Source organism: Flavobacterium sp. RHBU_3 (assembly GCF_046613565.1).
Classification (GTDB): Bacteria; Bacteroidota; Bacteroidia; order Flavobacteriales; family Flavobacteriaceae; genus Flavobacterium.
Genome location: NZ_JBKJHC010000007.1, coordinates 1 through 57,671, shown reverse-complemented (window position 1 = coordinate 57,671; position 57,671 = coordinate 1). Strand labels below are relative to the sequence as shown.

51 protein-coding genes (1 of these 51 running past the window's edge) are annotated in these 57,671 nt (G+C 40.7%); 25 read left to right on the top strand and 26 right to left on the bottom strand.

All coding sequences use genetic code 11. From position 1 onward, the window contains the following. Positions 1–801, bottom strand: partial view of a lactonase family protein gene (locus tag ACLI1A_RS11340; protein ID WP_411408772.1) — the 5' portion only. 306 nt of this gene lie to the left of the window's left edge; only the first 801 of its 1,107 coding nucleotides appear in the window; it begins with the start codon at positions 799–801; the stop codon falls past the left edge of the window. Between the two features lie 117 nt (positions 802–918). On the opposite strand from ACLI1A_RS11340, the gene ACLI1A_RS11335 reads away from it, so the two are divergent. Genes ACLI1A_RS11335 through ACLI1A_RS11315 form a run of 5 tightly spaced genes read left to right on the top strand, consistent with a single transcriptional unit; the run spans position 919 to position 5,531 of the window. Beyond that, positions 919–2,844, top strand: a complete 1,926-nt coding sequence (locus tag ACLI1A_RS11335) for a BatA domain-containing protein (RefSeq protein WP_411408771.1) — start codon at positions 919–921, stop codon at positions 2,842–2,844. A gap of 1 nt (position 2,845) precedes the next feature. Next, positions 2,846–4,099: a dihydroorotase gene (locus ACLI1A_RS11330; RefSeq protein WP_411408770.1), complete on the top strand. Its 1,254-nt coding sequence runs from the start codon at positions 2,846–2,848 to the stop codon at positions 4,097–4,099. 4 nt (positions 4,100–4,103) lie between these two features. Then, on the top strand, positions 4,104–4,553 hold the full coding sequence (locus tag ACLI1A_RS11325; protein WP_411408769.1) for a hypothetical protein: 450 nt from the start codon (positions 4,104–4,106) through the stop codon (positions 4,551–4,553). Between the two features lie 3 nt (positions 4,554–4,556). Then, positions 4,557–4,883: a hypothetical protein gene (locus ACLI1A_RS11320; RefSeq protein WP_411408768.1), complete on the top strand. Its 327-nt coding sequence runs from the start codon at positions 4,557–4,559 to the stop codon at positions 4,881–4,883. Positions 4,884–4,886: 3 nt separating this feature from the next. Then, on the top strand, positions 4,887–5,531 hold the full coding sequence (locus ACLI1A_RS11315) for an alpha/beta hydrolase (protein WP_411408767.1): 645 nt from the start codon (positions 4,887–4,889) through the stop codon (positions 5,529–5,531). 85 nt (positions 5,532–5,616) lie between these two features. On the opposite strand, the gene ACLI1A_RS11310 is transcribed toward ACLI1A_RS11315, so the two are convergent. The 7 genes from ACLI1A_RS11310 to ACLI1A_RS11280 form a co-directional block, all read right to left on the bottom strand. After that, positions 5,617–6,174, bottom strand: coding sequence for a Smr/MutS family protein (locus ACLI1A_RS11310; protein WP_411408766.1), 558 nt, complete (start codon positions 6,172–6,174; stop codon positions 5,617–5,619). Beyond that, positions 6,164–6,307, bottom strand: a complete 144-nt coding sequence (locus ACLI1A_RS11305) for a hypothetical protein (RefSeq protein WP_411408765.1) — start codon at positions 6,305–6,307, stop codon at positions 6,164–6,166. The genes ACLI1A_RS11310 and ACLI1A_RS11305 overlap by 11 nt, the downstream gene beginning before the upstream one ends. Positions 6,308–6,481: 174 nt before the next feature. Next, entirely contained in the window at positions 6,482–6,952 is a 471-nt protein-coding gene (locus ACLI1A_RS11300; RefSeq protein WP_411408764.1) for a DUF5362 family protein, read from the bottom strand. 14 nt (positions 6,953–6,966) lie between these two features. After that, complete coding sequence (gene rocD / locus ACLI1A_RS11295) at positions 6,967–8,211, bottom strand: ornithine--oxo-acid transaminase (RefSeq protein WP_411408763.1); 1,245 nt, start codon at positions 8,209–8,211, stop codon at positions 6,967–6,969. A gap of 129 nt (positions 8,212–8,340) precedes the next feature. After that, positions 8,341–9,318, bottom strand: a complete 978-nt coding sequence (locus ACLI1A_RS11290) for a helix-turn-helix transcriptional regulator (RefSeq protein ID WP_411408762.1) — start codon at positions 9,316–9,318, stop codon at positions 8,341–8,343. Positions 9,319–9,324: 6 nt separating this feature from the next. Further along, positions 9,325–9,879 (bottom strand): DUF1697 domain-containing protein, encoded by a 555-nt coding sequence (locus tag ACLI1A_RS11285; RefSeq protein ID WP_411408761.1) that lies wholly within the window; start codon positions 9,877–9,879, stop codon positions 9,325–9,327. An 11-nt stretch (positions 9,880–9,890) separates the two neighbouring features. Beyond that, a complete protein-coding gene (locus tag ACLI1A_RS11280) occupies positions 9,891–10,745 on the bottom strand; it encodes a tetratricopeptide repeat protein (protein ID WP_411408760.1) in 855 nt (284 codons plus the stop codon). Positions 10,746–10,858: 113 nt separating this feature from the next. Here ACLI1A_RS11280 and rlmD point away from each other — a divergent pair, with 113 nt between their 5' ends. From rlmD to ACLI1A_RS11265, 3 genes are read left to right on the top strand one after another with little or no spacing between them, the layout of a single operon-like run. Beyond that, positions 10,859–12,271, top strand: a complete 1,413-nt coding sequence (gene rlmD / locus ACLI1A_RS11275; protein WP_411408759.1) for a 23S rRNA (uracil(1939)-C(5))-methyltransferase RlmD — start codon at positions 10,859–10,861, stop codon at positions 12,269–12,271. Between the two features lie 14 nt (positions 12,272–12,285). Continuing rightward, the gene (locus ACLI1A_RS11270) at positions 12,286–12,816 is read left to right on the top strand and encodes a DUF6452 family protein (protein ID WP_411408758.1); all 531 of its coding nucleotides are present in this window, start codon (positions 12,286–12,288) and stop codon (positions 12,814–12,816) included. Next, complete coding sequence (locus ACLI1A_RS11265) at positions 12,788–13,582, top strand: DUF6048 family protein (protein ID WP_411408757.1); 795 nt, start codon at positions 12,788–12,790, stop codon at positions 13,580–13,582. Before ACLI1A_RS11270 ends, ACLI1A_RS11265 begins: the two co-directional genes overlap by 29 nt. 53 nt (positions 13,583–13,635) lie before the next feature. On the opposite strand, the gene ACLI1A_RS11260 is transcribed toward ACLI1A_RS11265, so the two are convergent. From ACLI1A_RS11260 to ACLI1A_RS11250, 3 genes are all read right to left on the bottom strand, one after another. Continuing rightward, positions 13,636–14,664: a M28 family metallopeptidase gene (locus tag ACLI1A_RS11260; RefSeq protein WP_411408756.1), complete on the bottom strand. Its 1,029-nt coding sequence runs from the start codon at positions 14,662–14,664 to the stop codon at positions 13,636–13,638. Between the two features lie 8 nt (positions 14,665–14,672). Next, complete coding sequence (locus ACLI1A_RS11255; RefSeq protein ID WP_411408755.1) at positions 14,673–15,647, bottom strand: DUF3667 domain-containing protein; 975 nt, start codon at positions 15,645–15,647, stop codon at positions 14,673–14,675. Positions 15,648–15,745: 98 nt separating this feature from the next. Further along, positions 15,746–16,615, bottom strand: a complete 870-nt coding sequence (locus ACLI1A_RS11250; protein WP_411408754.1) for a dienelactone hydrolase family protein — start codon at positions 16,613–16,615, stop codon at positions 15,746–15,748. A 148-nt stretch (positions 16,616–16,763) separates the two neighbouring features. Here ACLI1A_RS11250 and ACLI1A_RS11245 point away from each other — a divergent pair, with 148 nt between their 5' ends. Beyond that, positions 16,764–17,456 carry a DUF421 domain-containing protein gene (locus ACLI1A_RS11245; RefSeq protein ID WP_411408753.1) on the top strand — a complete coding sequence of 231 codons (693 nt, stop codon included), beginning with the start codon at positions 16,764–16,766 and terminating at the stop codon, positions 17,454–17,456. A 70-nt stretch (positions 17,457–17,526) separates the two neighbouring features. Here ACLI1A_RS11245 and ACLI1A_RS11240 read toward each other — a convergent pair whose 3' ends face one another. Continuing rightward, positions 17,527–18,780 carry a hypothetical protein gene (locus ACLI1A_RS11240; RefSeq protein WP_411408752.1) on the bottom strand — a complete coding sequence of 418 codons (1,254 nt, stop codon included), beginning with the start codon at positions 18,778–18,780 and terminating at the stop codon, positions 17,527–17,529. A gap of 148 nt (positions 18,781–18,928) precedes the next feature. On the opposite strand from ACLI1A_RS11240, the gene ACLI1A_RS11235 reads away from it, so the two are divergent. The 3 genes from ACLI1A_RS11235 (at position 18,929) to ACLI1A_RS11225 (ending at position 21,027) form a co-directional block, all read left to right on the top strand. Continuing rightward, positions 18,929–19,420, top strand: a complete 492-nt coding sequence (locus ACLI1A_RS11235; protein WP_411408751.1) for a GNAT family N-acetyltransferase — start codon at positions 18,929–18,931, stop codon at positions 19,418–19,420. A 42-nt stretch (positions 19,421–19,462) separates the two neighbouring features. Then, positions 19,463–19,885, top strand: coding sequence for an SRPBCC family protein (locus ACLI1A_RS11230; RefSeq protein ID WP_411408750.1), 423 nt, complete (start codon positions 19,463–19,465; stop codon positions 19,883–19,885). An 83-nt stretch (positions 19,886–19,968) separates the two neighbouring features. Next, positions 19,969–21,027: an FUSC family protein gene (locus ACLI1A_RS11225; protein ID WP_411408749.1), complete on the top strand. Its 1,059-nt coding sequence runs from the start codon at positions 19,969–19,971 to the stop codon at positions 21,025–21,027. Here ACLI1A_RS11225 and ACLI1A_RS11220 read toward each other — a convergent pair. Then, positions 21,017–21,979 carry a YihY/virulence factor BrkB family protein gene (locus tag ACLI1A_RS11220; protein ID WP_411408748.1) on the bottom strand — a complete coding sequence of 321 codons (963 nt, stop codon included), beginning with the start codon at positions 21,977–21,979 and terminating at the stop codon, positions 21,017–21,019. The genes ACLI1A_RS11225 and ACLI1A_RS11220 overlap by 11 nt on opposite strands. A 272-nt stretch (positions 21,980–22,251) precedes the next feature. Between ACLI1A_RS11220 and ACLI1A_RS11215 the strand changes: the two genes are divergently transcribed. Further along, on the top strand, positions 22,252–23,544 hold the full coding sequence (locus ACLI1A_RS11215; RefSeq protein WP_411408747.1) for an NAD(P)/FAD-dependent oxidoreductase: 1,293 nt from the start codon (positions 22,252–22,254) through the stop codon (positions 23,542–23,544). A gap of 51 nt (positions 23,545–23,595) precedes the next feature. On the opposite strand, the gene smpB is transcribed toward ACLI1A_RS11215, so the two are convergent. The 5 genes from smpB to ACLI1A_RS11190 form a co-directional block, all read right to left on the bottom strand. Next, on the bottom strand, positions 23,596–24,051 hold the full coding sequence (smpB, locus tag ACLI1A_RS11210) for an SsrA-binding protein SmpB (protein ID WP_411408746.1): 456 nt from the start codon (positions 24,049–24,051) through the stop codon (positions 23,596–23,598). Positions 24,052–24,110: 59 nt separating this feature from the next. Further along, on the bottom strand, positions 24,111–25,700 hold the full coding sequence (locus ACLI1A_RS11205; RefSeq protein ID WP_411408745.1) for a hypothetical protein: 1,590 nt from the start codon (positions 25,698–25,700) through the stop codon (positions 24,111–24,113). A gap of 12 nt (positions 25,701–25,712) precedes the next feature. After that, the gene (locus ACLI1A_RS11200; RefSeq protein WP_411408744.1) at positions 25,713–26,864 is read right to left on the bottom strand and encodes an ATP-binding cassette domain-containing protein; all 1,152 of its coding nucleotides are present in this window, start codon (positions 26,862–26,864) and stop codon (positions 25,713–25,715) included. A 95-nt stretch (positions 26,865–26,959) separates the two neighbouring features. Beyond that, positions 26,960–27,367: a hypothetical protein gene (locus ACLI1A_RS11195; RefSeq protein ID WP_411408743.1), complete on the bottom strand. Its 408-nt coding sequence runs from the start codon at positions 27,365–27,367 to the stop codon at positions 26,960–26,962. A gap of 59 nt (positions 27,368–27,426) precedes the next feature. Continuing rightward, positions 27,427–28,275 carry an aldose 1-epimerase family protein gene (locus ACLI1A_RS11190; protein ID WP_411408742.1) on the bottom strand — a complete coding sequence of 283 codons (849 nt, stop codon included), beginning with the start codon at positions 28,273–28,275 and terminating at the stop codon, positions 27,427–27,429. 137 nt (positions 28,276–28,412) lie between these two features. On the opposite strand from ACLI1A_RS11190, the gene ACLI1A_RS11185 reads away from it, so the two are divergent. From ACLI1A_RS11185 to ACLI1A_RS11175, 3 genes are all read left to right on the top strand, one after another. Continuing rightward, positions 28,413–29,690, top strand: a complete 1,278-nt coding sequence (locus ACLI1A_RS11185; RefSeq protein ID WP_411408741.1) for a TIGR02281 family clan AA aspartic protease — start codon at positions 28,413–28,415, stop codon at positions 29,688–29,690. A gap of 112 nt (positions 29,691–29,802) precedes the next feature. Next, entirely contained in the window at positions 29,803–31,434 is a 1,632-nt protein-coding gene (locus ACLI1A_RS11180; RefSeq protein WP_411408740.1) for an NADP-dependent glyceraldehyde-3-phosphate dehydrogenase, read from the top strand. A gap of 374 nt (positions 31,435–31,808) precedes the next feature. Further along, positions 31,809–32,426: a porin family protein gene (locus ACLI1A_RS11175; protein WP_411408739.1), complete on the top strand. Its 618-nt coding sequence runs from the start codon at positions 31,809–31,811 to the stop codon at positions 32,424–32,426. Positions 32,427–32,459: 33 nt separating this feature from the next. Here the strand turns inward: ACLI1A_RS11175 and ACLI1A_RS11170 are convergent, their stop codons facing one another. Genes ACLI1A_RS11170 through ACLI1A_RS11160 form a run of 3 tightly spaced genes read right to left on the bottom strand, consistent with a single transcriptional unit; the run spans position 32,460 to position 33,874 of the window. After that, positions 32,460–32,903 (bottom strand): sensor of ECF-type sigma factor, encoded by a 444-nt coding sequence (locus ACLI1A_RS11170; protein WP_411408738.1) that lies wholly within the window; start codon positions 32,901–32,903, stop codon positions 32,460–32,462. Between the two features lie 2 nt (positions 32,904–32,905). Further along, positions 32,906–33,301, bottom strand: a complete 396-nt coding sequence (locus ACLI1A_RS11165; protein WP_411408737.1) for a hypothetical protein — start codon at positions 33,299–33,301, stop codon at positions 32,906–32,908. A gap of 30 nt (positions 33,302–33,331) precedes the next feature. After that, complete coding sequence (locus ACLI1A_RS11160; protein WP_411408736.1) at positions 33,332–33,874, bottom strand: RNA polymerase sigma factor; 543 nt, start codon at positions 33,872–33,874, stop codon at positions 33,332–33,334. A 201-nt stretch (positions 33,875–34,075) separates the two neighbouring features. Here ACLI1A_RS11160 and ACLI1A_RS11155 point away from each other — a divergent pair, with 201 nt between their 5' ends. Then, complete coding sequence (locus ACLI1A_RS11155; RefSeq protein WP_411408735.1) at positions 34,076–34,732, top strand: HAD family hydrolase; 657 nt, start codon at positions 34,076–34,078, stop codon at positions 34,730–34,732. Positions 34,733–34,803: 71 nt separating this feature from the next. After that, a complete protein-coding gene (locus tag ACLI1A_RS11150) occupies positions 34,804–35,460 on the top strand; it encodes an HAD family hydrolase (protein WP_411408734.1) in 657 nt (218 codons plus the stop codon). Between the two features lie 51 nt (positions 35,461–35,511). Here the strand turns inward: ACLI1A_RS11150 and ACLI1A_RS11145 are convergent, their stop codons facing one another. Genes ACLI1A_RS11145 through ACLI1A_RS11135 form a run of 3 tightly spaced genes read right to left on the bottom strand, consistent with a single transcriptional unit; the run spans position 35,512 to position 43,507 of the window. Further along, positions 35,512–36,015 carry a hypothetical protein gene (locus tag ACLI1A_RS11145; protein WP_411408733.1) on the bottom strand — a complete coding sequence of 168 codons (504 nt, stop codon included), beginning with the start codon at positions 36,013–36,015 and terminating at the stop codon, positions 35,512–35,514. Between the two features lie 33 nt (positions 36,016–36,048). Beyond that, entirely contained in the window at positions 36,049–38,394 is a 2,346-nt protein-coding gene (locus ACLI1A_RS11140; protein WP_411408910.1) for a BamA/TamA family outer membrane protein, read from the bottom strand. Next, positions 38,375–43,507, bottom strand: a complete 5,133-nt coding sequence (locus ACLI1A_RS11135) for a translocation/assembly module TamB domain-containing protein (protein ID WP_411408732.1) — start codon at positions 43,505–43,507, stop codon at positions 38,375–38,377. The genes ACLI1A_RS11140 and ACLI1A_RS11135 overlap by 20 nt, the downstream gene beginning before the upstream one ends. A 243-nt stretch (positions 43,508–43,750) precedes the next feature. On the opposite strand from ACLI1A_RS11135, the gene ACLI1A_RS11130 reads away from it, so the two are divergent. Further along, the gene (locus tag ACLI1A_RS11130) at positions 43,751–44,425 is read left to right on the top strand and encodes a response regulator transcription factor (RefSeq protein WP_411408731.1); all 675 of its coding nucleotides are present in this window, start codon (positions 43,751–43,753) and stop codon (positions 44,423–44,425) included. A 4-nt stretch (positions 44,426–44,429) separates the two neighbouring features. After that, complete coding sequence (locus ACLI1A_RS11125) at positions 44,430–45,815, top strand: sensor histidine kinase (protein ID WP_411408730.1); 1,386 nt, start codon at positions 44,430–44,432, stop codon at positions 45,813–45,815. Here the strand turns inward: ACLI1A_RS11125 and ACLI1A_RS11120 are convergent. Further along, the gene (locus tag ACLI1A_RS11120) at positions 45,812–46,378 is read right to left on the bottom strand and encodes a pseudouridine synthase (protein ID WP_411408729.1); all 567 of its coding nucleotides are present in this window, start codon (positions 46,376–46,378) and stop codon (positions 45,812–45,814) included. The two genes, ACLI1A_RS11125 and ACLI1A_RS11120, sit on opposite strands and share 4 nt — an antisense overlap. A gap of 52 nt (positions 46,379–46,430) precedes the next feature. Here ACLI1A_RS11120 and ACLI1A_RS11115 point away from each other — a divergent pair, with 52 nt between their 5' ends. From ACLI1A_RS11115 to ACLI1A_RS11095, 5 genes are all read left to right on the top strand, one after another. After that, positions 46,431–46,943, top strand: coding sequence for a DUF6155 family protein (locus ACLI1A_RS11115; protein ID WP_411408728.1), 513 nt, complete (start codon positions 46,431–46,433; stop codon positions 46,941–46,943). Between the two features lie 114 nt (positions 46,944–47,057). Beyond that, a complete protein-coding gene (locus ACLI1A_RS11110; RefSeq protein WP_411408727.1) occupies positions 47,058–47,678 on the top strand; it encodes an L-threonylcarbamoyladenylate synthase in 621 nt (206 codons plus the stop codon). A gap of 284 nt (positions 47,679–47,962) precedes the next feature. Next, positions 47,963–50,491 (top strand): glycosyl hydrolase 115 family protein, encoded by a 2,529-nt coding sequence (locus tag ACLI1A_RS11105; protein WP_411408726.1) that lies wholly within the window; start codon positions 47,963–47,965, stop codon positions 50,489–50,491. 36 nt (positions 50,492–50,527) lie between these two features. Then, complete coding sequence (gene galB, locus ACLI1A_RS11100) at positions 50,528–53,266, top strand: beta-galactosidase GalB (protein ID WP_411408725.1); 2,739 nt, start codon at positions 50,528–50,530, stop codon at positions 53,264–53,266. A 16-nt stretch (positions 53,267–53,282) separates the two neighbouring features. Next, the gene (locus tag ACLI1A_RS11095; RefSeq protein WP_411408724.1) at positions 53,283–55,367 is read left to right on the top strand and encodes an alpha-glucuronidase; all 2,085 of its coding nucleotides are present in this window, start codon (positions 53,283–53,285) and stop codon (positions 55,365–55,367) included. Between the two features lie 65 nt (positions 55,368–55,432). Here ACLI1A_RS11095 and ACLI1A_RS11090 read toward each other — a convergent pair whose 3' ends face one another. Next, positions 55,433–57,346: a sialate O-acetylesterase gene (locus tag ACLI1A_RS11090; protein ID WP_411408723.1), complete on the bottom strand. Its 1,914-nt coding sequence runs from the start codon at positions 57,344–57,346 to the stop codon at positions 55,433–55,435. Positions 57,347–57,671: the final 325 nt, after the last annotated feature.

The following is a 57,671-nucleotide window of genomic DNA, read 5'->3' as shown; positions in this document are numbered from 1 at the left end:
GGCAGCTCCGTGTTTACCGTTTAGCAGGTTAGGAGTTACGTTTACTTCCTGCACGTTGGTCAGTTTATCGTTAGTATAATCAAGGGTAGTCAGTGTACCATCAAGTTCCTGCAATACATGTACAAAAGTACCGTTCGGGTTAAATACCAAATGGCGTGGGCCACTGCCTGCTTTCAAGGTAAAAGCATCTTTAAACACAAGTGTTTTGGCACCGCCGTTAGGGTTATAGCTGTACATATACAATTTATCAGTACCCAGGTCATTGGCAAAAACATATTTATTGTCGGGGCTAAAATACACCATGTGTACATGCGGGCCTTCCTGGCGGCTTTTATCCGGACCGGTGCCGCTGTGTTTAATAACCTGTTTGGCATCGTTAAGGCTGCCATCTGCTTTACGTTCAAAAACACCGATTGTTCCACCGCTGTAATTAGCCACAATTACGTTTTTATCGTCGTTAATTATATAACACGGGTCGGCACCGCCACTGTCTTTTTTATTTATAAAATCCAGCTTGCCGGTTGTAGGAGTATATTTAAAGGCACTTACGGTACTTTTTGCACCATCTTCGTTAACGCTGTAAATATTTTTTTTGTCTTTGGTAACAGTAAGGTAGCTTGGGTTTATTACACCTTCGGTATTGGATTTAAGCTTAAAATCCAGTGTGTTTACATTAAAGTCGTACACGTATATTCCTTTGCTTTGGCAGGCATTAGTATAGGTTCCTACAACAAGATTGTAGTTGTCCTGGGCTGAAGCCACCGTTACAGCAAATAAAGCTAAGGCTTTGATTAATTTCATAGTAGGCAATTTAGTCATTGCAAAAGTAACTTATTTAAATGTTATGTGAAATTTGCAATGTGTTTTTACGTTTTCAATTCAGATAAAAATGCTTATTTTTGACAAACTTTCGAGCGAATGCAGTTTAAACACCCGGACATTCTTTACTTCTTATTCCTGCTTATCATCCCGATATTAGTGCACATGTTTCAGTTGCGCCGCTTTAAAAAGCAGTATTTCACTAATGTCCGTTTTCTTAAGGAACTTAATATGCAAACCCGTAAAAGCTCGGTCATTAAAAAATGGCTGCTGCTTGCTACGCGTTTACTACTGCTTACAGCACTAATCATAGCCTTTGCCCAACCGTATTTTAAAGCAAAAGATGATGATAAAACGGGTAATGAGCTGGTAATATTGCTTGATAACTCATTCTCAATGCAGGCTAAGGGAAGTCGTGGCGAACTGTTAAAACGTGCTGTGCAGGATTTACTTGAAAATACTCCTGAAAACCAACAATTTTCATTAATAACAAATAATGGTGCCTGGTGGGATACTGATATAAAATCAGTACAAAAAGATCTTCAAAACCTGCAATATACCGATGTACCTTTCAGGCCGGATTTTCTTGTTACGAGGGCTAAGTCTAAAAATCCTGCTACGGGCAAAGATGTAGTGGTAATTACTGATGGTGTAAACCTAGACAGCAAGTATGTTTCTGGATTTGAAAACACTACCGCTTATGCTATAACCCCGGAGGCGGAAAACACCAATAATATTTCTGTTGATAGTGTGTTCATTTCGCAGGTAATGGATAATTTCTATGAAGTAAAGGTAGACATGAAAGCTTATGGCGATGCCGATGAAGACGTTCCTGTTGCTTTATATAACGGTAAAAGCCTTATTGCTAAAACCCTTGTGAAATTTGAAGGTGATAAACAAAGCAGCACTTTTACCATTCCTAAAAAAGACTTTCACGGCTATGTGTCTTTAACGGATAACAGTCTTTCGTATGATAATACATATTATTTTAGCATATCGAAGCCACAAAAGTCTAATGTACTGGCTATAGGAACTGCCGATAAGAACAAATTTTTAGGACGTATCTATACTGCGGACGAGTTTAATTTTACAGATACCCAACTTGGAACTTTAGACTATAACAGCCTTGAAAAACAAGATGCTATAATACTAAATGAACTTGATGAGATTCCGCAATCGCTTATTACAACCCTTAAAGATTTTTATGGTAAAGGCGGTAGCATAGTTGTTATACCTTCGGCTGCTTGTAGTATACAAAGCCTGAACAGCCTTATGGCGGCATTTGGTAACAGCCAGTTTAAACCGTTTACAAAAGGCGATAAGCAAATTACCAAGATTGCCTTTAACCACCCGCTGTACCAAACTGTTTTTGAGAAGAAAACAGATAATTTCCAGTACCCTAAGGTAAGTAGCAGCTTTATACTAAGCGGTAGTACACTGCCTGTGCTTACGTATGATGACCAAACGCCGTTCCTTGCTTCTATGACAAACAGGCTGGGCAATGTTTATGTTTTTGCTGCGCCGATTAACAAAGCCAACACAAATTTCCAGAACTCGCCGCTTATAGTACCTACATTTTACAACATGGGGCAAAACAGTGGTAAAACAGGTATTAGCGCCATAACCATAGGCAGCAACCAAAACCTGGTTATAGATACGGTTTTAGGTAAAGACGAAGTTGTAAATGTAAAAGGCGATAAAACCGATTTTGTACCTGCACAACAATTACTTAGCAACAAAGTAAAACTATCATTTGGCAATTATCCGGAACTGGCCGGCAATTACAGTGTATATAAAGGCAATGAAAAACTAAAGGACATCAGTTTTAACTATGCCCGAACAGAGAGCAATTTAAGCCTTGAAAATACTGCCGCATTGGGCAGCTTTACCAAGGCCGATTCTATAGCAACTGTGTTTAACGATATTACGTCATCCCGTACGGCTAATGAGCTGTGGAAATGGTTTGTAATAGGCACACTGTTGTTTCTTATTCTTGAACTACTGATACAAAAATTTGTAAAATAAAATGAACCTTATCTTTAAAAACGCCGTTATCATTGACCCGAAAAGCCCTCACCACAATAAGGCTGTAGATATTCAGGTAGAAAATGGCATTATTACAAAAATAGGTACCGGCCTTGATGCTGCCGGATTTGAAAATATAGTACTGGATAACCTGCATGTTTCTAAAGGTTGGTTCGACAGTTCGGTGAGCTTTGGTGAACCGGGGCATGAAGACCGCGAAACCATAGCCAACGGACTTGATGTGGCAGCTAAAAGTGGTTTTACTGCTGTGGCGGTACAGCCTACTGGCATTCCGGTAGCGGATAACCAGGCCGATATATTTTTCCTTAAAGGCAAGGCGGCTCATACAGCTACAGAAATTTACCCTATAGGCGCCCTTACAAAGGGCAGTGAGGGTAAAGACATAGCCGAGCTGTTTGATATGAAGAATGCCGGTGCAGTAGCTTTTGGTGATTACCAAAAAGCGCTACAGGATGCCAACCTGCTGAAGATAGCTTTACAGTACGTTCAGGATTTTGACGGGCTGGTAATTGCATTCTCTCAGGATGATAAAATTAAAGGTAAAGGTGTGGTGCACGAAGGTATTGTAAGTACCCGTTTAGGACTTAAAGGCATACCGGCTCTTGCCGAGGAGCTTCAGATAGCCCGTAACCTGTACCTGCTGGAATATACAGGTGGTAAGCTGCATATACCTACCATAAGTACTGCTAAATCGGTGGCGCTTATCCGTGAGGCCAAGCAAAAGGGACTTAATGTAACTTGTAGTGTAGCGGTACATAACCTGTTGTTTACAGACGAGGTGCTTACTGATTTTGAAAGCAACTATAAAGTTCTTCCTCCGCTTCGTCCGGAAGGGGAGCGTAAAGCACTATTAAATGGTGTGCTTGATGGCACTATTGATGTTATTACATCTGACCACAACCCACTGGATGTAGAGGTTAAAGTGCTGGAGTTTGATTTAGCTAAAGATGGTACTATTGGCCTGGAGAGTGCATTCGGTGCTTTGGGTACCCTGCTTCCGCTTGAGGTTATTATAGATAAACTTACTGCTGCCGGTGCTTTGTTTGGTGGTAGTGAGCACAATATTACTGAGGGTGCTACAGCAGTGTTTACACTGTTTAACCCTGCTGTGGAGTGGACGTTTAGCAATGCAGATATACTGAGTAAATCTAAGAACTCGGCATTTATAAACCAGCCTATGAAAGGCAAAGCATACGGTATTTACAACAGAGGTAAGCTAATACTTAATGCATAACATTTTGAAAAAGTTATTCTTTGTTTTAACGGTACTTACTTTAGCCTGCTCATGCAGTAAAGTGAAGGAGAAAACCAAGGAAACCCTTAATAAGGGTGGTGAAACTGTTGGTGAAATGGCTACCGAATTCACTGAGGGTGTAACTGAAGGCGTAGATCGCACGCTGGATAGTAAGATTGTCCTGTCGGAAGGGTTAAAACAACAGGGAATAGCTTTAGGTAAATATCATATAGAAAACGATTCGCTTGGACACAATAACAAAATTGTAGTGTACCTGATTACCGAAAAAGCTTTTAAAGGTAGCCTTACCTTTAAGGTTTCCGATAAAAAGGGAGTAGAATTTGGTCGTAGCCAGTTGACACTTGATACCAAGGCAGGCGCCGCTAACTACTACGATGTTGTCTTTGATCCGCGTACCGATATTGAAGTTAAAAGCACTATTGAAATAAACTAAATAATGGACAAACAAATAATAGAGCAGGGCAAAGGCGCCGCAATAACCGCATACATAATGGGGGTTGGCGCACTTATAGCCATGTCTATGAATTCTGAAAATAAAAACCCTTTCGCGTCATTTCATATTAGACAAGGGCTGGGGCTTACTATACTATTTATAGTTATTGGTTATACTATCAGTGGTTTCTGGACCCCTATGATTGCCTTTCCGTTTTACCTGTTTATGGTAGTGCTTTGGGGTTATGGTTTTTATACGGCACTTACCGGGCAGATGACACCTATGCCACTTGTAGGTAAGTTGTTTCAGAAATTTTTTAAAAACCTGTAATTAATGGAATTATCATTATATCATTTAATAAGGGAACCTAAAGTAAAGCTGGATAAGAACCCGTTACTGATTCTTATTCACGGATACGGCAGTAATGAGGAAGACCTATTCGGTTTTGCCGAACAACTGCCCGATGAATACCTTATCCTATCGGTACGTGCACCTTATGATATGTCCGGCTACGGTTATGCCTGGTATGCTATAAACTTTGATGCTGACATGAATAAGTTTACCGATGATGTACAGGCCGCACAGTCGCGAGATCTTATTGCTACATTTATTGATGAGGCCGTAGCAGCTTACTCTGTAGATAAAGATAAGGTAACACTTATTGGGTTCAGCCAGGGCGCTATATTAAGCTATTCCGTAGCCCTGAAATACCCTGAAAAAGTGAGTAGGGTAGCGGCTCTGAGTGGATATCTGCATACGCCTATAATTACACAGAATGTAAATGTGGAGCAGCTTTCGCATCTTAAGTTTTTCATTTCTCATGGCGTTGTAGACCAGGTTATACCGATAGACTGGGCGCGAAAGGCTCCAGAATTTTTAAATACACTCGGTATTACAAACGAATACCACGAATACCCTGTAGGCCATGGTGTAGCACCGCAAAATTTTTATGATTTACTAAAGTGGCTGGATAAATAGATTTTCTATTTTTTATGTTCTATTTTATATTGTAAATATTCAATTTAAAATAGAACATAGAAAATAACCAATAGAAAATCAAAAATTATCTTCCGGGGTTTTGCTTTATGTATACTTCGGTTGCGCCAAGTCCATACTTTTGGTAATTGGCATCACCAAAAACTACTTCTTCATAGCGACCTAAAAGATAATCCAACTCTGATTTCAATACACCTTCACCTACACCGTGTATAAATACTATGCGGGGTATACGGTTTTTTATAGCATATTCCAGGTGGTGGCGTGCGGTATCCATTTGCAGGTTAAGGATATCGTAATTGCTCATGCCTTTTTTGTTGCGAACCAGCTTTTCTACATGCAGGTCTATTTCCAGTACCACACTATCTTTTCGGGATTTCTTTTCGGGTACAGGCTGTTTGCGTTTTACGGGAGTTTCTTTTTCCCTTAAAACGCTACCAAGGCTTTTACCTGCAAACAATGCACCAAGGCTGCCGCCGGTGGGTATAAGCTCGCTTTCGGTAAAAAGCAGCTCAAAACCTTCAGCGGTTATAACAGCTACTTTTCCGTCTTTTTTATACGATTTTACAGTACCGGTAAAAGAATCGTCCAGCACGCTTACTTTGTCGCCGGGCTTAAACTTCATCACTTTCGTTTTGCTGTTGTTTTTCCCATTCTTCACGCTCACGCTGATCGCGTAGTTCGCGTTCATGTTTGCTGGGTACTTTGCTCATAATACGTGTTAACCCCACTAAAAATATGATTATAGCGGGAGCCATTATTAATATATTTGGTTTTTGTAACGACTGTTCGTACAGCGCTAAAAATGCACAGGCAAAAATGAGTATTATATATATTGTCTTCACATTGCAAAAATAGGGTAAAGCATTTACAAAAGAAAATCGGGTTACCGTTACAGTAACCCGATTTTTGATATTATAGTATATAAAGTATTATACCGCCGATGCTACACCGGCTATAACAGCTATAACAATCATAAGTACATAGAAACCAATACCTACTATAGTAAGTATACCTACAAACTTATAATGTGATTTCAGGTTTTGAAATGCTTCTGTCAGTGCTTGAGTATCATTGCTCTCAAAGGCAGCTTTGGTCTTATTACCAAATTTGAAAAGATAAAGCACAGGGAAAAAGTATAAAAGAGCTATAAGGATGTAAACCAGTCCTATAAATACACCGCTCGCGGCGCCCATAGCACTAAAAGCACCGCCCATGGCGCCACCCATAGAACCCAATGTCATAATAAATAAAGCCATCAGCACAAAAAAGCCAATAAATACAAATCCTACAATTGACAGAAATCTAGCCCATTTGCCCGCTTCTCTTACAAAATCCTTAGCTTCCTGTGTAAGTTGTAGTTCAAATGAATCAAATGATGATTGTGTAGAAAAATCCTCCATAAAAAAATAATTGGTTATTGTTCAAATTGTTTTAATGTTTCAATAATTATGTCAACGCAGCTTAACAATTGTTCTTCGGTCATTACTAAAGGTGGTGCAAAACGTATAATATTGCCATGCGTCGGTTTGGCTAACAGCCCTTTATGCATCATGGCTACACAAATGTCCCATGCCGTAGAACTGTCCTCTGTATCGTTAATAACAATTGCGTTAAGCAGCCCTTTTCCTCGTACAAGAGTAGCTATTTTACTGCCTGCAATATAAGCATTGATTTTTTCTCTGAAAATAGTACCAAGCTTTTCTGCATTCTCAGCCAGTTTTTCTTCGTTTACTACCTCAAGCGCCGCAATGGCTACGGCTGCTGCTATAGGGTTTCCACCAAAGGTACTACCATGCTGACCGGGCTTAATAACGTTCATAATATCGTCATTAGCTAAAACTGCACTTACCGGGTAAACACCGCCTGATAGCGCTTTCCCCAGAATAAGGATGTCAGGTTGTATGCCTTCGTGCTGTACAGCAAGAAGCTTTCCTGTACGGGCTACGCCGGTTTGTACCTCATCTGCAATAAACAGTACGTTGTTTTGTTCGCAGAGTGTCTTGGCTCTTGCAAGGAAACCCTCAGAAGGGACATAAACGCCGGCTTCACCCTGTATAGGTTCTACTAAGAAACCTGCTATGTTTGTTTCGGTAGCGAGTACACTTTCTAAGGCTGCAATATCATCATAAGGAATGCTAATGAATCCTGCCGTGTAAGGCCCGAAGTTTTTGCGAGCGTTTTCGTCGTTGCTAAATGATATTATGGTTGTTGTACGCCCGTGGAAGTTACCTTCGCATACTATTATTTTGGCTTCGTGTTCGGCTAAGCCTTTCTTTTCATACGCCCATTTACGGCATAGCTTTATAGCAGTTTCCACGGCCTCAGCACCTGTGTTCATGGGAAGTATCTTATCAAAACCGAAGTAGCGGGTTACATACTCCTCATAGCGCCCCAGTTGGTCGTTATAAAAAGCACGAGATGTAAGGGTTAGTGTTTGTGCCTGTGTGGTAAGCGCACCTACAATTTTTGGGTGGCAGTGACCTTGGTTTACGGCAGAGTAGGCCGAAAGAAAATCATAATAGCGTTTTCCCTCAGCATCCCAAACGTATACGCCTTCGCCGCGCGAAAGTACTACTGGAAGTGGGTGGTAATTGTGTGCCCCGTATTTGTCTTCAAGGGCAATTGCTTTTTCGGTATTTGTTTGTTGTAAAACCGGCATTTGAATTGTGAAATTTCAATAAAAAAATCTTCAATTCCTTCTTATAGGAGAGAAATCATCCTTGCAGCTGCAAATTAGTAAATTTTGCAAATATTTTAAGGATTCGTCTATTAAATATAGATCATTGATTTACACCTCGGTTTGTGCTGTTACGTCAAAATTATTCTTTTCAATAATACGTTGTAAAAGCGTAACAGCTCTATCTTTAAGCCATTCAGGTTCCAGTATTTCGGCACGATCGGCAAACATAAGGTACCAGCGCAGCAGGCCTTCTTCGGCCCATTGGGTATAAAATGTCATATCTATGGTGTCGCCATTATCAATTTCAGATGAAAACCCGTAAAAGTGCTTGCGGCTTGTAAGATACGGCACCGAACTTTTCAGCACGCGCAACACTACTTTTTCTACCGGGTAGGTTTCCCATGCCTTAGGGTAGCGTTCGCGGTATTCCTTAAGGCTTACGTGTTCCTGTTGCTGTATATTGGTAAGCTTAATAGATATAATTCTGTCCAGCCTGAACTGCCTGTATTCACCACGCAGGTGGCACCAGGCTATGGTGTACCAATAGCCGTTTTCGTGGAAAATGCCAATAGGCTCTACCATACGGGTATTTTCGCTGTCTTTACCAAAGGCTTTGTATACCATTTCTACCACTTTTTTTTCCGCAGTGGCTTTCAGTAAGGTATCAAGGGCATTGGTTTGTGGTGGTATCGCCTTTTGGTGGTCCAGCACATCTATCTGGTTTTCCAAGGCGTCTACCAGGTCTTTCTCGGTATTACGCAATACGGCCTTTACCTTAAACAAAGCCGATGAAAAATTATCTTTTAGCCCTTTATCTGTAAAGGTTTCCATAAGCTTACCTGCGGTAATAAATGCCATGGCTTCTTCGGGGGTAAACATTACCGGGGGCAGGCGGTAGCCGTCTACCAGCGAATAACCCACACCGGCTTCGCCATACAGGGGTACACCTGCTTCTTCAAGCGAACGAATATCACGGTATACTGTGCGCAGGCTTATATCAAAACGGTCGGCCAAATCCTGAGCCTTTACAACCTTTTTAGATTGCAGCTGTATTAGTATGGCAGTTATACGGTCGAAGCGGTTCATTACAGGTTATTTAGTATTTTGAAGCATCTCAAGCAACTTCAATGTAGTATTCCAGTTGCGCGTGGTACTCTTCAGGCTCATTTTGCTTTCTATAAAAGAGTTGCTTAGCTTACTATCTGCGGCGCTTTGCGATAGTTTCAGGTACATAATGCTGCCTATGGCTTTAAACTCGTCGTCGCTGCGGTTGTATTTTTTCATCTGGTCCAGCCCCTGAATGGTAGCCTCACCCGAAAGAAAGGTTACAAAATACTTTTTCACTCCCTGGCCTTCCGGTTCAGGGCCTGTGTATGGGTTGTTGTCTATAGCCTTTTGTAGTTCGGCTTCGTCCAAAATAAAATTAAACACATCGTGGCCGTACTCTTTATAGAGTAGTGTTTCCATTTCGCGCTTTATTTTTGCCTTATCGGTTTCATCTGTAGTAAATACCACATTGCCACTTTGTATGTAGGTTGCTACGTTTTTATAGCCCTCAGCTTCCATCACCTTACGAAGGTGTTCCATTTTTATAATGTTATGGCCGCTAACATTTACGGCGCGAAATAAGGCAAGGTATGCAGGCATTTTTTTTGTTTTTATTTAAGTTCGTTTTCCATTATGGTCAGGTTTTCCAGGAAATGAGTGTCCTCGGTAGAATTCTTTTTCACTATTGCTGCCCATTTTGCAAAGTTAGTTTTATCTTTTACACGATAATAATGCCCAGCCATATTAAAAGCCATTTCTGCATTCTGACTCTTATCTGTAGACAAAGCAATACCTTTAGTGTAAATTTTCTCCGCTTCGGATACGTTGCCCGATTGCACATACGCATATCCTAACTCTCTGTAAAACATATAATTTTTAGGCTCTTTTGCTATTCCTTTTTTTAGTATCTCAATTGCTTTTTCAAATTGCTCTGTAGCATTGTAAGCAAAAGCGAGTTCAAATAGTACTCCTTTATATTCCGGTTCTTTTGCGTAGGCTTGTAAGAGTACAGGTATAGCTTCCTGACAGCCACCTATTTCATTTAATAAATAACCCTTTCGGTATAGCCTGTCTGTATCATTTTCTCCTTCCCTATATATTTTTAACCAATCAGGCTCTGTGGGCAAGCCCATTTCCTTAATTTTTTCGTCGGGTAGTATAGCTAATTTTGCCCATCTCGTTTCTATACGGTACTTCATACTGCTTTCCCTGGGTTTGTTATCACGTACAAACTTATTGTTTACTACTGTAAAATCGCCTTGGTAGTCAAAGGTATATCCGGCTGATCCGTCCAGGTATACAACACCGTACAAATATTTGTCATCGCCTTCTTTTTGAGGAAGTGCCACCCATTTATTTTCGCACTGGTAGTATTCTTTGTTGTAATAAAGGCCATCTTTTTGGGCAAGTAGTAAGCTATAGTTGCATAGCGCTAACAGATAAAAAAGTATCGATTTTGTTTTCATTTATACTAAGGTTTAATTGGTTTATGCTAATATACGAGTTTAAAGTATATCCTTATCTTTAAGGGGGATTATGATTAGTGAATTTATTCATACAAAAACTGTATTTTTGCGCCATGGGAAAAAGAAAAACAGACAAGATCGTTTTTACGAATGTAGATGTGCTTGATGCCGGCGCCAAAGGCGTTTCTGTAGCTAAAGCTCCGGACGGTAAGGTTATTTTTATACCAAATGTAGTACCGGGAGATGTGGTAGATGTGCAAACCTTTAAAAAACGCAAAGCGTATTATGAAGGTAAGGCGGTACATTTTCATGAATACAGTGCCGATAGAACCATACCGCAGTGCCAGCATTTTGGCTCTTGTGGTGGCTGTAAGTGGCAGAACATGAAGTACGAAAAACAGCTTTACTATAAAAATAACGAGGTTTATAACCACCTTAAGCGCATTGGTAAAATAGAGTTGCCTGATTTCGAGCCGATAAAAGGCAGTGAAAAGCAGTTTTATTACCGTAATAAAATGGAGTTTTCTTTTTCAAATTCCCGTTGGATTACCGATGCCGAAGCACAAAGCGGTGAGGAAATAGAACGTGGTAATGCATTGGGTTTCCATATTCCGCGTATGTGGGATAAAATTCTTGATATAACCCACTGCCACCTGCAGGAAGACCCAAGCAATGCTATACGTAACAGCATACGCGATTTTGCAAATCAGCACGGTATGGAGTTCTTTAATCCACGTGAGCATAGCGGATTGCTACGTACTTTAATGATACGTACCGCAAGTACCGGAGAAATTATGGTGTTGATACAGTTCTTTGATAACAACAAAGAACAGCGTGAACTGCTACTGAATTATCTTGCAGAAGTATTCCCGGGTATAACTTCATTACAATACGTAGTAAATCAAAAAGCTAACGATACGCTATACGACCAAAAGGTAGTGCTGTATAAAGGCCGTGATTACATACTGGAAGAAATGGAGGGGCTTACCTTTAAAATTAATGCCAAATCATTTTATCAGACAAACAGTGACCAGGCGTATGAACTATATAGCATAACCCGCGATTTTGCAGGACTTACCGGTAATGAGCTGGTGTACGACCTGTATACCGGTACGGGTACCATAGCACAGTTTGTATCGCGCAAAGCCAAAAAAGTTGTAGGGGTAGAGGCTGTGCCTGAGGCTATAGCCGATGCCAAGGAAAATGCCCTGCGCAATAATATTACCAATTGTGAGTTTTTTGTAGGGGATATGAAGGATGTGTTTAACGCTGAGTTTATAGAAACTCACGGTCACCCCGATGTTATTATAACCGACCCTCCGCGCGATGGTATGCATAAAGATGTGGTAGACCAGATACTGCGCATAGCACCACAAAAAGTGGTATATGTAAGTTGTAACTCGGCTACACAAGCGCGCGACCTTGCACTTATGGATGAAGTGTATAAGGTAACAAGGGTGCGTCCTGTAGATATGTTCCCACAAACACACCACGTAGAAAATGTGGTGTTGCTGGAAAAACGATAGATCAAAAAAACGCTATGAAGAGATTTATTTTAAGTGTGGTAGTACTAAGCGTCATTTGCGGCTATATGATGAGCTGTGAAAAAGATGACATTTGTGCTGAAGGTACGCTGACTACGCCAAATATGGTGGTGGCATTTTATAACAGTGGTAACAGGGCCGCATTTAAAGCTGTGGCTAACCTTAAGATTTTTGTAGAAGGTTATCAGGATACCATTGCTATAGGCCGTGTAGACAGTACTGCACTGGTGCCACTTAGGGTAGACACCACATCAGTAAAATGGGGTTTTAAGTATACTTATACCAATACGCTGGGTGTAAAACAGGTGGTTATAGACTATCTTGATTTTAGCTATACCACACGAGACGAATATATATCGCGTGCTTGTGGTTTTAAAACATTGTTTACCCTAAACGATGATACAACACCTTCGCCAAATCCTGTAATTTCGGATGGGGGCGATGGAGATGCTTGGATACAGGACACTGAAATAGTGAACCCTGAAATAGAAAACGAAGATGACACACATGTTAAAATATACTTTTAGCCTCTTTTTACTTTTTTCTGTTTTAGGTGTATCTGCACAACAGGAACTTAAAGTAGAAAAAGCCGATACAGTAAAGGCACCACTTACTGTAAAGCCTACACAACAGCGATACGGGTTACGCGTGGGTATAGACCTGCACAGGCTTAGCCGTTCGTTTTATTATGACGGTTTTAAAGGACTGGAAGTAGTAGGAGATTACAGGCTTACCAAAAAATGGTATGCAGCGGCTGAGCTGGGCAATGTAAACTTTAATAAAGATGACGACCAGCTTAATTATACTACAAAAGGTAGTTACCTTAAGGTAGGATTTGATTATAACGCTTACGAAAACTGGCTGGATATGGAAAATATGATTTACATAGGTTTCCGTTATGGGTTTTCTACCTTCAACCAAAGGCTAAATTCGTATACCATATATCAAAACACCGATATATCTTCCAGTGATGATGTATCTAACTATTTTGATGATGTAACTATTAACGAAGCTCGCGATTACAGCGGACTTTCCGCACACTGGCTGGAAGTGGTAGGAGGGGTTAAGGCTGAGCTTTTCAGTAATCTTTACCTTGGCTTTAGTGTAAGGCTAAATAGCTTGCTTTCAAACAAGAAACCTGCAGATTTTGATAACCTATACATTCCCGGTTTTAACCGTACCTACGATGGAAGTTTTGGTGTAGGTTTTAACTATACGCTATCGTATTTTATTCCATTGTACAAAAAGAAAGAGGTACAGGAGAAAAAACCGGAAGCTAAACCTAAAAATTAAAAGTCTAAACGATTATAAAAAATTAATGCCCCGAATTTCGGGGCATTAATTTTTTATTTTCCATCCTTGTCTACAACAGGGCGGTTTTCTCTGTTAGCAAGTTCCCAGGCAGTTACAAACGCAAGTTGTGCTCGTTTTGTCAGTAAATCATATTCTATTTTGTTTGGCTTGTCTGTTGCCTTGTGGTAATCAGCATGTACACCGTTAAAGTAGAAAATAATAGGAATGCCTTTCTTTGCAAAGTTATAGTGGTCAGACCTGAAATAGAACTGGTTAGGGTCATTCCTTTCGTTATATTTATAATCCAGTTTCAGGTGGGTATACTTAGCATTGGCAGCTTCGTTAATGTTATGCAGGTCGGTGCTAAGCCTATCAGAACCAATTACGTATACATAATTTCCGTCGGCGGTATGTTCCTCATCCCTGCGTCCTATCATGTCTATGTTAAGGTCAGCAATGGTGTTAGCAATAGGGAAAAGTGGATTTTCACTGTAATAGCGCGATCCGTGCAGGCCGTGTTCTTCACCCGTAACGTGCAGGAACAGTATTGAGCGTTTAGGTCCGTAACCTTGTTTCTTAGCCTCCATAAAAGCCTGTGCTATTTCCAAAAGTGCTACTGTACCCGATCCGTCATCATCTGCCCCATTGTATACTTCACCGTTTTTCATGCCCACGTGGTCGTAGTGCGCAGATATTATCAATATTTCTTCAGGTTTTTCAGTTCCTTCTATAAATGCCCATACGTTTTCAGAATCCGGCAGTTTGCTTGGGCTGAATGCCCTTGCCATAAACGCTGCAGGTACCGTTTGATACCAGCCCTCTGCTGCTTTAGGAAAAGAAATCCCATTGGCTTCATATTGGCTTATAAGGTATCTTCCGGCTTTTTTTTGTCCGGCACTTCCTGTGTTTCGCCCTTCCATGGAGTCAGCAGCTACTATATAGAGATGTTTTTTAAGATCCTGCGCCGTTATGGTATTCATGTATTTTTCTACAGGTGCAGCGGCATAGTCCTTTTTTACATCTTTAGCAGCACCACAAGCAAGGAGTAATGCCGAAAATCCTATAATATATAATCTTCTCATATTTAATTTTAATGCAAGGTAAAGATAACATAATATACTGCGCAAAGAAGCACTGTAATAATGCAAACTAAATTAATGAAAAATAAAATAAGACCTTTTAAACGTGAGATAAATTTACGTCCGCCATACATATAAATGTGAGCTCTGAAGAAATAGAAAAAAGAATAACAAAACAAAATAATGGGAGCCAGCAATGTCGTAATTTCGTTAATGCTTTGACCTAAATATGATGTTAACCGGTTGATTATAGTAGTAATACAACTGAGTAATAATAAGAGCGCAAAATAATGAAGTGTAAAAATACTGTGGTCAAAAAAGAGCCAACGTTTTTTGCTATGAAACAGCCATAGCCAAAATGCAAAAATAGGCATATAGATGAATAATACTTTTGGGAGCGTATGCATAAATGCCTCACCAATTTCTTCGGTGGAAATTGTTCCATTTTCTATTTCTATAACTTTTTTTGTAAAAGTATATTCTAAATCAGTTACTTTTCCCGGAATAGCATGAAGTGAATCAAGTTTCTTTATTGAGTTTACTTTTTCTCCACTTGTTAAGGTATACTCGTTTTTCTTTTTTTCATCTAAGCCCTCGCCATTGATCTCAATGTCGCCAAGTTTATTTACTGCAATAAAATTACTCTTTGCTCCTTCGTTTTCAGCTTCTTTTTCGGGCATTATACCTATCAGTAAAAAAGTAATAAAACTTACAAAAATGTATAGTTTTACAGGAGGTACATACAATTGCCTTTTGCCTTCAAGGTATTCTACAGTAAGTTTCCCTGGGCGAAAAATAAGATACTTAATGGTTTTCCAGAATGCGCCGTCGTAGTGCGTAAGGTCTTCGGCAAAATGCCCTACAAGATGGGCAAAGCTTTGTCTGGTTTCAGTATTTTTTTGTCCACAGTGCGGGCAGTAGATTTCTAATACCTGATGGCCGCAGTTTTGGCATTCGGTATCATCCCTTAGTTTGTCGTGTGCCATAATGTTTTGTTTGGTTTTTGATGTGGCTAAAGCTATTGAAAAAAAAGAAGACCCACAATATGCGGGTCTTCAATAGTTTAATGTTTTAACATCGAGAATTAATTTTCCTCAGTTTCTTTAGTCTTTTTCTTTTCAGCAGCCTTTTCAGTTCCGGCCTTTTTTCTACCTGTACTTCCTGGCTCCAGCTTACCCGGTTTTTCTCTTTCCTGTACTATTTCCCTCAGGAAATCCATAAATACATTCCATGAGCGTTTGTCGGCTTTCGCATTATAGGCAGCGCCTTTGCTGTTGTCGTCTCCGGCTTCCTTTTCAGTAAACGCATGAACGGCACCGCTATAATAAACCATCTGCCAGTCGGCTTTGCCTTCTTTCATTTCCTTCATAAAATCTTCAATGTCCTTAGCAGGTACATATGGGTCGTCTGCTCCGTGTAGTACAAGTACTTTAGTTTTTATTTCTCCATTTGGCCTTGAGGCATCTTTACCCAGTCCACCATGAAAACTCACTACGCCTTTTACATTCAGTCCGGCACGGGCTGCTTCAAGAGCACCTGTACCACCAAAACAATAGCCTATAACTACTATATTATTCGCATCGGCACCCGAAGCAATAAGCTGATCCAATGCAGCCGAAATACGTTTTACATATTCCTTATAGTTCTTTTTATAGTAACCGGCTCTTTCGCCTGCTTCTTTGGTATCTTTAGGGTAATTACCTTCGCCATATATATCGGCCACAAAAGCATAAAATCCTTCTTTTGCCAGTTTTTGGGCTACTTCTTTGCTGTGGTCGTTTATTCCCATCCAGGCGGGTAATATAAGCACCCCGGCTTTTTTCATTCTTGGCTGATCGGGTACTGCTGCAAAGCCATTCAGTTTCTGGCTGCCTTCAATATAGGATACGGGTTTAAGCTGGGCAAATGCTGCTGCTGTAAAAAGCAGGATGGGGAGCATCATAATTTTTTTCATAATGTGAGATTGTTTTTAAGGTACGTAAAGATAAAAAGAAAGCAACTAAGTTCGGGCTTAACACAGACTGTATTACGTATTAAAGTTGTGCTAATGTTTTAAAAGTATATAGCGCTGCTATTTAACTTTATAAATAAATTCTGTATAAATGAAAAAGATATTTGAGTGGGATAGGCTATTATTTAATGACTTGCCTGTTAGTTTCCTCGCAGAAGTAGCTTTCCGCACGGTTTTAATGTTTATAGTAGTGCTGATTACTTTAAAACTTACGGGTAAGCGTGGCGTAAAGCAGTTGTCGGTATTTGAGGTGGTTATTATTATTTCGCTTGGTTCAGCTGCGGGCGATCCTATGTTTTATGAAGACGTGGGGCTTGTACCGGCAATTACTGTATTTATCATTATTTTATTAATGTACCGATGTGTAACCTGGTTATTAGCCAAAAGTAAGTGGTTTGAAAACTTTATGGAAGGTACAGCGCAATGTATTATTGAAGACGGGCAGTTTTCAATACTCAGTTTTGAGCGTGAAGATTTGGCACAGGATGAGTTTTTTGCCGAACTCCGTCTTAAATCCATTGAACACCTGGGGCAGGTGCGTAATGCTTACATAGAAACAAATGGTGCTATAAGTGTTTTCTTTTACGAAGACAAAGATGTAAAATACGGCTTGCCCATACGTCCACAGCTTTTTGCTTTAAAGAATACTGTAATACCAAAATCAGGAATATACGCCTGTACGTTTTGTGCCAATACTCAAAGGCTTGAACCTACTCAGGCTAAATGTACTGTATGCAGCCGTGCCGAATGGGTACTGGCTGTAAATACCAGGCGGGTGGTATAAAAAAGAACGGACAGCCCTCACATGCTGCCCGTTCCCGAAATTTATAATAACCCAATTTATGTAATAAAAATCATCCTCTAGATCGGCTTCCTCCGTTGCCATTACTTCTTGCCGGAGCCGATGGTGTACTTTGCCTTGGCGTAGACGGGGTACTGGTACGGGTTGCCTGTGGTACAGTACTCCTTGCAGGAGCAGTACTGCGTACATTACTATTGTTATTTCTTGATGGAGTATCATAACTTCTGGTAGGAGTGCTGTAGTTACGTGCAGGTGTGCTGTAATTATTATCGGTACCCTGACTGCGCACTACATTACTATTATTCCTTGTGCCATAATTGTTATTACTCCTTGTAGAAAAATCACTGTTAGTACGGGTAGCTGCCGGAGTATTATTATTGTTTACTCCTTGGTATTGAAATGTATTACTTCGCGTACTACTACTTTGGTTTAATGTTCTGGTTCCATTTTGCCTGCTGCTGTTACTAAAACTATTAGTATTGCTGCGGCTTCCGGTAGCCATATCGTTTCGAGATCCAGTATTACTGTTTAGTGTTCTGCCGCCTCTTACCGACGTACCGTTTGAACGGCTTTGTTCTAAATCATAGTGGTTACGGGCATTGTTATTTCTTGTAGCAAATGAGTTACCAGGATGCTGCCTTTCATACGCATTACTACGCCTTGGGGCATACATTGCCGCTGCACGGCTACTATGCCTTACATTTACATAATTGTAACTGTTGCGGCTGTTTATGTGTACATGTACATGGTTGCGGTACCTGTATACAGGGCATGGTGTCCAGTACGAGTAGTAAGTAGGGTAGTAACCCCAGTACCATGGCGAATAATATGGCCTGTAAGAACTAGCCCAAAAGATATCGAATACGGGAGGTGTTACTACATATACCGGTTCATATATATAGCTTGGGCCATATATGTATGGGTCGCCCACCACCTGAACCGATACGTTGTTATAACGGTCGCGTTCTACCTCTACAGTAGCTACGTCCTGGTAGGTATCTATGCCTAAAACAGCCTGTAGTACTATTACGTGGGTGTTGCTTTGCGAAAGTTCTACTACCCTTAGGTAGTCTACGCGGTTATCTCCGTTAAGGTCCAAATTTGATATTTGAATGTCTGGGTCGTTTAGCCTTTGTTCAAAGTCTTCAAGGTCTGCAGAGTCGCCAAATATTGAGGCCACTGCCTGCAAATCCAGGTTATCGCTTATGTCACTGTTTGTAGCCCTGACTGTGGTAACGCTTTGCGCAAAAAGGCTTCCGACCGACAGGAAAAAGGTTAAAACAGTATTTTTTAGATTAGTTTTCATGATCAGGATAAAGTTGTTATTGCTGCTATGTAAACTTTTTATTTTAGGTTAATTCATACTTTCCAATATCCGTGCCAAATAAAAAAAATATACCTTTACAAACCTAAATTATGCCCGAAAATGCAGGGTTTTAATATTAAAAAATATTATGCTGTTAAAAAAGGCCACTATAAACGACTACGATGTTATTAATCATATTGCTGTAATAACATGGCATGCTACTTACGGTAATATTCTTACTGCACAGCAAATGGATTATATGCTGGGGCTTATGTACAGCCGCAGCGCCATACAAGAACAAATGGAAGAACAGGGACATTGTTTTTTGCTTCTTGAAGATAATGGAGTTGTTTTAGGATTTGCGGCGTATCAGGTAGATTATAAACCGGGTATAGCCAAATTACATAAGTTGTATGTTTTGCCTGAAGCGCATGGTAAAGGTGCAGGAAAAGCTCTTGTTGCCGAAGTAGAATCGGCGGTGCGCAGTGCTGGTGTAAGTAACCTGATGCTGAATGTAAACCGTTTTAATCCGGCTTATAATTTTTATCTAAAATCTGGTTTTGTAAACCTTGGCGAAGTTAATGTAGATATTGGTCACGGTTTTTTTATGGAAGATTACGAAATGCAAAAATCCCTGTAATTTTCTTGAATACCAATAAAATACTTAATCAACATAAACGATATGGAAACAAAAGCATTAGTTACAGAACGCGTTTATAATGTACCTGTTCAAAAAGTATGGGAAGCTATTACCGTAAATGATAAGATGAAAGATTGGTATTTTCAGTTAGATGAGTTTAAGGCTGAAGTAGGATTTAGATTCCATTTTACAGGTGGCAGCGAAGAAAAGCAGTATTTGCATTTATGTGAAATTACAGAGGTAATACCACAGCGTAAGTTAGCCTATAGCTGGAAATACGATGGCTATGAGGGAGAGTCGTTTGTAGTGTGGGAGCTTTTTCCTGATGGTGAAGGTACAAAATTGGTACTTACCCATGTTGGCCTTGAAACCTTTCCTCTGTTAAAAGATTTTGCAAGGGAATCATTTACCGAAGGCTGGAAATATATACTAGGTATTTCGCTTCAGGAATTTTTAGAGAAATAAAATTCTGCTTTATTTACCAGTTCACAAAACTCTCTTTTACGGGAGTTTTTTCTTTATCGTTTCTGCCTTAATTTTGCAGTACTATGAAAGTTTTACAGGAATTCAGGGAGCTGTATGCTATAAAACCGTCGGTTAGGAGCTGGCACATACCTTTTTTGGCTGCAATGTGTGTGGGGTTACCGTTACTAGCGGGGTACCTTTTGGGTAACGTTAGGGCAGGGGCTACCGCAAGTATGGCGGGACTGGTAATACTATATCTGCCCGAGGCTTCCTTCACCCGCAGGATGATAACACTAATGGCGTGCTCGTTTGGGCTTATTGTATCATTTTTTGCCGGATTATTGTTTAGTTTTTCCGATTGGTCGGCCTGTGTGTTTTTGGGGTTGTATACCTTTTCTGTACATTGGGTTACCCGTTACTTTAAACTGAGGCCACCTGGCAATTTCTTCTTTATAATGCTTGCAGCGATAGGACTTTGTATGCCTTTTGAAGCGGCTACAATACCTTTAAAAACAGGTTATGCTACCATGGGGTGTATAGGTGCCTGCTTGTTAGCATTCATTTACGGTTTTATGGTGCGTACTAAAAATCCGCTTGCAGAAGAAACCATTATTGTAAAGAAAAATATTTTTAGCGGTACTGCAGAGTCAGTTATATTTGGTATAACCTTAGGGGTTTCACTTGCTTTGGCAAAAATCCTGAGATTGGAAAACCCCTATTGGGTACCCGTATCGTGCCTTGCAGTTTTGCAAGGCGTTTCAGCAAAACATATATGGCAGCGCAGCCTGCAACGCATTATTGGAACGTTTTTAGGATTAGGACTCGCTTATTTGTTGTTAATGCTAAAACTACCGGTTTGGGGAATATGCATTGGCATTATGCTAATGCAGTTTGTTGTAGAAATGCTTATTACCCGCAACTATGGTCTTGCAGTAATTTTCATCACCAGCTTAACATTGCTTTTGGCCGAATTTGGCAGTACGCTTTCCGGTAAACCGGCAGAGCTTGTGGCCGCACGTTTTACTGATATTGTTTTGGGCAGCCTCGTAGGCGCCATAGGTGGTTATTTTGTTTATCACCGAAAGATAAAAGACAAAATGGAACGCCAGCTGAGAAAAACACGCATTATCCTTAAACGCTAGTGTTAGGAGGTTGCGGCTGGGTTACTTCCGTTTTTTCCCGCTCTATTTCGCGTTGTTCCACATATACAGCATAGTCAGCCGGTTGTATGTGCCTGCCTTTGTATATGGCATAAGCTCTTGTAAATTCTGCCCCAAAGTATAAAATTACAGCAGTATAATATATCCACAACAATATCACGATTACCGAACCTGCAGCACCGTAAGGCGAACCTGCCCCGGTAGTGGTTATATATAGCCCGATGAGGTAGCGTCCAAAAAGAAAAAGGCAGGCTGTAAAAAATGCTCCGGCCCTAACATCGCGCCACCTTATTTTTGCGTCCGGCAGTACTTTAAATATTACGCCAAACAGTATGGTAATTACCATAAAGCTCACCGCCACGTTGCTTAAATTAAACAGGATAATGGTAAAATCCGGAAGCCATTGTTTTAGAATGTCGTTTAATGCTACAATAGCACCGTTTACTATTAATGAAACAATAAGTAGAAAACCCAGTCCTATAATAATGGAACCACTGCGCAGGCGGTCTTTTACAAGCTTTAGCCATCCTTTTTTTGGCTTGGCTTTTACTTTCCATATCATGTTAATAGAATCCTGTATTTCACCAAAAACCGTAGTGGCACCTAAAATTAGAGTGAAAATCCCTATAACCAGCGAAAGAGTGGTTTTACCGGAAAGTTCCAGATTTTTTATTACCTGTTGTATTTGGGTAGCTGCCTGGTTACCTATAAGATCGTTCATTTGATAAAACATACGTCCTTCAATGGCATCGCGCCCAAAAAAAGCGCTTGCTACAGATATGATAAGCAGTAGCATAGGTGCCAACGAGAATAAAGTATAGTATGATAAAGATGCGCTTAATTTAAGCCCTTTATCGGCCATAAACCCTTTGGAAGCGTCTTTAAGTACGGTTAAACTGCTTAGCAGCGTTTTCTTTGTAAATATGTTTTTCATAGCAGCTATACATTACTACATCAAAAGTAGATAATTACTACATCAAAAGTAAATATTAGATAAGGCTAATACTACAATATTAACAAATCTATATAAGGCGTGGTAATTTTTAAGGAGCTTTTTTCAGCCATTGGCAATCCGGATTTAAGTACGCTAATTATTTCATAAATTTCGCTATTTACGGGCTGGTTAATTGCACGTTAACAGCCAAAATCTTAATTTTATAGGGAATTTCGGCAACGAAACAACTAAATTATAACACCCATAATTTCATGAAGATAGTAATCATAGGAGGGGGATTTGCAGGTCTTAACCTGGCCAATGAACTCGCCGATAATAAAAACTTTGAGATTACGCTGGTAGACAAGAACAACTACAACTTCTTCCCGCCGCTTATTTATCAGGTGGCTACAGCCTATCTCGAGCCTTCCAGTATCAGTTATCCCTTCCGAAAATATTTCAGAGGTAAGGAGAATGTACATTTTCGCATGGGCGAAATGGTGGCAGTTAAAGCTGATGAAAATATTGCTGTATTGCACAATGGCGAATTGCCTTATGATATACTGGTTTTTGCTACAGGTGCAGAAACCAATTATTTCGGTATGGAAAACGTAATGAAAAACGCCATACCTATGAAAACCCTTAACGATGCCCTGGAAATGCGTAATAAGCTGTTGCAGCGTATGGAAAAGGCAACCCGTTTTTCTAACAGTCGCGAACGCCGCAAGTACATGAATATTGTAGTTGCAGGTGGCGGCCCTACAGGTGTGGAAGTTTCGGGGATGTTTGCCGAAATGAGGAAAGGAATACTGCGCAAGGAATATCCGGAATTGGCTACCAGCGTAAGTAATGTATATCTTGTAGATGGTGCTGATGCACTGCTGGCTCCTATGAGCAAAGACAGCCAAAAAGATACCTATGATGCCCTTACAAAGCTGGGTGTTGTAGTAAAGCTGAATTGTCGTGTAACCGATTTTAAAGACGATACTGTGTACCTAAGCAACGGAGAGTCTATTCAGAGTAAGAACCTGATATGGGCAGCAGGTGTAGCCTGTCGTGCGTTTGATGGTATACCGCAGGAAAGCTTCGGACGTGCCAAGCGTATGATAGTAGACGGACAGAATAAGGTAGTAAACACCAGCAACATCTATGCAATAGGGGATACCTGCTATATGGATTCCGATAAAGACTGGCCACATGGACACCCACAGGTGGCGCAGGTAGCCATACAGCAAGGTAAGCATTTGGCTAAAAACCTTAAGCGTATGGTTAAGAATGAGCCGCTTACTCCGTTTAAATATAAAGATAAAGGTTCTATGGCTATTATTGGCAAAAACAAAGCTGTAGTAGACCTGCCAAGCCCTAAGCTGCATTTTAAAGGGATTATAGCCTGGATGATGTGGCTGTTTATCCACTTAATGTCGTTACTTACTTATCGTAACAGGCTTATTACGTTCTGGAACTGGATGGTATCGTATTTCTCATGGGATCAGCCACTGCGTATGATAATAAGGCCGGAGAAAAAACAACGCACCGCTCCCGAAGCTCCTAAAGCCCAAAGCTGATAAAAATAGCTTGTATGCAAAAAACGCTGCTTTGTAAAGCAGCGTTTTTTGTTATTTGTATATTTTCTTAATCCTGTCCAGGTCGCGTTTTGTATCGCGTTCTTTCATGGTTTCGCGTTTGTCGTAGTTCTTTTTACCACGGCACAGGCCTATTTCCAGTTTGGCTATACCTTTTTCATTGGTAAACATTTTCAGGGGAATTATAGTTAGACCCTGGTTTTGCACACTTTTTTCAAGGCTTTTCAGTTCGCGGCGGTTAAGCAGTAACTTACGTTCGCTTTTAGGCATATGACTAAAGCTACGGCTAAAGGCGTATTCTTCTATATTACTGTTTATTACAAAAAGTTCATTGTTTTGAAACTCACAAAAACTTTCGGCAATAGAAGCCTTGCCTAAACGAATGGATTTTATTTCGCTGCCTGCAAGTACTATGCCCGCTGTGTAGCGTTCCAGTATCTCGTAGTCAAAACGTGCGCGCTTATTTAGTATGTTTACTGTTTTCTGCATAAGGACTGCAAATGTACTAACAATAGTTTAATACAGCAATAACGTTAAGTATCCTTTAATTATCCCTCGGCTATGCCGCGCCATTTTTTAATGCTGCGGGTTACTAAGTACATCAATACTATGTACACTATAAGGCATACACCCCAAACGGTAACTATATTGTGATTAAGGAAATCGTCAATCTTTCTTTCTTCCCAGTAGTTTACCATAATACGTTCAGATAAATAGGCAATCATTATAATGCACGGTAGTAACCACGGCAACAGCCACAATGAGGCATTCAGCATAATGGCTTTAATTTTTTTGCTGCCTGCACCCACAGTGGTAACGTTAATAAGCATTACTACTTCCAGTAATGCCCAAAATCCGAAATAAACCACTCCGGTGTAATTATCGTGTACACTAAGCACTTCTGTAATTAATATCATAGTTATGGTAGAAATAATTGCCAAAATAGCAAGGCTTATAAGAGCAATAACCCAACTACTTACTGATGTAACCCTAAATGAAAATATAAGCGAAGCCAGTGTAACAGCAAAAAAGGCTATTGCGCCCCAGGCTATCCAGTAAGCATTTTCATAGTTATAGGCAGAGGAAATTTTCTCATAAGCATCTCTTAACTTTTGATGAGGTACATACTTTTTAGGATACACATAAGGCAGTCCGTTTTCATACTTTACATCGTTTATTAAAAGATTTACATAGGTGCTGTCGGGGCCATCGGAGATTAATAGGCTGTCACCTTCTTTTACAGTTTTAATATTTTCAGCGACAATGGGGTTTTCACTATAATCATATCGCCCAAAGTTATTGTATCGGTTGTTATAATCGTTTTCATACCCGTATAGTGGTGCATATTTGTCTCTTTGGTCTATATAAGAAAAACGTATAAATTCAGGGGAATTGTAAGTTAATTTAAGCCATTCTTGTGGGGTAACTGACATTGTCATGCCGTGGTCTTTCACAATTTTTTCCATTTCCTGCATCACATTCAATACACTGTCTTCGCGATTTTCATGAAACCATAGTTTTACCCGGCGGTTTATTATTGAATCTCTTTTGTAGCTGTAGTGAGGGAATGATTGTATACCTCTGTGGATAAGAGAATAATAACTATATTTTTTACCAAAATAAGTAACATCTTCTCCTATAGTTACTACGGTATCATAATATCTATCATCATAATTATCCTCACCTGTAAAAATTTCAGATATGGCAATTATTTCTGTATCATGCTCAAATTCTTCGCGGCTCATATAACTCTTGAGGTGTGTATTGATACCGGTTACATAGCTTAAAAAGTAGCTACAGTTTAATAAGCATATTACTGCTATAATCAGCCATTCTTTATACAAGTCGTTTTTACCCAGCGGGTAGAAACTTTTTGTTCGGTTATTACGGAAGTAAAATACCAGCCAGGCTATAAGTATGAGTAATGCCACAATGGTAGAAACGAATACTACTGCACCCATTATTTCGTCGTCCAGGTATTTGTTTCTACCTGAATTAAAATCTACTCCGCCCATAGCATAGCCAGTTATAAATACCAGGAGGTGCACTATTAGCGACACAAGTACTACAGGTACTATACGGGTGTTCCACAGCAGCGGATATTTTAAAAGCAGTTTTTGTTGAATTTTATTAAGCATGGCAGTTGGTTTTTAAGATACGAAGAAACGACGTGTAGAATTGCTGATGTCCCTGAAATACGTTAGGGGAATGTTTTGTGCGGTTACAGTACTCAGGAAATCATTCACCGTGGCCTTATCACCAAAGGTAGCCACATAAGTTCCACCGTTAAACTGAAGGTTTACCGTACCAATAGTACTCAGCTTTTCATGCAATATCCCTTGTGTCCATTCGCTTTCAAATTCTATAACCAGCGGCAGCGTTTCTTCTGCATTTTGGTGAGTGTTTTTAAGGTTTTTTTGTACGCCCTGTTTCAGGAAAATTACCTGGTCTGATGTTTTTTCTACCTCATACAGCTGTTGCGAACTTAGTACGATACCCAACGGCCTGAAAGGCGATTTTGCTATAAACCTGAAATCTTCCAGTACTGTTTGTTGCGCTATGATATCAAGGTTAGCAAGAGGTTCGTCTATAAGCAGGATTTTCGGTTTCCGGAGTAGCATGCGCACCAATTCAAAACGCATTTTATAGCCTGAAGACAGGTCTTTCCAGCGATGGTTACGGAATTTCCGTAAACCCATACGGGCTATAAGCAGTTCGGTAACCAGTACACTTTCTTCGGGTGAGTAGCCATGGCAGGTCGCTGCAAAAAGCAGGTTTTCCAGTACGGGCCCGTACCAGGTTTGTGTACGTTGTGGTATATATATCAGTTTCGATCTCAGTTCATATAAATCGCTATGCTGAAAATGATAATGCAGCATACCGGCGTCGGGTTTTAGCTCCCCGCACAACACTCGTAGCAGGGTAGTTTTGCCATTACCGTTTTCACCTACCAGGCCAATGATGTCTCCGTAATTAAGGGATAGGTTTACAGGCCCCAGGCTAAATCCTGAGCGCGAATATTTTTTACGCAGATCGTGTCCTTCAACTATAGCACCACCGGTGTGAACCGGTTTAGAAATAAGTTCAGAATGCAACTTTTTAAGCAGGGCTTCGGCGCGTTGTTTTATATCCTGTGGAGTGGGATTAGTATCCAACCAATCCAACAGGGTTGCCGTTTCTTTATAAAAAGCTATTTTTTCGGTATCAAGGGTAAAGTCTATTATTCTTTTTACTACAAGCGAAAAGTCGTCAAAACGAAGTAATTCGGTTACCTCGTCATATTGCGATTGAAAGGTACTCATATTGGTTAGCGGTTAATTATCAAATGTATGCAATGAATTGGCACTAAACAAAAAAATCTCCCACAAAGGGGAGATTTTATAATCGTAGTTGGTACTTATTCGTTAGTTACCGTAATGGTTTTTACTATAGGAGCTTCTGTGTCGTCTGTTTGGAAGCGTAGTTCATACGTTCCTGCAGCAGTTGCGGTAAACGTGTATTCCTCTGTAAGACTGCTTTCAGTCTGGTCGCAGCTACAGCCGTTATAATCTACTATGGCGGTAATATCTTTAGGAAAACCACTGGTTTCGCTAAAACTGTTAAAGGCACCGCAGCTATTACTGATTTGAACTCCTACACTAAAAGTAATAGGTGTGTTTATTGTGGTGGTGGTAGCTCCACTTACACCTAAAATAGGGGTACCGGTTCTTACAAAACAGTAAGGGTCATCACTGTTCAGGCTACAAGCCGAGATACCTACAAGTGCTATTAAGCTAAAAGTTGCTATTAATGTTTTTATTTTCATCTGTTTGGTTATTATGCTTAGTAAAGATACAATTTAACTATTAGGGTTGCGTAAACGGTTTAAAATACCTTTATGTTAAACGCAGCTTTGTATACAGTTTCGGGATCTAAATTAATGATTCCCGGCTTTTTTGTAATATCACCATCGGCATTCCATGCATCGCTATAGCCCTGCCACGGCTCTATGCACAGAAACGGTGCGCCTACTTTTGTCCAGATGCCCAGGTGTGGAAAGTCAGGAAATGTCACTTCAATATAATTTTGCCCTGCTTTTTGTATGGTAATGCTTTTACTTTCCAGCGAGGTAAAAATAAGTGCATCATTTTCGAAAAGAGTATAATTTAATGGCACTATACCATTTTCGTTCTCAATAGTTGTCTTTTGTTCCGATAGCAAGTCTTTTTCTAACGCTGTGCTGATTAATGGTTCATCTTTTTCAAACTTAAGGCTATAAGCTTCAAAATCTCCCGGCAGGGCAAAAGCCGGGTGTGCGCCTATAGAAAAAGGTATAGAGGTGTTGTCTTGGTTTATTATATTGTATTCCAGTTTAAGGGTTTCTTCTGTAAGGGTATAAATAAGCTGCAGTTCAAAATCAAACGGGTATACCTGTTTAGTAGCTTCTGTAGCTCTCAGTAAAAAAACTGCGCGATTACCTTCATTACTCACGAGTTCAAATACATTATCCCTAGCGAAGCCATGCCTTGAAAGGTTGTATAATGCACCGTTATAGTTATAGGTATTATCCTTAAGTGTGCCTACTATAGGAAAAAGCACCGGTGAATGCTTACCCCAAAAATCAGGGTTTCCTTCCCACATAAATTCCTGTTCGCCTTTTTTCAGGGAAAAAAGTTCAGCGCCCTTAGGGTTAATACTTGCTGTTAAAGTACCGTTTGTAATGGTTACAGACATTGTTTTTGATTTTGTTTTTTAGTATTGGCTAAAATATCAAAACTATTGCTCACTGCAAATAATTTCTGATTTCTTTGGGTGCACAGTATATTCTAATTTTAGTATTTTTACCCCAAATCATCAATCTGTCATATTTTATGAAACGTTCCCTGCTTGCCATTGCAGTATTGTTTTTAGCCATTTCTTGTAAAACAACTCAGGTAAAGTCATCATCACTGTCTAATGAGTACAAAATAGTAGACAGCCTTATTTCTGAGAAAAGTTATTTTAAAGCCCGTGATATTTTAAAAAAGCAAGGGGGCACTTTTTCGGAGTACCAACGGCTTCTTTCAGGGGCTGCTATAGATAATGCCTTTAACGAGCCTGCCGCATCTAACAATAAGATAAGTATGCTGTTTGCTAAATATTATGGTACACTTACTGATTCTATGCGGCTAAATCTTTTGCGTATAAAAGCTTCTAACCACGCCCGGCTTTTTCAGTATACAGATGCCGAAGCTGCAACTGCCCGTATTTTAAAAGAATACCCGTTTTTAATGCGCGCAGATGAAGTGACAGATTATCAAAACTCTCTTGAAATATGGCAATCACTTTCTGGGCAGCCGAAACAGGAGGTTACTGTAAACGGAGATATATACATAAAGCTTCAACGTGATAAAGCGGGCTTAAAGAACCTTACAGTAAAAAGAGACAGTATAAGCATACCTTTTATTTTTGATACAGGTGCCAATCTTAGTGCTGTAAATGAAAGCACCGCAGCCCGTATGGGAATGACTATTTTAGACAGCGCTATAGATGTTGGTGCCATTACCGGTAATGTGGTTGAAGCTAAGTTAGCAGTTTGCCCTGTGTTCACTATTGGAAATATAACTGTAAAGAATGCCGTTTTCCTGGTTTTTCCTGATTCAGGAATGAGCTTTCCACAGATAGATTATAAGATTAACGGTATAATTGGTTTCCCGGTTATTGAAGCGCTGGGCGAGGTACAAATTACTGCTGCTGATGAATTTATTGTACCTCAAAAATCAACTGCTTACAGTAAACGTAATATGACGCTGGAATTCCTTACGCCGATAATAGATGTAGAAGGTGAGTATTTTACCTTTGATACCGGTGCGGCGAGTACCATGCTGTATCGTAAGTATTATTTAGCACACCCCGAAGTTTACAAAGGCTTAGATGCTGTAGAGCTTAATTCGGGTGGTGTGGGAGGTACTGTAAAGCGTAAAGGTTACAATATAACCTTTAGCCCCGTTATAGACGGCAGGCAGCTGCATATTGATAAAGTAGACCTGTTTCAGGATGATACTAATGCAGATTTACGCTTTTTTTACGGTAATATGGGGCAGGATGTAATTAAGCAATTCAGTAAAATGACCATCAACTTCCGGGACATGTTTATTAAGTTTGACTAAGTTGAAAATTTTTCCTACAACGTTTCCTGTGATTTTCAAAAAAATATGTTTTCCGTATTGTGTTGTTTCGTAATTTTAGAGAACAAATAACCGCATTTCAAACAAAACATTTATGGAAGAAACAAACTGGAAAGCTGGTAATACGCCGGTTTTTAAAGATGAAAACCAAATCCCTGAAGAGTACAGAATCCCCGAAATACATCAGCGCGAATATCTTGTAAACGGTGAGTGTGTAGCCTGGAATGGCCCTGTAGATACAGTTTATTCTCCTGTATGTGTACCCGGACCAAATGGACTGCAACGTAAGGTGGTGGGGAGTATCCCTAAAACTTCTCCAAAAGAGGCTATGGAAGCACTTGATGCCGCCGTGGCAGCTTACAATAATGGCTTGGGCGAATGGCCTACCATGTCTGTGGAAGGCAGGATAAAGTGTATGCAAAAATTTGTATACCTGATGATTCAGGAGCGCGAACTGGTTATAAAACTACTTATGTGGGAAATAGGCAAAACCCTTGCTGATGCAACAAAAGAGTTTGACCGTACCGTAGATTACATTAACGATACCATAGGGGCACTGAAAGACCTTGACAGAGAGTCGTCTCGTTTTCAGCTGGCTGAAGGTACACTGGCACAAATCCGCAGGGCTCCTCTTGGCGTAGTGCTCAGTATGGGGCCGTTTAACTATCCGCTTAACGAGATTTTTACTACCCTTATTCCTGCGTTGATAATGGGTAACACCATATTGTTTAAAATGCCCAAACATGGCGTATTGGCTCACTATCCGTTGCTAAAAGCTTTTAGGGAAGCATTTCCTAAAGGCACGGTAAATACGTTATATGGTAAAGGTTCTGAAATTATTACACCTGTAATGGAAAGCGGTAAGGTAAACGTGTTAGCGTTTATAGGCTCAAGCAAAGTGGCAAATGGCCTTAAAAAGCAGCACCCTAAGGTAAACAGGCTACGTGCTATACTAAGCCTTGATGCAAAAAATGCTGCTATTGTTACTAAAAATGCCGACCTTGACGTAGCTGTAAGTGAATGTATACTGGGGGCACTTTCTTTTAATGGACAACGTTGTACTGCGCTTAAACTTATTTTTGTGCAAAAAGATGTAGCGGAAGAATTTACGGCGAAGCTCAGCGCTGCTGTGTCGGCATTAAAACCGGGGCTACCGTGGGAAAGTGGTGTGAAGATTACTCCGCTGCCTGAGGCTGATAAACCGGCTTACCTGCAAAGTTGTATAGAAGATGCTATTGCAAAAGGAGGTAAGGTATTCAATGAAAATGGAGGTTACAGTGAAGCTTCGTTCTTTTTCCCTGCTGTAGTATACCCTGTAAATAGTGACATGAAGCTTTTCCATGAAGAGCAATTCGGGCCGGTTATTCCTGTTGTACCTTTTGAAGATATTGAAGAGCCTATAGATTACCAGGTAAATGCTTCGCACGGTATGCAGGTTAGTATTTTTAGTAATGACCCGCAAGAGGTGGCCAGTCTTATAGATCCGTTTGTAAACCTTGTAAGCAGAGTAAACATAAATTGCCAGGCACAGCGTGGCCCGGACGTGTTTCCGTTTACAGGAAGAAAAGACAGTGCCGAAGGTACTTTATCTGTTTTTGATGCGTTAAGGTCATTCTCTATACGTTCATTAGTGGCGGCAAAAGCTACAGACACTAATAAAGACCTATTAAACAGTATTGTTTACGACCACAAGTCGAATTTCTTAAGTACTGATTATATATTCTGATAAAATTTTAAGATTATTTTAACTAAGGCTGCGCTTTACGTAGCCTTTTTTCATTCTATTTTGTTAATTATTGATTATTTTAAGATACTGTGTGTCTAAGGTTTTTTACCATTCGTCGACACTTTCCTGTCGTTTATCTAAATTTTTCTTTTTTTTTTGATAATCTGTATTACTTTTGTCCATGAAGCTAATAAGCCATGATGGGATACATGCTTATTAGTGGAATGAAAAGTAAAATTTTCATAAATTGGTTTTGATTGGTTTTGTTAATTTCCTGTAAACGACTGTTTACAGGAAATTTTTTTTATAACAAAACCTTAAAAAATAATTCAGGCATTGATTTTGATATTATTTTGGTATCAAAACTATTAATCATGAAAAAAGTTTTCATTTTACTTGGAGCCATTTTTACGGCACTGCCTGCTTTTTCGCAGGGTAGGGGAAATATAGAAGCATCATTAAATATTGGTTACAATTCTTCTTCTGTTGATAGCGATTATTATGGAATGTCGGGTTTCAGGAGTGGTTTTAACGCTGCCGCCGGACTTGATTTTTACATAAACCATACATGGAGCATCAAGGTAAAAGGAATTTATGACCGTAAAGGGTTCAATGATGTATTGTTTACCGATTATTACGGAAATACGTATGCTACCAATATACAAATGGATTATGTAACAATCCCTGTACTTGCAACGGTTCATTTTGGCCCTTCAAAAAACTGGTACATACATGCCGGGCCTTATGTAGGTTTTCTTACTAATGCTAAAGATGCCCGCTATAACGTAGATGTAAAACAAGATTTTAACAGCACAGATGCCGGAGCTGCATTTGGTTTAGGGGTAAAAGTACCGGTGAGCAATATGGTACGCTTGTTTTTTGAATACGACGGTCAGGCAGGTTTTGCTGAAGTGTATAAACAACCGTATGACGGCTATAATACTACTGTAAGAAGTTCCTTTAACTTTGGGGTTAACTTCCTGGTGAAATAAAAAACTCCGCGACTTACATCGCGGAGTTTTTGGTTATTCTTTCTTTTTAAACTGTTCCAGTAGCTTTTGTTTAAAGTCTTCTTCGGCTTTTTTTAGCTTAAGTATTTTTATAGGGCCTATAACCGGTTTTAAGTCATCTATCAATTTTGCTTTAAGATTATAAAGTTCCTTGTCTGCAGCCTCCAGTTTTGCCAGATTTGCCTCAGCCTCTTTTGCCGACATTTTATCCAGCCCATCATCCTTCATTTGCTTTAAAATTGGGCGCATTTTTTCATGCCGTATCTTAAACTGTTTTTCATCATACGCGTTATATATCGGCCAAAATTTTGCAGCTTCGTCAGGTGTAAGATCCAAAGCAGTGGTAAAAAACGAAACCTTTAATGCTTTTATTTGTTCATGCTTGTCTTTTTTATCTTGTGCCTGTAGCATTATGGTAAACAACAGTACCGACAGTAATAGTAGGTTTTTAATTTTCATGGCTATTCTGATATATTATTGTTTAACAGATAATCTTCTATGGCTTCATCGCTTAAGGCCATAGAGCCCTCCAGTTCTTTAAAATCGGCATCATCTAAGTGCTGGCCCAGGTCGTAAGCAGAAATATTCGTGTTGTATACTAAATAGTTTTCTATAGCCGCTGCATCGGGTGCACTTGCAGTTTTATTATTAAGGAAATAAAAAGCTCCGCCTGCAAGTATCGCAAAAGAAGCCGCAGCGCCAAACCATACCGGTTTTCGTCTGTACAGCGGTACCACTTTGGTTTCCTGTAGTGGCAGGGCCAGCATTATTCTGTCTGCAAGGTTGTCAAAGTAATTGTCCGGTACTTTAAAACCTGCCTTCAGCTTATCCGTTTCATTTATCTTAAAATCATTCATATCTGTTTGACTATTCCTTTTACAAATAGTTTAATTGTTGTTAACGTAATCTTCAATTTTTTTTACCGCATGGTGGTAAGATGCTTTTAATGCTCCCACGCTTGTGCCCAGTATTTCAGACATTTCTTCGTATTTAATATCCTGAAAATATTTCATTTTAAATACCAGTTGTTGTTTTTCGGGCAATGTAGCTATTGCCTGTTGGAGTTTTAGCTGCAAAGCATCCCCTTCAAAATAATCATCTGCAACTAATTTACCTACCGCTTTTTGCAATATTTCTTCACTGGTAAGTCCACTTTTTTTTGCCCGCTGGTTTATAAATGTTATGGCTTCGTTAGTGGCTATGCGGTACATCCAAGAAAACAGCTTGCTTTCGCCTTTAAAGCCTTGTAAATTGCTATATACTTTTATAAAGGTGTTTTGCAGCACGTCGTCGGCGTCATCATGGCTAATCACTATAGTACGAATATGATTATACAACGGCCTGCCGTACTGGTTAACCAGCTGCCTGTAGGCCGCATCTCGCGTATTGGGGTGTAAAAGCTGTGCTATAAAAGCCTTTTCGTCCTGCAAAATCCTTTGTTGTTTATAGGTAAGACTAAAGATACGCCAAAAGGTTTAATAGTTAAAGTGAGAACTACGTTTATGATGGTTTATGCTTCTGCCGATACTCAGTAGAAAGTATGGCTTTCTAAAGTTAAATTACCTAAAACTTTGTACGATATGCTTTAGTAATAGTATTTGATATTGTATTTTTGGGCTTTGCACTCAGTTATGATAAAAACAGTTATTTTTGATATGGATGGTGTAATTGTAGACACCGAACCACTACATTATTTTGCATACTACAAACATTTTGAACATCTTAATATAGATGTACCTCACGAGCTTTACGCTACATTTACCGGTCTTAGTACTAAAAATACGTATCAGCGCCTAAAAGAAGCTTTCGGGTTAGATCATGCTGTTGAAGATTTGATACAAAGTAAGCGCGATTTTTTTAATGAGGTTTTTGATACCAAGGAAGACCTTGACCTGCTTCCGGGTGTTTTCAATCTTATTAAAGATTTTCATGCTAATGGCTTGCAGCTTGTATTAGCATCATCTGCTTCTAAGGTTACCATAAAACGTGTGTTCGACCGTTTTGGGCTGCACCAGTATTTTACACATACAGTTAGCGGAGAAGATTTTCCGCAGTCTAAACCACACCCTGAAATTTTTATTAAAGCTGCCGAATTATCGGGCACGCCTGTAGAAGAATGTATTGTTATAGAAGACAGTGCGAATGGCATTAAGGCATCTAAAGCAGCCGGGATATTTTGTGTAGGTTATAAAAGTGCCAATACAGCTCCTCAAAACCTTAGTGAAGCCGATATGGTTATAAACCATTTTGATGAGCTTAACGCTACTAAGGTAAAAGGGCTTGTTTAATTAAATACAGTTTAATAATAAAACAAAGAGCTAAGAGGCTAAGCTTCTCAGTGGCTCAGCAGCTTTTAAAAATGATTAAATCAGTAATATTTGATATGGATGGGGTAGTGGTAAATACCGAGCCCCTGAGCCATAGAGCAAACAGCAGGTTTTATAAATCGCTTGGTATACAAGTTTCTGATGAGGTATATGCTACATTTATAGGAAACAGCGATATAAACATTATACAAAAAATAAAAAATATCTACGGGGTAGAAACGCCTGAAGATGTATTGTTGCAACAATGCCTGGAGTATTACTGCAATGAATTTGACGCTGATAAAACCCTGGAACTAATGCCGGGTGTTAAAGATTTAATAGTAGATTTATACAATAACGGAGTTGTAGTTTTACTTGCATCATCATCATCTAAAGTGAAGATAGAGAGGGTATTTAACCGTTTTGGATTGAATCCTTACTTTAGCTATAAAATTAGTGGTCAGGACTTTGAGTTTTCAAAACCCCATCCAGCTATTTTCCTTGAAGCGGTGTCAAAATCAGGTTTTACTGCCGATGAATGTGTTATAATAGAAGACAGCACAAATGGTGTTAAAGCAGCTAAAGCCGCCGGGGTATTTTGTATAGGTTATAAAAGTGAAGAAGAAACCACTCAAGACACTTCATTAGCCGATATAGTTATTACTGATTTCAGTCAACTTAGCTATGATAAAATCAAGAATCTGAAATAATTTACAGTCTCATTTTTAAATAGTCGACTTTAGATTTTAAAAGGTTTGACTTTATAATTCTTCTTTATAAAGCCAAACTTTTTCTTCTCCGGTAGCATCAAGAACCGGTATACCAAAAGCCATCCTGAATTTATCGGCTACCCTTAGCGCTTTGGTTTTATCTTTATCCTGGGCAAATGTTATATGACGGTTACCATAAAATGCGTTTACGGCAATAACTTCATTTACTATCCTTCCGGGAATAGAGGCTACATTAACCTGTTGTACTTCATTGGTACGGAAAACTGATACGTATTCAAAATCAGGTGCAGGAAGCCATTTACCTAAGTTTATACCGAGTACCGACCAGATTGTCCTGTACCTTTTTGTTTTAAAATCCATTTGCACTCCTTCGGTAGAGGCTATGTTTACACCTATAATGGATAATAAAACACCTATGATGATTAACACAGGTTCAAAAAGAGATCCAACAATAAGGAAAAGTAACGCAAAAGATATCGAACTGTAGCCTACAATCGTTTTAAATACTGAAAGAGGTTTAAGATAAGTATGCATATATAGGTTGGTTTTTTGACAAAGCTAAAGAAATTAAAACGGATAACCTATGGCAATGTTTAGCACCAGATTTTCTTTGCGCCAGCTACTGCTTCCAAATTCTATTTTATCAAATACCCATTGAAATCCTTCATTTACTACCGGTTTTCTAATAGGGAATGCCAAATCTAAGCGAACAATTAAGAACGATAGGTCTAATCTTAGCCCGGCACCCGTTCCCACTGCAATCTGGTCTGCAAAGCGGCCACTAAATTCGGCACCCGGCCTTGATGCATCTTTGTTCCAAAGCCATATATTTCCGGCATCTACAAACACAGCCCCATGAAATATACGGTATAGTTGTGCACGGTATTCGGTATTCAGTTCCAGTTTTATGTCACCGCTTTGATCCGGTAAAAAGGTTTTTGGGTCATAACCCTCAGTACTGCGGTAGTCATAACCTCCCGGGCCTATAGAGCGTGCCCTGAATGCCCTAATACTGTTTACTCCGCCTATAAAAAACTGCCTGATATAGGGTAGGGAAGAGGAGTTGCCATAAGGATAACCTACGCCTACAATGATACGGCTGGCAAGTTGTGAATTTTCACCTAGCTTCATGTAATGCCTGAAATCCTGTTCGGTTTTTGCAAACTGGCTAAACGGTACATTAAGTACGTTAATGGTGTCTCCGCCTTTAATATCTGCCCCGGTAATAAGCCCGGCAAGAGTACCTGCAAGCTCTAAAGATCCTTTGTAATAAAAGGTATGCTTGCGTTTTTTTTCCATGGTATTGGTATAGTTATAGGAATAGGTAGGCCCAAATATAAGCTGCTTATCTATAACTTTTTTTAATGCCGGGTTAGCCGGTATACCTTCTGCAGGGTTACCGTTAATCTGGTCATAGTACTCCTGGGTTACATGTTGCGGTTCTACAAAATTTATATCTGTTATATACAGTTGGTGTTCTGTTCTAATATCTTTTTTCCATAAATACCCAAACTGCGCCCGAAATGAGTTTAGTGCATACAGGTTTACCCTATTTTGATATTCATAACTCAAAGATGCTTTGGTTCTGGGTACAAACGCGCTACTGTCTTTTACCTTAATAGGGGTGATAAAACGTGGCCATACCAAGCTGGTTTCGCCACCTATGCGGTATACGTTATAGCCTTTATTTTGTCCGGCAACTTGTACTTCCATTCCACCAAATACAGACAATGTAAGGAGCTCAGCCGCCCGAAAGGTATTTCGGTTGCTCCAGTTTACTTTTACTTCGCCACCATTATAGTTTGCAGAGTTAGTTTTGGCGGTGGTTTCCAACCGTATTGATTTTTTTTGTTGAGGCGTAAAATAATAGTACGCATCAAGCGTATTTTTTAACGAATCTGAAGGATGAAATTCATTTTTTACAAACTTAAAGGTTCCCAGATTTATCAACCTGTTCAACGAAAGGTTGTGGTCGCGCCGGTTGTATGTGTCACCTTTATGAAAGAACAATGTACGGTCGTAAATGATAGGCCGGAACGTATGTGCAGAGTCTATAATGGTAAAATCTTTATAATGCTCCACAGCATCGGGTTTTACTTTAATGCTGTCTATATTAGAGGTAAGAGAGTAGTTAGGATAAATTATAATTTTGTTGATTTTATATGGTTTAGTAGCTTCTTCAGGAGTGGTAGGCTTTACAACTACCTTCAAGTCTACTTGGTAGTTGCCCACAGTGCTGTCTACCCTTACAAGTATATAATCGGGATTAAAATAAAAGAATCCTCTGTTTTTCAGGCGGCTGTCTATGCGTTCGCGTTCGGCTTTTATTACGTCAAGATCGTAAGGTGTACCAGGTATAAGCAGGCTACGGCGCTTTGTTCTGGAAATTGCTTTTTCAAGTTGTGAACTTGCACTGTCTTTAGGGAAGGTAACGTTTCGTATTTTAAATTGCTTACCGGTAGTTACAGTATATATGCCTTGTGCACGTTTATTATTAGAGGTTGAGTCAGCTGAAGTACGGGTTTTAAAATAGCCTTTGTTCTCGGCATAGTTTTGCAATATATCTGCATTGTAATCAAGATCTACCTGACTGTATAGTACTGGTGGTTCGCCCACCTTTGTACGCAACCAGTGCCTCAATCCTTTTTCTTTTGTAGGTTCACCTGCCAAGTTATAAAAGAAGAGTTTAAAACGCAATCCAAAAAAACTACGGTTGGGCTTAGGACGTAATAACTCTTCCAGCTCTTTTTCCATTGTTTTACGTTCTTTACGCCCCATAAGGCTGTCCTTTACTATTACTTTACTTCCTGTATACAGCAAGTCTCCTTCGGGCAGGTATTTTGTATTGCTGCAACCAAAAGTAAAAAATATCAGCAGCAATATATATAATGGCTTATTTATTTTTATCTTCATCATTAGTGCTATTTGGTGGCAAATCACTTTCTTTCTTCTTTTCCTGCGCTTTTTCTTTTTCAGCGTTTTCTTTTTCCCGTTCGGCTTTTGCACGTGCTTTACGCTCTTTTTCGCGGGCTATCATGTCTTTTTCTGCCTGTGTGCGATGGAATAACTCCCTAAATTTATTGTAATTCATTGTAATGATAAACGAAACTCCGGTTTCAATTACCTGTCCTTGCAGCGCTATCTGGTAATCATTGGTACGATAAGCTCTTACAAGGTATCTGCCGTCTTGGGTAAGTTGATAATCCAGAGATACATCTCCGGCTATGTTTGTACTTTGCTGGTTTGCCTGTTGTGGCCCCTCAAGCCCAAAACTACTGCCTACTGTTATTTTTAACCTGTCGTTAAATAGTTTTTTAGATACGTCAACATTCAGGTCAGTACGGTTTTGTTGTTCACCTGTTGAATAATCTTCAGTAGATTCTAAATCAAAATTAAGTTCTATGCCTTTTATAAGATCAGAGGCTAAGTTGTTAAGCTGTTGCGATAGTATTTTACTTACGCTTTGTCGGGCAATGGATCCTGCATTGAGTCCTCCATCTTCACTGGCAAAAGGATTTTCCCCTATAAAACGGTTCAATAGAAGTAATGCTATTACCTGTTTGTTAAGCTCCGAAGGCTGCTGGCGTATTTGTTCCAGCTTTGTTTCCGTGGTATTTATTACATCAGTCGGCACATCATAGTTTCCATCAGGTATTTCTATATCAAATGAAAGCTCAGGAGACAATAATTCACCATTTATTTTAAGCAGTGTATTTACCGGTATTTTCTGTTTATACATGTTTATGTTAGACTGAGATTGCCCCGTTATCTGGTCACTAACAAGGTCTATAGGAGGTGCCTCGGTTTTATAAATGGCAGTAAGGCTTAGTGTAGCATCGGTAGGATTACCGGTCCATAAAATATAGCTGCCTGATTTTATGTCAAATTTCTTCTTTATAAAATTAAAGCTCATTTGATAGGCTCCTTCGCTAAACTCATATCTTCCGGTAAGGGTTGTTTTCCCTGATGGGTCTATGCCGCCATTCAGGTGGGCTTCTCCTTTCAGCTCCAAGAAGTCGCCATTACCTTTGTCTATTATAAGGTTCAGGGTAGCTTCTTTTACAATTTCTATACTAACCGAAACATCCATGCCTTCTAATGCTGTTTTGTTTACGGTTTCCTCTATTTTAAGGCGTTGCATAGCTTCAATGTTGTCTTCGTCTACAAACTCTACAATACCTTCCCGGTCGGCTATGCGTGGGTCCTGTTGTGGCATTACCACAGTAAAATCCGTATCTTCATTTATCTTAAGGTCACCATCTACAACAGGATTATCCAGAGTACCTTTTACATTCAGGTTGGCATCAAGATATAAGTCGCCGTAATAAAAATCATTGTCTTTAGCTTTACTGTTTATAGCCCTGAAATTTTTAGCATTTATGTTCATGTTAAAGCCAAAAGCTTTGTAATCAGTAGTAGCTATACTGCCGTTTATGGTAAGCAGGTTGTTTTTTTGATCCTGAATCTTAAAGTTATCCATTTCAATACCTTTGCTGGTAAAGCGGATGTTGTCGTTAATCCCTTTGTACAAGGCATTGAACTCGGTAACTTTAAAGCTTACATCATTAAATTTCAGTTCACCAATTATATCTGGATCAGCAGTAGAGCCTGTAATATTAAATTGCCCCGATAGATTTCCTTTACTTTCTTTTAAAGCACCGAACGACAGCGCCTGTATGCTGGTCATGTTCAGGGTGCCAATGTTGAGGTTCAAATCAAAACTACTGGCTGTGGTATTGTAATTCCCTTTCAGGGTTACATCATTCCCATTTCCGGTAACGGCGGCATCGGCCGTAAACGTGTTGGCTATTTTATTATCGATATTTATCTTGATATTACCCACGGTATCTTTAGCTACGGCAAAATCTGTAATGTCCAGTTGCGATTCAAATACCGGGCTGGTATTTAGGTTGCTCACCTTTGCGGTGCCATTAATAGTTCCTTTAAACTTTGATTCTTCTTTCTGTATGGCATTGGTAATTGTTTCAATTTTAAAATCAGTCAAGGCTACGTCCAGCGGTGCATTAGCGCTTTCCGATTCACTTTGTATTTTTATAGAACCATTATCTTTACTAAGTTCAAAGTTATTCACGTACAAACCGCTGCCGTTCATCAGGCGAATGAGGTTACCCTCGGCTATCTGCCATTCCTCATAGTTAAGCATCAGTCCATTCGGGTTCAGGCTAATTTCGGTATTGTTGTTTACCTGTTTCATTTGCCCCGCCAGTAAGTATTGTTGTTTCTTTTTCTGGTCGTCTATTTCAAGGCGGTAGTTTACGGTATTATCTTTAATATCTCCGGTTAGGCTGGTTTTACCCAGTTGAAACTGGGTGTTTTCCAGACCGTCAACCCTTACTGTGTATACCATGGCGGTATCAGTCGTTTTTATGTTTGCCTCTACACCCGAAATGGTATTTGTACCATAGACTACCCTTGGAATGCTGGCGTTAACCACCAGGCTGTCATTAGCACTATTGTAATTGCCTTTAATGGTAATAGGCTCCAGGCGGGTAATTTGCGGTACCAGTTTATTTATTATAGGATCGTTGTCTACATTAAGGCTGAATGTTATTTGTTGCGGGTTTTCAGGTTTTTCCAGTGTTTGAGCCTTACCGGTAGCATAGTATTTAGCTATGGTATGCTTAATTGCATAGGGGAGTTGTGTAAGCTTATATTTCCCTACTGCCTTCGCCTTAAGAAATTGAGAATCGATATGAATGTCTGTAGTATCAGCTGTAGAAAGTGCTACGATTTTAATTGAATCCATAGCAAACTGACCCTCATTGTTAGAAAACATTAAATGATGTATGGCTACACGGCCGTTCGGGTTATCAGGATTTGCATCATCTATGTCTGCATCTATATTTCCTCTCAACTTTAGTGGTCCCGCATGCAGGTTTAGCTTTTCAAGGTCAGCAATGTCTACATTGAGATGCACTTTCCCCTTAGGATATTTTCCGTTAAACCCTCCTGAAGCATCCAATTGAAAATCAAGGTTAGGGTCGTCCATACTTGCTACAGCATCAAAATTACCTTTGTTAATTTTTCCGTCCACTATCAGGTTTTGGTAGGTATATTTGTTGTATTCAGCTTTAATGACTTTTCCTTTTACAACAGCAGTGGCAGTATTTGGGTCGAGTCCTGTACCTTTTACCTTGGCTTTTATGCTAATGCGGCCTATGGAATCGTTCTTTATTAGCTTACCGATGTTGAAGTTGTCGATATCTACAAGCGCATCGTATTTTTCTGCTCCTTTATGGGTTTGGTCAAAAATGCCTTTTACTTTAGCGTTGCCATAGCTGCTGTCCAGGTTCAGGTTGGCACTAATGTTATTCATTGTGCCCTTAAACGAACCTTTTACCGCTATGTTCTCAGGTATTTGTATGGTAGGGGGGATGGTACCCGTAGGCACAAAGCTGTTAATGTCCTTAGCGCTTGTTTGCAGCTTGCGTATATCCAGGTCAAAATGCGTTTTCTTAATATCGGGCAGTCCCTTTATACGGCCGCTGGCAGCTACTACGGTATTGCCTATACCGCGTAATTCCAGCTTGCCTATGTCCAAATCGCCTACACTGCCCTGTACGTTGGTGCTAAGGTATACCGTGCCGTTCGGGTTGTCTTTAAAAGGGTTTGTATTGGCAAGCTGCGGTGCAAAAAGCAACACATCTTTAAAGCCTATTTTGCTGCCGTCTATATTGGCATTTACCTGTAGTGTATTGATGTTTTTTTGCACCGCCTGCAACGAAGGATAGGCAACGGCAATGTGGTCTTTCAGCAGTGTATTCGGGGTTTTAAGGTACAGGTTTTTCAGCTCGGCACCCCTGGCACAGTATAGAAACTCTGTATGCAACTCCTGCACGTTTACACCGCTTTTATCCTGTACAGTAAGTTTTTCTATATCACCGGAAATTGCATTAGGTGTATATGATAGGTCTTTGGCTGTCAGATTGAGGTTGGTTATATCAAGGTGTTTGTAGTCAATCCCTTTGGTAACAGGCGCAGCATTCTGGTCGTCAAATTTAAAGGCGATGTCCTTCAGGTCAGTTTTGCCCAACTTAAACGTCCACTGTGCCTGTTGAACTGCAGTAGAGCTTTCGGGCAACGTATCGGCAGCTTGTCTTTCGGCCTTGCCCATTGCCAACTGTCCTTTAAGACCATTTATCTCAAGCTTTTCAAGGTCGATTACCTGTTTTTGCAGGTTAACCTCATTTACTTCGGCTACCAGTTTTTTCAGTTTCAGCCCGGTGTCCAGCCTACTGCCTTCATTGTCGTAGCCCACATCTATATTGGCAAAATCGATACTGCCCAATTTTAAAGATAAGCTTGGTTTGCTGCTGGCTTTTTCGGCAACTTTTTGTGTGGTTTGGGCTATTTCATCGACCATGCTTTGCTTAAAGCGCACTTTCAACCCATGCAGTTTTATATCGGGGATGTTAAAGCCCATCTTATCCAGGTCAAATTCCTTAAAGCGGGTTTCAAAATCGGTAATCCCGGCGGTAAGGTAGTTGCCCGTAATATCGTCGTCATACTTCACGCGGATGCGTTGCAGTTTCACCTTATTCATGGAGAATTTCATGGGGGCAGCCGTAGTGTCTTTTGGCTTGCCGCTGTCAAAAGCCTTTATGATATAATCAAAGTTAAACGTTCCCCGCTTATTACGGTTTACTTTGGCGGTAATACCCTGCAGGTCGATGCTGTTAATCTCTACCTCATTACTCATCAGCTTAAACAAGCTGATGTCTACCGCCAGTTTTTCGCCTGCAAGCAACGTATCACCCTGCTGCGATTCGAAGTATACATCCTTTAGGATTACCTTTTTTGGCAGCCCTATCTCTATACGGCCTATCTGTACCTCAGTGCCTATTTTTTTTTCTAAGTAGTTTACGGCATAGTCCTTTACCTTGTTTTGTACGTAGGGGATTTGCAGTAGCAAAACGATGAGTAAAAACAATGCAATGATACTCCCGATTGTCCACGCGAGTATTTTAAGGGATTTGCGAATGTACTTTTTTGCCTTAAGATTCATTTAGCTACTAAAGTATACAGAATTGTAATAATGGATGCCTAATATTTTGCTAAAAAAAACTTACAAAAAAATAAAAAACGTCAACGGTAATTTGTAAGCTACATAGGGCTCTTTGAGGCATGTCTTAAGAATACCTTAAACAAAATACTTACAATATCATGATAAAAAGGAAAGTTGTTATTTTGTAGTAGATTTATTCAGGATTAAGCAATTTATTACAGTTAACCGTAGTATTTTTACAGTATGGCAAAAGAGATTTTAGTTGTAGAAGACCAGGAAGGTATATCTAATTTTCTGAAGCAGGGACTTGAGGAAGAAGGCTATACTATTACTGTGGCTGCAAGTGGCGATAAGGGACTGGAGCTTGCCCTGCAAAATAAATTCGACCTGATTTTACTGGACTGGATGCTGCCAAGGCTTTCGGGACTTGAAGTATGCCAGGGAATCCGTAAAGAGGACAGGGAAACTCCAATAATTTTCCTCACGGCCAAAGATACTGTGCAGGATACTATTGCAGGCTTAAAAAACGGCGCTAATGATTATATTAAAAAGCCATTCAGCTTTGAAGAGCTATTAGAACGTATTAAAGTACAGTTCCGCAATGTTGCCGAAGAAAAGCCGGTTTATACCCTGGGCCCCGTAACCCTTAAGACCGAAACACACCAGGTATTTACTGATGATGTGGAGATATCGCTTACTCATAAAGAGTTTACTTTACTGGAATATTTACTTAAACATAAAGGTGCTGTATGTACCCGAAACGATATTATTAAGGATGTATGGAACATCCATTTTGACTATGACACAGGTGTAATAGACGTGTTTATAAACGGCCTTCGCAAAAAACTGGGCTTCACCCGAGACGACAGTTACATTAAAACCATACGTGGAGTAGGGTACCTGGCCAACGATGAATAATACCATGAGAAAACCAAGCATTAAAGACCGTATTGCTTACTTTAACCTGGCCGGGGCAGCTACCCTGGTGCTGGTTATTTTTGTTGTTATTTATCGTATTGTTTTAGCCGGAGTGGTGTACGGCATTAACCACGACCTTAAAGTAGAAGTAGACCGCCACACAGCGTTTGTGGCGGGGCAGGGACACTTTGAGAAAATGGTGAAAGACAATGAATGGGCAGAAGCTGAGCGAAATACTATGGATGGCAACCCAATTTTTGTGGAGATATTTGATAAAAACGGTAATGCGATTAAAAAGTCGAATAATTTAAAAACCAGCGATCTTATTTTTCACCGGCATAAAGATACTGCACATTATAATGACGTAACTATAGGTAATATTACCGTTAGGCAAATGCAGGCTCAACTGGTAAACCAGGGTGAACTTGAAGGATATGTGGTTATCGGTATGTCTATATCAGACCACTACAGTGTTATGAAAAGCCTAAGGATAGTGCTTTTTATTGCGTACCCTTTGGTATTGCTTATGTTGTTTTTTCTTACACGCTTTATAGCCGGCAAGAGCCTTCAGCCGGTTTTTAGTATTATAAGTGCTACCAAAGAAGTTTCAGATAAAAACTTGAATACCCGTATTTCACTTCCTGAAAAAAAAGACGAATTATATACCCTTGCTATTGCTATTAACGAACTACTAGACAGGATAGAAAGTGCTGTTAGCCGAGAAAAGCAGTTTACTTCGCACGCCTCGCACGAGTTACGCACACCGCTGGCAGTAATTAAAGGCACGCTTGAAGTACTTGTGCGTAAACCTCGTACTACAGAGGAGTATGAGGCCAAGATACAATATTGTATAAACGAGGTCAACCGCCTAACAACCATAGCCGATCAGCTGCTGATTCTTACCCGGTTTGAAAGCAGTAAAGAAGTAGTAAATAAGAGGCAGCTTGCCCTTGATGAAATAATACTCGAAGCCATAGAACGTCATTCACCTGAAATGGAAAAGCGTAACATGCACCTTGATTTTACTTTTGGGGAGCATTACCTCATAATGTCAGATGTTTTTATGGCGGGGGTAATTATGGATAACCTCATAGGTAATGCAATTAAGTACTCTAATGATGGTGGAACAGTATCGGTATTGTTATCTGATGAAAAAGGGTATATCAGTTGTTTGATTACTGATAAGGGAATCGGCATAGCCAAAGAAGACCTGGAAAATATTTTCGAACAGTTTTATCGCTCCGAAGCTGAAGAGCATAATGAGATAAAAGGTACCGGACTCGGCCTTGCTATTGTAAGGCGCTACTGCGATATACTGGGCATCAGTCTAAACATAAGTAGCACCAAAGGCGAAGGAACCCAGGTATTACTCCGCTTTCCAGTAGCCTAAACATCAAAGCTGTCTACCTCTTTTACTTCACCTGGTTGGAAATCACCTAACAGAATATTACCCACGCGCACACGTACCAGCCTTAATGTAGGGAATCCTACCGCCGATGTCATTTTACGAACCTGCCTGAATTTACCTTCCGTTACAGTAATGCTTACCCAGCTTGTAGGCCCGTGGCGTTCGTCTCGAATCTTCTTTTGGCGAACGGGAAGGGCAGGAGCTTCCTCTAATCTGAAAGCCAAGCACGGTAGTGTGGTATACTTTTCTCCTTTAACGCCTATTTGCACACCATCTTGCAATGCCACTACGGCCTCGTCGGTAATAATTCCGTCTACTTGCGCGTAGTATTCCTTTTCTACCTTTTTGCTGCGTACAATTTCGCTCATCATACCATCAGTAGTGAGCAGGAGCAGGCCTTCGCTGTCTTCATCGAGCCTGCCTATAGCCATGGTGTCAGGTGCAAAATCATGCAGTTCTCCCAGAAGTTTTTTATTGCGCTTCAGGTTGTAGGTAAACTGGCTCAGGTAGCCCCAGGGCTTGTATATAAGGTAATGGTGGTGCATAGTGTTTTATCTGGCGCGAAAATATCAAAATAAAGCCGTAATTTTGGTATATATGAGTAAACGCGACCTGAAAAAATACCTTGCAGAACTGCCAAAGCAAGAACTTGAAGAGCAACTGCTGGCTTTGTACGAAAAATTCCCTGAGGTGAAAACCTATTACAATTTTGTTTTTAACCCGAAAGAGGATAAGCTGGAACAGGAGGCCAAGGTAAAAATTGGTGCCGAGTACTTTCCGCCTAAAGGCAAACGCCCCAAGCTGCGCCGAAGTGTAGCCCAAAAGTATATAAAGCACTTTATTAACTTGGGGGTAGATCCATTTGTAGTGGCCGATGTAATGCTTTATAATATAGAAATTGCTCAAACATATTCTGATAATAAGCACATACGCTACGAAACCTTTTACAAGAGCATGCTCAATTCGTACAAGCAGGCGGTGGATTATGTAGTAGGAAATGGTATGACGCCCAACTTTAAAACGCGCATAAACAAAATATACACTGAAGCCATGCGACAGCGTTGGGAAAACCGCAAAGAGTTTGAACGCATTTACGACAACTTTGAGTAGTATTTTTCTTTATAAAGTGTTAAGCTAAGTGCTGCATAACTTATTGTAAACTAAATTTGAACTTGAAACCTGACCCGAGGTGATAACCGAACGGATGAAATAAACCAAAAAATAATGGCACAATTCATAAAAATATATCCTCAGAATCCGAATGAAAAGGAGATTGCCAAAGTTGTAAAAATACTTCAGGATGGCGGTATCATCATTTACCCCACCGATACTGTATACGGCTTGGGGTGTGATATTACCAACAGTCGTGCACTTGAACGCATTGCCAAGATAAAAGGCATTAAGCTGGATAAGGCCAACTTTTCATTTGTGTGCAGTGGCTTGAGCAATTTATCAGACTATGTAAAGCAGATAGATACCAGTACGTTTAAGATACTGAAACGCTCGCTGCCGGGACCGTATACGTTTATTCTGCCCGGAAATAACAATTTGCCGAAGGAGTTTAAAAAGAAAACTACCGTGGGTATACGTGTGCCTGATAACAATATAGCACTGGAAATAGTACGTCAGCTGGGCAACCCTATTATCAGTAGTTCCATCCACGATGAAGATGAGGTAATTGAATACAGCACTGACCCCGAATTGATATTTGAAAAGTGGCAAAATTTAGTAGATGCTGTTATTGATGGCGGTTACGGTGATAATGTGGCTTCCACCATTATAGACCTTTCTGGAGATGAACCTATTGTAGTACGTGAAGGAAAGGGCGATCCTGATATTTTTTAATACCACGCATTTTAACTCATTTTTGTAGAGATATCGACTAATCCTCTTGATTGTATTAAATCAGGAGGATTTTATTTTTAATGTAACTCCAAAAAGTTGGTATTTAAAACAACGGTTACAATAGTTACTAAAACGTATTCGGAGATTTTGTGCCGAAAATGGATTATCGCACATCCCAAATTTATATTTTTGAAACTACAGCAATCTATGCTTGTAAAACAGCCGTGATTTTTCAGAAAAATAAATTTATAAAGGATAAAATTATATCCCTTTTAATTCCTGCGATGAAACCAATTTTAAAAATAAGCCTTAGTATAGCCCTCTTTTTTCTTACAATAGGGGCAGGCGCTACCGAACCTTTTATTACTGCTAATGCATCGGCCAATACAGTGCCGGTTAAAGAAAAGGAGGGAGGGCTTACCCTGTACAGTAATGAAAATATAGATAAGGGCGTCAGCCGGGCTATCCTTAACCTGCAATCTGATTTGTATAAAGTAACGGGTACCCAACCGGTATATACAAGCCAAACTACAGGTATACAAACCCCGCTTGTCATTATTGGTACTTTTGGAACAAAATCCATCATTGACCTGCTTGCAAATCAAAATAGAATTGACGGCAAACTGCTTAAGGGCAAACGCGAGAAATACATCATTCAGAATATTAAAAATCCTTTTGGCGCAGGAGATGCTATAGTTATTGCCGGTAGTGATAAGCGTGGTACTATTTACGGCATTTATGAATTTTCAAAACAGATAGGTGTATCGCCCTGGTACTATTGGGCAGACGTCCCCGTAGTGCACCGGGATAATCTTTACTTTATTAAAGGTATTTATACCGATGGCGAACCGGCGGTGCAATACCGGGGTATTTTTCTTAATGATGAGGCACCTGCATTAAGCGGCTGGTCTAAGCAAACGTTCGGGGGCTTTAACAGTAAATTTTACGAAAAGGTGTTTGAGCTGCTATTGCGCCTTAAAGCGAATTATATGTGGCCTGCTATGTGGGGCAATGCCTTTTATGATGATGATCCTGAAAATGGCGTACTGGCTAATGAAATGGGGATAATTATGGGTACATCGCACCATGAGCCTATGGCCATGGCGCAGTCTGACTGGCATCGTTACATAAAAAAGAATAATCTGCCTAACGTTTGGGATTACTCTAAAAATGCCGTTGTGTTGCAAAAATTCTGGCAGGCGGGTATAGAACGAAGCAGGAACTGGGAAAAGCTGGTTACTGTAGGTATGCGTGGCGATGGCGATGAAGCTATGGGCGAGGGTACTAATATAAAATTATTGGAACAGATAGTAAAAGACCAGCGCACCATTATAGGAAAAGTAACCGGACAAAAACCGGAGAAAACCCCGCAGGTATGGGCATTATATAAGGAAGTGCAGGATTATTATGACAAAGGCATGCGCGTGCCCGATGATGTTATCTTACTTTTTTGCGATGATAACTGGGGTAATGTCCGCAAACTGCCTGATCCGGCACGCAAGCTCCACAAAGGCGGGTATGGTATGTACTATCATTTTGACTATGTAGGCGGCCCGCGAAATTCTAAATGGATAAATATAAGCCCCATACAACGTGTATGGGAACAGATGAACCTGAGCTATACACATGGCGTAGATCGTTTGTGGGTTGTAAACGTGGGCGACCTGAAGCCTATGGAATACCCCATTAGCTTTTTTCTGGACATGGCTTGGAACCCTTCGCAATTTAACGCGCAAAACCTGCTTTCGCATACAGAAAAGTGGGCAGGGCAACAATTTGGAAATGAAAATGCTAAAGAAATTGCCCGTATTATTAACCTGTATGCAAAATATAACAGGCGCGTAACACCGGAAACGCTGAACAGTACAACCTATAGCCTTGAAAACTATAACGAGTTTGAAACCGTACTGAACGATTACCGTACCCTTGCGCTTGATGCTTATCGCCTGTATGATGTAATGCCGCAGCAATATCGAGATGCATATTACCAGCTGGTACTGTATCCGGTAAGCGCGTGCAGTAATTTGTATGAAATGTATTTTGCTGTGGCTAAGAACAAACAGCTTGCAGCAAAGAATGACATTGAGGCAAATTATTATGCTGATAAAGTAAAGGAATGCTTTGCACGCGATGCCTTTTTACAACACCAATACAGCGACATTATATCGGGTGGTAAGTGGGCACACATGATGGATCAGGTACGTATAGGATATTCCTCGTGGCAGGAACCGAAACAGAACATAATGCCCGAAGTGGTATATGTGCCTGAAACAGCTGCTACACAAGGAAAAGTATTTAAAGAGAAAGACGGTTATGTAGCCATAGAAGCAGAAAACTATTCGCGCGCTGTGGGGACTAAACAAATACACTGGGAAGTAATCCCTGATTTTGGGAAAACGAAATCGGGGATTACCACGTTCCCTCAAAATAATACTCCTGCTGAAAAAGATGCTGTTTACCTGGAATATGATGTTGATTTTACATCAACAGGGGAAGTGGAAGTACAGCTGCTGTTTGCGCCAACGCTTAATTTCAATGAGAACAAGGGATTGGTGTACGAAATCTCTTTTGACGATACTACGCCACAATCGGTTAATTTTAATGGACATTATCGCGGAGAATTAGGACAATGGCAGGCTGAACACATTATACGTTCGGCTACAAAACACACCATAAAGCAACCGGGTAGGCACAAGCTCCGTTTCAGGGTACTGAACCCGGGTATAGTGCTGGAGAAAATAGTAATTAATACCGGAGGTCTTAAGCCTACTTACCTTGGCCCGCCACAGAGCGAACTAAAAACAAACAACTAAATACTACAATCATCTAATTAAAAAATATCATCTACCATGTGTAAGCCGGTTTTGTATAAAATATTGTTTTTCAGTTGCATTTTTAGCTTTTATAGCTGTGTGGCCCAAAAGCAGGATAAAGGTAATAAGGAGGTGCGCGAACGCATTTCCATTAATGAAGGTTGGAAGTTCTATAAATATGCGGCAACAGAAAAGCCGGACAGCCTTATATATGATGTACGCCCCGACGCTGTTAATGAAGACGGTAAAGCTGCCGATGCCGAGCCTACAATGGCACTTCAGGTGAAGACAAAGAGTGCGGTGCTGAAATCGTGGATAATGCCATCGGGTAACAGCTTTATTAAAGATACTGAAAAGCATTACACCAGGCCTGTAGGTAAAAGCCCCGGTAATAATTTCCCATTTGTACAGGGCGGTTTTAACGATGCAAAATGGCAAGAAGTAAACCTTCCGCATGACTGGGCGGTACAAGGGCCTTTTTATAAAGGTTGGGATACCGAAGTAGGCGGGGGCATGGGGCGCCTGCCCAGCCAGGGAGTGGCATGGTACAGGAGAAAACTTGATATACCTGCTACAGACAAAGGAAAAAACATTTACCTGGATATAGATGGCGCCATGTCTTATGCTATGGTGTGGCTAAACGGGCAGTTGGTAGGAGGGTGGCCTTACGGATACGCATCGTGGCGCGTAGACCTTACGCCTTATATTATTCCTGGAGGCGAAAACCAGTTGGCTATCCGTATAGATAATCCGCTAAGCTCATCACGCTGGTATCCCGGTGGGGGTATCTACCGCAGTGTATGGCTGGTAAAAACGGGCAGTGTACATGTGGCGCATTGGGGTACTTATGTAACCACCCCAATTGTTTCGGCGGCGTCTGCCACGGTGAAAATTGAAGCTACGATAGAAAATACCTCTGCCCAAGCTGGTAAGTTTGATATTACTACAGCTATATACGGGCTTGATGCCAATGGAAACAAAGAAAAGAAAGCTGCTGCAACTGCTAAAAGCATAAGCCGTGATATTGCCGCCGGTAAAAGTGTTGTAGCAGATGCACAGGTAACAATAGCCAACCCTAAGCTGTGGGGTCCCCCGCCAACACAGAAGCCCAACAGGTATGTGGCGGTAACTTCGGTTTACCAAAACGGCAGGCTGCTCGATGTGTATGAGACACCTTTCGGTATAAGGAGCCTGGAGTTTGATGCAGAGAAAGGGCTTTTTGTAAATGGCGAAAAAATAATAATTAAAGGAGCCAACCAGCACCACGACCTTGGTGCACTGGGTGCAGCTTTTAATGAAAGGGCAGCCGAAAGGCAACTGGAACTGTTGGGCGAATCGGGCTGTAATGCCATACGCCTGGCACACAACCCGCCTGCGCCCGAATTACTGGATATGCTCGATAGAATGGGCTTCCTTGTAGTAGATGAAGTCTTTGATTGCTGGGAACGTAAAAAAACATCGCTGGATTTTCACCTGATTTTCCCGGAGTGGAGCGAACAGGATTTGCGCGCCATGCTCCGTAGGGACAGGAACCACCCCGGTATTATACTGTGGAGCTTTGGTAACGAAGTGGGTGAACAATATACAGGTGAGGCCGGTGCAGCCGTTGCCGAAAGGTTAAAGGCCATTATAAAAGAAGAAGATACAACAAGGCCTGTAACGGTATCTATGAACTATGCCAAACCCGATATGCCACTGCCGGCAGTAGTTGATGTAATCAGCCTTAACTATCAGGGTGAGGGTATACGAAATGGTGGTGCCTATGCCGGGCTTAAAGGTATCACCACCCCGCCGCTGTTCCCTGCATTCCATGAAAAGTTTCCGGGTAAAATGATTATCAGCAGCGAAAATGCAGCTGCGGTAAGCAGCCGTGGTAAGTATTATTTTCCGGTGGCAGCACTAAATAGTGCCCCGGTAAAGGACAATGCGGGCGGAAACCCTACAGAACAACAGGTAAGCGCTTACGAACTGTATTCGGTAGATTTTGGTTCATCGGCAGATAAGGTATTTGCTACTATGGATGGTCACCCTTACGTAGCTGGTGGCTTTGTGTGGAGCGGGTGGGATTACCTGGGTGAACCCACACCGTACTATCTTTCACGCAGTTCATATTTTGGTTTTATAGATTTGGCAGGTTTTAAAAAAGACCGTTTTTATCTGTACCAGTCGTACTGGGCCCCAGAGAAGCCTATGGCGCACCTGCTACCACACTGGAACTGGCCCGAAAGGGTAGGGCAGGTAACCCCTGTGCACGTATTTACATCGGGTGATGAAGCTGAACTGTTTTTAAACGGAAAATCACTTGGTAAGAAGAAAAAAGGCGCATTAGAATACCGCATAAGGTGGGATGATGTGGTGTACACACCCGGCGAATTAAAAGTGGTGGCCTATAAAAATGGGAAACGCTGGGTCGAAGACCGTATCGCTACAACAGGCAGCGCCTATAAAATAGAGTTGGTACCCGATAGGGCTGTGTTGAATGCCGCCGGGAGCGACCTTAGCTTTATAACCGTAAAAGTAACCGATAAGGAGGGTAATGTAGTGCCCGATGCCGCAAACAATATCCGTTTTTATATAGAGGGAGATGGTGAAATTGTAGCCACTGACAATGGCGACAGTGCTAACCTTGTGCCCTTCCCTTCGCATGAGCGTGCGGCTTTCAGTGGGCTTTGCCTTGTAATTGTAAAACCGAAGAACCACAAAAAGGGCAGTATGACTGTTAAGGCTGTTGCTGATGGTTTACAGCAGGGCAGTGTTGTGGTAAAAGTGAAATAATAAAGTATACCTTACTATGTATTACAGAATAAAAAAGTGTAACCCACTTTGGTACATTATATTGTTTTTAAGCCCCTTGTTTTCCTTTGCAGATAACGGGCACCAACTGTGGCTAAGGCCTGTAAAAGCTAACCAGGTTACGGTTGTTGCATCAGGTAACTCACCCACACTGCTTATTGCCAAAACAGAACTCGAAAAAGGATGGACAGGTAAAAGCGGCGCTACGGTGAAGCTTATCCTCACTAAAGATAACGCCCTTAAAGCCGATGGCTACAGGCTTACACCTGCCGGTATTGAAGCCCGTACCGAAACCGGGCTGCTGTATGGCGCATACGAACTGCTGCGCAGGCAGTACATCCATCAGCCGGTTGAAAATGTAGTGTCTAATCCGTCTTATGGGCTGCGTATATTAAACCATTGGGATAACCTAAACGGCAGTATAGAACGTGGTTATGCAGGTGAATCCATTTTTTGGCACAAAGGCGATGATGCTTTTACCATTACCGCTAACGATATTACGGCCTGGACAGCATATGCGCGTGCCAATGCATCCATTGGTATTAATGGCGCCGTGTTGAACAATGTAAATGCTTCGCCGCAAATGCTTTCTACAGATTACCTGAAACGTACAAAGGCCATTGCTGATGTGCTGCGCCCGTATGGGATAAGGGTATACCTGTCGGTCAATTTCGCTACGCCAATAAAGCTGGGCAACCTGCCTACTGCCGACCCACTGAATAAAGATGTTGTAAAGTGGTGGAAGGCCAAAGCAGCTGAAATTTACAGCCTCATACCTGATTTTGGTGGATTTCTGGTAAAGGCTAACAGCGAGGGGCAGCCCGGCCCTCAGGATTATAAACGTACCCATGCTGATGGTGCAAATATGCTGGCCGATGTACTGAAAAAATATAAAGGTATTGTAATGTGGCGGGCGTTTGTGTACAATGCTACCGAAACCGATAGGGCAAAGCAGGCTTATACCGAATTTATGCCATTAGACGGTAAGTTCCGCGAAAATGTAATCATACAGGTAAAGAACGGCCCAATCGATTTTCAGCCGAGAGAACCATTTAGCCCGCTGTTTGGTGCTATGAAAAAAACACCTGTAATGCCGGAGGTACAAATCACACAGGAATACCTGGGGCACTCTAATCAGCTTGTATTCCTGTCTACCATGTGGGAGGAATTTTTAAACAGCGATACCTGGCAGCACGGAAAAAACAGCACTGTGGCTCGCTGTACTGATGGTAGTATCTTCTCTCAAAAATATACCGCTATAGCCGGTGTGGCAAACATTGGTCTTGATGATAACTGGTGCGGGCACCATTTTGCACAGGCCAACTGGTATGCCTTCGGCAGGCTGGCATGGAGTAATACTTTAAAAAGCGATGCAATAGCAGATGAGTGGCTCAGGCTTACTTTTGGCAATGCAGATAAAACAAATGATAAAGAATGGGAACAAAATTTCTTGACACCCATAAAAGGAATGATGCTGCAATCCCGTGAAGCTGCTGTAAATTATTCTATGCCGCTGGGGCTGCACCATATTTTTGCTGCAGAGCACCACTACGGCCCCGGCCCCTGGTATGCCCCGGCTAACGTGCGTAAAGACTGGACGCCGCCCTACTACCACCAGGCAGATGATAACGGTATCGGTTTTAACCGTACAACTTCAGGCAGTAATGCTGTAAGCCAATACCACGAGCCGCTTGCCTCACAGTTTAATGATGTGGCTACCTGCCCTGAGGAGTATCTGCTGTGGTTCCATCATGTGCCGTGGGATTATAAAATGAAAAGCGGCAGGATACTATGGGATGAAATCTGCTACCGCTACGATACCGGGCTGCAACAGGTAAGGCAGTTCCAGAAAGTGTGGGATAAGGTACAGCCGTATGTAGATTCCCAGCGTTTTACCGATGTGCAGGGCAAGCTGCAAAGGCAATGCATAGATGCCCAGTTCTGGAAGGACGGATGCCTGCTGTATTTTAGCCAATTCAGCCACAGGCCAATACCGTATGATATAGAACGCCCCATACACACCCTGGAGTATTATGAGAAAATTGACCCGATTACATTAAAGGAAATAAAGGGACATAAATAACATCATCATATAGAAAACAAAGAAGGCTGCATTGCAGCCCTCTTTGTTTTTTAAAATTCTCAAGCTTACTTATCTGTCCTGAAAGGAGCCATAGGCAATTCCTCGCTGTTTACCAGGTTAGGGTTTACCGGGTTATCTGCCCAGGCGTAGCGTACGTACCTTGGTTCGGGTACAGTTTCGTTCCACAGTACTATTTTTTGTCCGTCTATTTTGGCATTGGCCCATACAAACTTTTTGTCTTCCCCCGCAATGGCAAATTCGGCCGGAGCTTCGCCATCGGTGGTTTTCAGGCCATTTGCGTTGCTGAATGATACGGTAATTTTGTCACCCAAAATTTCAGACGATTTATATACCGGGCCTTCCGCCACAATCTTTTCATTGTAGGCCAGCTTCCTTGCGGCTATTGCCAACCGTTCACCTACTTCTTTCTTCCTGTCAGGGTGTATATCGTTCCATTCTCCCAGGTCTATCGTCACAGCCATAGCGGTATTGGGTACCGAAAGCGTTTTAGCCTGTGCTTCCCTGAAAAGCGCCCACTGGCTTTCGGAAGGCCAGTAATTGTAGTCCATATAACCCGGCAATTGCGTAAACAGGAATGGCAGGTTGTTGTCGTTCCATTTGGTACGCCAGTCCTGTATCAGTGCGGTTTGTAGTGCAGTATATTCATTGGCTTTACCGGCATTGCTTTCGCCCTGGTACCATATAAAACCTTTTACTTTATATGATATGAATGGTGCCACCATAGCATTGTAGAGTACAGTAGGTTGGTTTTGTTTGTTTATTCCTCCTGCCAGCGGTTTTTCGGCAGGGTCTTTAACCCGGCTCACTTTATATTGCCAGTAACCCGTAAGGGAAACCGTGTCTTTTGCTGTGGCAATGTAGTACGGCTTATCGGGTACAAAACCGCCCTTACCCGAGTTGTTTGTTACCTTAATAGTGATGAGGTTTTTACCGGGTTTTAGCAGGCCGTTTGGTATTTCATAACGACGCTGCGGATACATATAAGAAGTATGTCCCACTTCTGTACCGTTTATGTAAACCACATCGGCATCTACTATACGCCCCAGGAATATTTTTGCCGGATTGCCGGGTATGCTTTCAGGGATGTCTACCTCACGGCGGTACCATACCGTACCGTCAAGGTTGTGTACGCCCTGGTCTTCCCAGTATCCGGGCATGGCTATGGTGTGCCAGCCTTTTGGGGTATAATCTGTGCTGTACCATTTTTCTGTTACTCCTTTATCTATTGGTTCGGGCGAATTAAATAGTTTTCCTTTATCAATTTCTCCGCTAATAGCTAGTTGCCTGTTCTTTTCTATGAGTGCTTTTGCATCGGCAAAGTTTTTAAATCCGCTTTCACTTATCCACGATTCTATTGGCGTACCTCCCCAGCTTGTGTTTACAATACCTATCGGGATGTTGTATTTTTCGTAAAGCGTTTTGGCAAAGAAATATGCCACTACCGAAAAATCACCAATGTTTTCCGTTGTTGCAGGCAACCAGGAAGTTTGCGGTACATCGGTTTCAGGGGCTATAAGATTGGTAGTGTTTGGTACAAAAAACTGACGTATTTTAGTATTGTTTGCCTCAGCTATTTCCTTGGCATACATTACACTATGTATACGCATCTGGTGTACCATGTTAGACTGCCCTGCACATATCCATACATCACCTATAAGTATATCATTTAATGTAATTTCATTTTTTCCTTTTAGCACCATAGTGTAAGGCCCGCCTGCTTTTTGTGCCGGCAGGATTACCGCCCAGGTGCTATCTTTAGCCGCTGTGGTTGTATAAGTCTTCTTGTCGAATTTTACGGTTACTTTTTCGCCGGGTGATGCCCATCCCCATATATTCAGTGGCTCATTGCGTTGCAGTACCATGCCGCTGCTTGCAATTTTGGGCAGTCTTATCTGGGCAATGGCAAAGCCCGTAAACAATAAGTAGCCCGACAGAAGGATGTGTTTAAAATAGTTCATTTTTGATGGTTATAGCAGTAAGGCTTTACGAATCTGAAATAAAAATAATGATATAGTCAGTAATACTATATATAATGGTGCTGTTTTTATAGAAAACGTTTTCGTATTTTTTGATATGCCTGCGCACCTACTTATATTTCTTACAACTACATTTGGCATAAATCGCTTCATCATACTTTAGTCCGGTATTTTTAACATTGAGAATTAAAAGCTGGAAATGCGTGCTGTAAGCTTATGGTTTTAATGACCATTAAGTTTAATTACAAGAAGAGATAAGGCGATAGATGACTTAACGAAAATTGAAACTAATATTGTAAAGAACATA

Excerpts from the sequence above, each read along its gene's own strand:
- ACLI1A_RS11245 (WP_411408753.1), top strand. The coding sequence starts at position 16,764 with ATGAAAAAGATATTTGAGTGGGATAGGCTATTATTTAATGACTTGCCT.
- ACLI1A_RS11270 (WP_411408758.1), top strand. The coding sequence starts at position 12,286 with ATGAAGAGATTTATTTTAAGTGTGGTAGTACTAAGCGTCATTTGCGGC.
- ACLI1A_RS11095 (WP_411408724.1), top strand. The coding sequence starts at position 53,283 with ATGTATTACAGAATAAAAAAGTGTAACCCACTTTGGTACATTATATTG.
- ACLI1A_RS11200 (WP_411408744.1), bottom strand. The coding sequence starts at position 26,864 with ATGAGTACCTTTCAATCGCAATATGACGAGGTAACCGAATTACTTCGT.
- ACLI1A_RS11315 (WP_411408767.1), top strand. The coding sequence starts at position 4,887 with ATGGAATTATCATTATATCATTTAATAAGGGAACCTAAAGTAAAGCTG.
- ACLI1A_RS11105 (WP_411408726.1), top strand. The coding sequence starts at position 47,963 with ATGAAACCAATTTTAAAAATAAGCCTTAGTATAGCCCTCTTTTTTCTT.
- ACLI1A_RS11235 (WP_411408751.1), top strand. The coding sequence starts at position 18,929 with ATGCTGTTAAAAAAGGCCACTATAAACGACTACGATGTTATTAATCAT.
- ACLI1A_RS11120 (WP_411408729.1), bottom strand. The coding sequence starts at position 46,378 with ATGCACCACCATTACCTTATATACAAGCCCTGGGGCTACCTGAGCCAG.
- ACLI1A_RS11135 (WP_411408732.1), bottom strand. The coding sequence starts at position 43,507 with ATGAATCTTAAGGCAAAAAAGTACATTCGCAAATCCCTTAAAATACTC.
- ACLI1A_RS11175 (WP_411408739.1), top strand. The coding sequence starts at position 31,809 with ATGAAAAAAGTTTTCATTTTACTTGGAGCCATTTTTACGGCACTGCCT.
- rlmD (WP_411408759.1), top strand. The coding sequence starts at position 10,859 with ATGGGAAAAAGAAAAACAGACAAGATCGTTTTTACGAATGTAGATGTG.
- ACLI1A_RS11305 (WP_411408765.1), bottom strand. The coding sequence starts at position 6,307 with ATGGCTCCCGCTATAATCATATTTTTAGTGGGGTTAACACGTATTATG.
- ACLI1A_RS11285 (WP_411408761.1), bottom strand. The coding sequence starts at position 9,879 with ATGCCTGCATACCTTGCCTTATTTCGCGCCGTAAATGTTAGCGGCCAT.
- ACLI1A_RS11125 (WP_411408730.1), top strand. The coding sequence starts at position 44,430 with ATGAGAAAACCAAGCATTAAAGACCGTATTGCTTACTTTAACCTGGCC.
- ACLI1A_RS11180 (WP_411408740.1), top strand. The coding sequence starts at position 29,803 with ATGGAAGAAACAAACTGGAAAGCTGGTAATACGCCGGTTTTTAAAGAT.
- ACLI1A_RS11150 (WP_411408734.1), top strand. The coding sequence starts at position 34,804 with ATGATTAAATCAGTAATATTTGATATGGATGGGGTAGTGGTAAATACC.
- ACLI1A_RS11190 (WP_411408742.1), bottom strand. The coding sequence starts at position 28,275 with ATGTCTGTAACCATTACAAACGGTACTTTAACAGCAAGTATTAACCCT.
- ACLI1A_RS11265 (WP_411408757.1), top strand. The coding sequence starts at position 12,788 with ATGACACACATGTTAAAATATACTTTTAGCCTCTTTTTACTTTTTTCT.
- ACLI1A_RS11230 (WP_411408750.1), top strand. The coding sequence starts at position 19,463 with ATGGAAACAAAAGCATTAGTTACAGAACGCGTTTATAATGTACCTGTT.
- ACLI1A_RS11170 (WP_411408738.1), bottom strand. The coding sequence starts at position 32,903 with ATGAAAATTAAAAACCTACTATTACTGTCGGTACTGTTGTTTACCATA.
- ACLI1A_RS11240 (WP_411408752.1), bottom strand. The coding sequence starts at position 18,780 with ATGAAAACTAATCTAAAAAATACTGTTTTAACCTTTTTCCTGTCGGTC.
- ACLI1A_RS11215 (WP_411408747.1), top strand. The coding sequence starts at position 22,252 with ATGAAGATAGTAATCATAGGAGGGGGATTTGCAGGTCTTAACCTGGCC.
- ACLI1A_RS11290 (WP_411408762.1), bottom strand. The coding sequence starts at position 9,318 with ATGAACCGCTTCGACCGTATAACTGCCATACTAATACAGCTGCAATCT.
- ACLI1A_RS11185 (WP_411408741.1), top strand. The coding sequence starts at position 28,413 with ATGAAACGTTCCCTGCTTGCCATTGCAGTATTGTTTTTAGCCATTTCT.
- ACLI1A_RS11310 (WP_411408766.1), bottom strand. The coding sequence starts at position 6,174 with ATGAAGTTTAAGCCCGGCGACAAAGTAAGCGTGCTGGACGATTCTTTT.
- ACLI1A_RS11300 (WP_411408764.1), bottom strand. The coding sequence starts at position 6,952 with ATGGAGGATTTTTCTACACAATCATCATTTGATTCATTTGAACTACAA.
- ACLI1A_RS11335 (WP_411408771.1), top strand. The coding sequence starts at position 919 with ATGCAGTTTAAACACCCGGACATTCTTTACTTCTTATTCCTGCTTATC.
- ACLI1A_RS11330 (WP_411408770.1), top strand. The coding sequence starts at position 2,846 with ATGAACCTTATCTTTAAAAACGCCGTTATCATTGACCCGAAAAGCCCT.
- ACLI1A_RS11195 (WP_411408743.1), bottom strand. The coding sequence starts at position 27,367 with ATGAAAATAAAAACATTAATAGCAACTTTTAGCTTAATAGCACTTGTA.
- ACLI1A_RS11145 (WP_411408733.1), bottom strand. The coding sequence starts at position 36,015 with ATGCATACTTATCTTAAACCTCTTTCAGTATTTAAAACGATTGTAGGC.
- galB (WP_411408725.1), top strand. The coding sequence starts at position 50,528 with ATGTGTAAGCCGGTTTTGTATAAAATATTGTTTTTCAGTTGCATTTTT.
- rocD (WP_411408763.1), bottom strand. The coding sequence starts at position 8,211 with ATGCCGGTTTTACAACAAACAAATACCGAAAAAGCAATTGCCCTTGAA.
- ACLI1A_RS11320 (WP_411408768.1), top strand. The coding sequence starts at position 4,557 with ATGGACAAACAAATAATAGAGCAGGGCAAAGGCGCCGCAATAACCGCA.
- ACLI1A_RS11255 (WP_411408755.1), bottom strand. The coding sequence starts at position 15,647 with ATGGCACACGACAAACTAAGGGATGATACCGAATGCCAAAACTGCGGC.
- ACLI1A_RS11140 (WP_411408910.1), bottom strand. The coding sequence starts at position 38,394 with ATGAAGATAAAAATAAATAAGCCATTATATATATTGCTGCTGATATTT.
- ACLI1A_RS11280 (WP_411408760.1), bottom strand. The coding sequence starts at position 10,745 with ATGAAAACAAAATCGATACTTTTTTATCTGTTAGCGCTATGCAACTAT.
- ACLI1A_RS11155 (WP_411408735.1), top strand. The coding sequence starts at position 34,076 with ATGATAAAAACAGTTATTTTTGATATGGATGGTGTAATTGTAGACACC.
- smpB (WP_411408746.1), bottom strand. The coding sequence starts at position 24,051 with ATGCAGAAAACAGTAAACATACTAAATAAGCGCGCACGTTTTGACTAC.
- ACLI1A_RS11165 (WP_411408737.1), bottom strand. The coding sequence starts at position 33,301 with ATGAATGATTTTAAGATAAATGAAACGGATAAGCTGAAGGCAGGTTTT.
- ACLI1A_RS11250 (WP_411408754.1), bottom strand. The coding sequence starts at position 16,615 with ATGAAAAAAATTATGATGCTCCCCATCCTGCTTTTTACAGCAGCAGCA.
- ACLI1A_RS11110 (WP_411408727.1), top strand. The coding sequence starts at position 47,058 with ATGGCACAATTCATAAAAATATATCCTCAGAATCCGAATGAAAAGGAG.
- ACLI1A_RS11205 (WP_411408745.1), bottom strand. The coding sequence starts at position 25,700 with ATGCTTAATAAAATTCAACAAAAACTGCTTTTAAAATATCCGCTGCTG.
- ACLI1A_RS11115 (WP_411408728.1), top strand. The coding sequence starts at position 46,431 with ATGAGTAAACGCGACCTGAAAAAATACCTTGCAGAACTGCCAAAGCAA.
- ACLI1A_RS11130 (WP_411408731.1), top strand. The coding sequence starts at position 43,751 with ATGGCAAAAGAGATTTTAGTTGTAGAAGACCAGGAAGGTATATCTAAT.
- ACLI1A_RS11220 (WP_411408748.1), bottom strand. The coding sequence starts at position 21,979 with ATGAAAAACATATTTACAAAGAAAACGCTGCTAAGCAGTTTAACCGTA.
- ACLI1A_RS11260 (WP_411408756.1), bottom strand. The coding sequence starts at position 14,664 with ATGAGAAGATTATATATTATAGGATTTTCGGCATTACTCCTTGCTTGT.
- ACLI1A_RS11225 (WP_411408749.1), top strand. The coding sequence starts at position 19,969 with ATGAAAGTTTTACAGGAATTCAGGGAGCTGTATGCTATAAAACCGTCG.
- ACLI1A_RS11090 (WP_411408723.1), bottom strand. The coding sequence starts at position 57,346 with ATGAACTATTTTAAACACATCCTTCTGTCGGGCTACTTATTGTTTACG.